We start from the raw sequence: 46,010 nt of genomic DNA, 5'->3' as shown, positions 1-46,010 counted from the left end.
CGCCAGCGCGCAGAGCGCGCCGGCGGCGAGCCAGATCGGGTCGTAGCTGCCGACGGAGTCCCGCACCACGCCCGCCGCGAAGGCGATCAGCGCCGCACCGGCCTGGTGGCCGCACAGGACCCAGCCGAAGACGATCGGCGCGTCCTCGTCGAACCACTCCCGGCACAGCGCCACCGTGGGCGGGACGGTCGCCACCCAGTCCAGGCCGTAGAAGACGACGAACACGACCATGCTGGGGTGCACGGTCCGCGCGAACAGCACGGGAAGCAGCAGCAGTGAGGCGCCCCGCAGCAGGTAGTAGCAGCCGAGCAGGCGGCGCGAGTCGACCCGGTCGGTGAGCCAGCCGGAGAAGACCGTGCCCACCACGTCGAAGACGCCGACCAGGGCCAGCAGGCCGGCCGCCGTGGTCTCGGCCATGCCGTGGTCCCCGGCCGCCGGGATGAAATCGGTGCCGACCAGGCCGTTGGTGGTCGCGCCGCAGATCGCGAAGGAGCCGAAGAGCAGCCAGAACGCGCGGGTCCGCGCCGCGCGCCCCAGGGCCCGCAGCGCCCGCAGGCCCTTGCCGGGCTCGGGCGCCGGCTCGGTGTAGTCGGGAGGCGCGCCGTAGGGCAACAGGCCCAGTTCCGCCGGGCGTTCGCGCATCAGCAGGGCCACCACCGGAACCACCGCGAGGGCCGCCAGCGCCACCGCCGCCGACGCGGACTTCCATCCGTACTGCTGGATCAGCCAGGCCAGCAGCGGCAGGAACACCAGGTTCCCGGCCGCGCTCGCCGCGGTGAGGATGCCGGTCACCAGCCCGCGCCGGGCGACGAACCACCGGCCGCTCACCGTCGCCGAGAAGGCCATCGCCATCGACCCGCTGCCGATACCGACCAACACGCCCCAGCAGAGCACCAGTTGCCACGGCTGGGTCATGACGAGGGTCGCCCCCGCTCCCAGCGCCATCAGCGCCAGTGCCGCCGCGACCACGGCCCGGATGCCGAACCGGTCCATCAGCGCGGCGGCGAAGGGGGCGGTGAGCCCGTTCAGGACCATGTTGACGGAGACGGCGGAGGCGATGACCCCGTGGGACCAGCCGAGCTCGTGGTGCAGCGGCTCGGTGAGCAGCGCCGGCACCGAGCGGAACCCGGCCGCGCCGACGAGCACCAGCAGCGCGACGGCGGCGACGATCCAGGCGTAGTGGAGCCGCGGGCCGGCCGGGACCGGTGCGGGCGCGGGGCGGAGGGCGGTCTGCTCGTGGGTCACCCGAGGATGATCCCGGGCCCTCTGACGGCGCGGCGAGTGGCCCGAGGGACAGCTTGCGCAAGGATCGGGCCAGCAGGGACAGTGGGCGGATGCCACAGCACCAGGTGGCCGTCCTTGCCCTGGACGGCGTCATCGCCTTCGAACTCGCCACGCCCTCCCGGCTGTTCGAGTCCACTCGGCCGCCGGGGGAGGCACCCCTCTACCGGGTCCGCACCTGCAGCGTCGACGGCGGGCCGGTGCGCACCAGCGCGGACTTCCGGGTCGTGGTGGACCACGGCCCCGAGCTGCTCGCGGAGGCGGACACGGTCGTGGTCCCGGCCCCGGGCCCGGAGTTGACGGCGGGTCGGCTCCCGGCGGAGGTGCACGCGGCGCTGGCGCGGATCCGCCCGGGCACCCGCCTGCTGTCGATCTGCACCGGCGCCTTCGTCCTGGCGGCGGCGGGCCTGCTGGACGGCCGCGCGGCGACCACGCACTGGATGCACACGGACCGCTTCCGGGCGCTCTTCCCGCAGGTGCGGGTGGACCCGGACGTGCTCTTCGTCGACGACGGCGACGTGCTGAGCTCGGGCGGCGTCGCCGCCGGCGTCGACCTGTGCATGCACGTCATCCGCCGCGACCACGGCAGCGCGGTGGCCAACTACGTGGCCCGCCGCTGCGTCGTCCCGCCCTGGCGGGACGGCGGGCAGGCGCAGTACGTGGACCTGCCGGTCCCGGAGCGCGGCGGGGCGACGACGGCCCCGGCCCGGGAGTGGGCGCTGGACTCGCTGGACGCCTCGCCGAGCCTGCGCGAGTTGGCAGGACGGTGCGGGATGAGCGTGCGGACGTTCACGCGGCGCTTCCGCGAGGAGACCGGTCTGAGCCCGGGCCAGTGGCTCGTCCGCCAGCGGACGGCGCATGCGCGCCGCCTGCTGGAGGGAACGGACCTGACGGTGGATCACATCGCCCGCGTCTGCGGCTTCGGCTCAGGCGCGTCGATGCGCGCCCACTTCCAGGCAGAGCTCGGAGTCTCACCGAGCTCCTATCGCCGCACCTTCAGCTGCACCCCGTAGGGGGCACGGGGCATCATCCGCCTTCGGACGGGAGGTGCCCCCAGCACGACGGGAGGTGCCCCCAGCACGAGCAAGCCGCCACCCCGGGGACGTCCGTCCTGCGGTCAGGGTCGAACCCCCGTGGGCGGTGGGCTGGTCGCGCCCACCCGGCGGAGCCGCACGTGTCTGCCGCCCCGCACCCTGCGGGGCGGCTACCTGTTGCGGAGGCGGAGGCGCCAGGGGACGAGGGCGGACTCGAGCTGGACCGCGAAGCTCATCTTGGACGCGCCGGCGCGGCGCTCCTCGAAGCGGATGGGGATCTCCACGGCGACATGCCCGGCACGGACCGCGCGGTACTTGAGCTCCACCTGGAAGCTGTAGCCCGCGCTCTCCAGCGAGTCCAGCCGGACGTCGTCGAGCGTGGACCGGTCCCAGAGGTTGAAGCCCGCGGTGATGTCCCGGACCCGGGTCGAAAGGATGGTCCCCGCATAGGCGTTGGCCCAGCGTGAGAGCAGTCGGCGGTGCCAGCCCCACTCCTCCGCGAGTTCGCCGCCCGGCACGTAGCGGGAGCCGACGACCAGGCCCGCTCCGGTGGACAGGGCGGTGCCGATCATCTGCGGGACCGCGCTCGCCGGGTGGCTGCCGTCGGCGTCCATCTGGATCACGAAGTGGGCGCCCTCCTCCACCGCGAGGGCCATGCCCGCGGCGTAGGCGCGGCCGAGGCCGTCCTTCGCCGTGCGGTGCAGGACGCTGATCCGGGGCTTGCCGTGCTGCCGGTGGCGCTCGGCCAGCTTCTCCGCCAACTCGCCTGTGCCATCAGGACTGTTGTCGTCGACGATCTTCAGATGCAGTCCCGGCAGTGGCAGCTCCATGAGCCGCTCCACCGTCGCCTCCAGGCTGCCGATCTCGTTGTACGTCGGCATGACGACAGTGACGGGGGTCTCCGCCCAGTCCTCGGGCAGCTGGAGGGAGTCGGACACGGTTGCTCCACGGCGGTATCTCCGGACGGTGTCTGGAGCACATTAACGGTTCACCTGTGGAGCAAGGTAAGGATTCACGATGCCCGGGAGCTGCCCATTCGGGGGATCACCGCAGGTCAACTCCCTGATTGCGCGGGATTTCCGGATTCCGTGACGGGAACGGCACGTTGTTGACGCCGGAAGTTGCACAGCTGTACGACCAAGGTTCTTCCGCTGCGGGCGCGTCGTCGGGAACTCATCCGGACGACACGGCCCGACGCGGGCGTCCGGGCCGGCGTCGGCGTCGGCGTCGGCTCCGCCTCGGCCCACCTCGGCAGCGTCCTGGCGCTGCGTCGACTGACCGCCGCCGTGGTCGCGAACGCGCTGGCCACGGTGGTGCGCTTCCCGCTGATGAGCTGGAGCGCTGATGCGCTGATGCGCTGGAGCGCTGGAGCGTCTTCAATTCCGGGAGGTTGACGAGGAGTTGAGAGGGCGGCAGCTCTTCGAGGGGTAGATAACGGTTTGGCAACGGGTCCAGTCCAGGATTTGTGAAGCGTTCATGCCCTCGCCACCTCCGGCAGGGGGCGGTGGTGACGGCGCGTCAGGAACCTGTTGCGCGGCCGACACTCCGCCGTCTCCTCCGGAGGACACCCGATGACACCCGTAACCCGCCGCACCTTCCTGGGCGCCGGCGCCGCCACCGCCGCTGCGCTCGGCGCCAACGTGCTGGCCCCCGTGCTGGCCCGCGCCGCCGACAGCGCCGCCGCCTCCTCGGGCAGCCTGAGCTCGGTCGGACACGTCGTCATCTTCATGCAGGAGAACCGCTCGTTCGACCACTACTACGGCAGCCTGTCCGGCGTGCGCGGCTTCGCGGACACCTCCAAGCTGCGCTTCCCGGGCGGCAGTGACGTCTTCGCGCAGACCACCAACGGCCCGTCCGGCGGCAGCGTGCTGCACCCCTGGCACCTCGACACCTCGACCACGGACGCGCAGCGGATCTCCGACCTGGACCACTCCTGGTCCGGTACCCACTCCGCGTGGGACAGCGGGAAGTACGACAACTGGATCCCCGCCAAGACCAGCAAGACCATGGGCTACTACACGCGTGCCGACATCCCGTGGCAGTACGCGCTGGCCGACGCGTTCACCCTGTGCGACTCCTACTTCTGCTCGGTGCAGGGGCCGACCAACCCCAACCGCCTCTACCAGTGGACCGGTTGGATCGACCCGAACGGGACGGCCGGCGGTCCGGTCACCGACAACAGCGAGAAGGGCTACAGCTGGACCACCTACCCGGAGCGGCTGCAGGCGGCCGGTATCTCCTGGAAGATCTACCAGGAGGCGGACAACTACGACGACAACCCGCTGGCCTGGTTCACCCAGTTCAAGAACCTCTCCGCCGGCGACCCGCTGTACGTGCGCGGGATGGCCCGCTCCACGAACTCGGTCGCCGACTTCGCCGCCGACGTCGCCAACGGCACTCTCCCCGCGGTGTCCTGGGTGGTCGCCCCGGCGTCCAAGTCCGAGCACCCGGCCTACCCCCCTGCCTACGGCGCGGACTACGCGGCCGGGATCCTGAACGCGCTCGCCGCCCACCCGGACGTCTGGGCGAGGACGGTCGTCTTCCTCAACTACGACGAGAACGACGGCTTCTTCGACCACGTCGTCCCGCCGGTGCCCCCGTCCGGAACGGCGGACGAGTTCATCGGCGGCACCCCGATCGGGCTCGGTCCGCGGGTGCCGATGACCGTGATCTCGCCCTGGTCCACCGGCGGCCGGGTCTGCTCCGAGACCTTCGACCACACGTCGGTGCTGCGCTTCGTCGAGGCGTGGACGGGGGTGGCCGAGCCGCACATCTCCGCCTGGCGGCGCAGCGTCTGCGGCGACCTCACCTCGGCCTTCGACTTCAACGCGGGCACGGCCGCGTTCCCGACGACGTTGCCCGCCACGGCCCCGCTGGTCGCGGCGGCCGACGCCGAGGACTCGCTGCCGGCCGCGACCGCGCCGAGCTCGTCCCCGATGCCCGGGCAGGAGTCGGGGGACCGCCCCTACCAGCGGATCGGGTACCGCTTCGACACCACCTCGTGGACCGACACGTCGACCAACCGCTTCTGGTTCAAGACCGTCAACAACGGGGCCCTGGGCGGCGGGTTCTCCGCCTACACCGTCAACTACCGGACGTTCCAGGCATGGCGGTACACCCTGCCGACCGGCGGCAGCATCTCCGACTACTTCAGTGCGCTGACCTACGGCGGCGGCCGCTACGACATCGACCTGCACGGCCCCGACGGCTACCTCCGCGGCTTCCAAGGCGACGTGCGCACCTGGACCGCCAAGGCGCACCCCGAGGCGTACGTCGTCGACAACGCGGACGGTGCGACCCAGACGCTCCACCTGACCAACGCCGGCTCGGTCGCGTGCGTCTTCACGGTCGGCGTCAACCAGGCCCAGGGCGCGAGCGGCGGCAGCGTCCGAACCGTCACCGTCGCGGCGGGCGGCTCGTCCACCCTGACGCTGGGCAGCGCCGCGGGCCGGTACGACTACACGGTGACGGCGAACGTCGGCGACGGCTTCGCGCGGCGGTTCGCCGGACGCCAGTACTGAGCGGCGCCGGCACCGGGTTCGGCAGCACCGGGTCCCGGCGGTACGGGGTTGCGGCGGTGCCGAGTCGCGTCAGTCCGCCGTGGTCCTGCTGCCGTCCTCGGCGCGGTCGGGCTGGACGCGGCGGGAGGAGCGCAGGTGCAGGGCGGCCGTCTCGGCCGCCCTGCGGCCCGGGCGGACGAAGTCGAAGGCGGCGGTCACCGCGCCGAGCAGCGCCCGGGCCAGCAGCCACGCCCCGAGCACGTCGCTGGGCCAGTGCACGGCCAGGGCCAGCCGGCTCCAGCTGACCAGCAGCACCAGCAGTGCGGCCGCGCCCAGCAGGGCCCACCGGGCGGTGCGGCCGCGTGCGTGGGGAAGCAGCAGCAGGGCGAACAAGGTCAGCACGGTGGCCGCCGTCATCGCGTGCCCGGACGGGAAGGACCAGCCGGTGGCCGTGGTCACCGGGTGCCCGTACGCGGGACGGGGCCGGGCCACGGCATCCTTGACGCCGATCTCCAGGGCGGCCTGACAGGCCGTCACCAGGGCCACCCACAGCGCCGCCAGGCGCGCCCCCCGCCACCAGAGCCACAGGACCACCAGGGCGGCGGTGATCCGCAGCGCCGTGGGGGAGAGCAAGGCCGAGACCATGCGCTGCACCGCGCTCCAGAACGTGTGTGCCTCCGCGAAGGAATGCAGCCCGGACTCGGTGCGTTGGTCGAGGCGCAGCAGCGGACCCCAACGGGACTCCACCAGCCCCAGCAGCACTCCGAAGAGCGCCAGGCAGACCACCGCCGTCAGCGCCGCCCTGAGCCTCACCGACCCCGCCTTTCCCGTGGTGCGCGTCCCCGCGCGGGGAACTGGACCGAGGCGGACAATCGTCCCAGGTAATGACGGACCGGGCAGTGCGGCCCGCCCTGGAGCCGAACGTGACCGAGTGACCACGCAGGGCTCGGATCGAAGGCAAAACTCGTCAGCCTACTGCGAGTGCGGGAGAAAATCACCGGTTTGGGAATGTTTTCTGGGGGGTGTTCGTTGGATCGTTATGAAAGCCAGACCCAGGCGGTGCCTCCCAGGCCCCGCAGCTGACCGGAGGGAACGAAGCCCATGGCAACCCGTGCCGTCGTCCGCGACAAGGCCGACCGCGCCCGTTCTGCGCGGCCCAGCAACGGTGAGGCCGACCGTGACCTCGTCGGCATCTACCTCGACGAGATCGCCCGTACCCCGCTGCTCGACGCCGCGCAGGAGGTCGAGCTGTCGACCCGCATCGAGGCAGGGGTCTTCGCCCAGTACCTGCTGGACGAGGGCGACACCGCAGCTGGGGCGACCGAGGAGGAACTGCGCGCGATAGCCGCCGACGGCGAGCGCGCCAAGGACGTCTTCATCCGTTCCAACCTCCGCCTCGTGGTGGCGGTGGCCCGCCGCTACCCGCGCAGCGGCCTTCCCCTGCTGGACCTGATCCAGGAGGGCAACGCCGGCCTGGTGCGCGCCGTGGAGAAGTTCGACTTCAACAAGGGCTTCAAGTTCTCCACCTATGCGACCTGGTGGATCCGGCAGGCGATCACCCGCTCCATCGCGGACCAGTCGCGGACCATCCGGCTCCCCGTCCACCTGGTGGAGGAGCTGGGCCGGATCCGGCGGGTGCAGCGGGAGAAGTCCAAGGAACTGGGCCGTGAGGCCGAGCCCGCCGAGGTGGCGGCCGAGCTGGACACCACCGAGGAGCGGATCAAGGACGTGCTCGACTGGGCCCGCGACCCGGTCAGCCTCAACATGACCGTCGACGACGAGGGCGAGACCCAGTTCGGCGACCTGGTCGAGGACACCGGCGCGACCTCCCCGGAGGACGCGGTGCTGGTGATGCTCCGCCGCGAGGAGTTGGACAGCCTGATCGACCGGCTCGACGACCGGACCGCCTCGATCATCCGCTCCCGCTACGGCATGGAGGACGGCCGCGAGCGCACGCTGACCGAGGTGGGCAAGCAGCACGGCCTGACTCGCGAACGGATCCGCCAGATCGAGAAGCACGCCCTGGCGGAGCTGCGGCGGATCGCCGACCACGCCGGCTTCGAGGCCGCCTAGGCTTGGCGGCATGAGTAGGGACGGAAAGCACGAGATCGTCTTCGACGACCTGCTGGAGCAGGCGACGAGCGACGACACCGACGCCGGGTGGGGCGAGCGCGAGGCCCCGGTCCGCGACCTGGACTGGTACCTCCGCGAGACCCCGCCCCACCACGGCGAGTAGCACGAGCGGCGCGACCGCTCCGGGCCCCGCTCCGAGGGTTTCGGCGCCGACGGGTTCAGCTCTGACGGGCCAGCAGGTCCCGGATCTCGCTGAGCAGTTGGACGTCCTTCGGCTCCTCGGCCGGCTTGGGGATCTCCACCGGGACCTCTTCCTTCTTGCGGCGGTTCAGCAGGTGGTTCATCGGCAGCACCATGCAGAAGTAGACCACCGCGGCAGTGATCAGGAACTGCAGGCCCGCGCCGAGCACGGCGCCCCACTTGATCAGAATGCCGCTGTCCGCGGTGCACGGGCCCTTCAGGCAGGACGTGTAGGCGTTGAGGTCCTGGGTGCCGAAGGCGCCGACGATGGGGTTGATGACGCCGCTGACGACCGAGTTCACGATGTTGGTGAACGCGGCGCCGATCACGACGGCGACGGCGAGGTCGATGACGTTGCCTCGCATGAGGAATGCTTTGAAGCCCTTCATGGCGCCGGAACCTAGCCGCGCGACGCCGGGCGACCGGACCCATGCGCGGCTCACCCGTTCGGGCGAGTACGGCCCCGGGGCACGTCCGCGAGCAGCGGGGATGCCCCCGGCGCGGGGGCGGAGTGCGCGCCGTCCAGCGCTCTGACTTCACTCGAACCGGGGGGTGCCGCGCTCGCCCCGGAGTTGACGGGACGCAGTGCGCCGAGGGCCAGCGTGGTGGCCGCGACGAGCAGCCCGGTGGCGACCGGCCCGGGCCGCCGGAGGGGCGGCGGAAGCCGGTGCCGGCCCGTCCCCGCGAGGATCGGGGGAAAGGCCGCGACCACTCGCGTGGGCGGGACGGACGAGTACGAGGCGTGGGACATCTTGCCGACCTCCGTGGCTGGTTGCGGCTTGCGCCCACAACGCTCCCGCGGAGAGCGGGCGATGTCCCGGATGAACCTCAGACCTGTGGATAACTCCCGACCTGTGCATGCAGCCCCTCAGGGGCGCGAGGATCCCCCACCCTTCGCGCGGGAGGTGCCCCCACCGCCCTTCGGACGGGAGGTGTCTCCACCGCCCCTTCGGGCGGGAGGATCCCCCACCGCGACCAGCCCACCACTCGCGGAGGTTCGACCCGTTGATCGGGGACGGACCTCCCTCAAGTGGTGGGCTGGTCGCGCAGCTTCCCGCGCCCCTGAGGGGGCTCAGGCGGCGGAGCCGGAGCCCGAGGAGGAAGACGACGAGGAGCTCGACGCAGTCGAGGCCGTGGAAGAGGAGGAGCCGCGGCTGTCGGTCCGGTAGAAGCCGGAGCCCTTGAAGACCACGGCCGCCGCGGAGAAGACCTTGCGCAGCGCGCCCTCGCACTCGGGGCAGGTGGTCAGCGCGGCGTCGCTGAACTTCTGCACAGCCTCGAAGCCGTGGCCGCACGCGGTGCACTGGTACTGGTACGTAGGCACTTGATCTTCCTCCTGGCACTCTCGCCTAATGAGTGCTAACGCCTACCAATGATGCTGTATGCCGGGCCGATAAGTCCACCAACCCCGGTGTGAGGCTCAGTACTCCTGGCGCTGCCCCAGCCAGCCGGCCAGCTTGCCGCCGCGGTCCACGGCGCGCAGGCGCCGCTCGGCGCGGTCGCGGACCTCGTCCGTGGTGACCACCAGCAGGTCGTCCGCCGCCCTGAGCACCGTCGTCGGGCCGGGGACGAAGCTCGCGCCGTCCCGGACGACCAGGGTCACCGCCGCGCCCTTGGGCAGGCGCAGCTCGCTGACCTCCACCCCCGCGAGCCGTGAGCCGGGGCCGACCGAGACCGAGAGCAGGTGCCCGTGCAGGCGGTCCAGCGGGGCGGACTCGACCTCCAGGTCGCTCGCCCGGCCCGAGGAGGAGAAGCCCAGCCGCTCCGCCACCCACGGCAGCGTCGGCCCCTGGACCAGGGTGAACACCACCACGAGCAGGAAGACCGTGTTGAACAGCCGCTCCGCGCCCGTGACCCGGCTGACCACCGGGATCGTGGCCAGCACGATCGGCACCGCCCCGCGCAGGCCGGCCCAGCTGGCGAGCGCCTGGTCGCGCCAGCCCCAGCGGAAGGGCGTCAGCGACAGGACCACCGACAGCGGCCGGGCGACCAGCACCAGCACCAGGCCGACCACGATCGCCGGGACCACCGCGTCGGCCATCGTGTGCGGATTGGCCAGCAGGCCGAGCAGCACGAACATGCTGATCTGCGCGATCCAGGCCAGCCCCTCGGCGAAGCCCCGGGTCGCCTGGCCGTGGGGAAGCCGGGCGTTGCCCAGGATCAGGGCGGACACGTAGACGGCGAGGAAGCCGGAGCCGTGCAGCAGTGCGCCGCCCGCGTAGGCGAGGATCGTGAGCGCGACCACCGCGATCGGGTACAGGCCCGACGAGGGCAGCGCCACCTGACGCAGCGCCAGGGCGCCCAGCCAGCCGACCGCGAGACCGATGGCGAGGCCCGCCGCGAGTTCGAAGACGACCGTGCCGAGCAGTCCGTACCAGCTCTCGATCGGTCCCGCGGTGGCGAACGCGACGACCAGGATGACCACCGGGGCGTCGTTGAAGCCGGACTCCGCCTCGAGCAGGCCGGACAGCCTGCCCGGCAGCGGCACCCGACGCAGGACGGAGAAGACCGCCGCCGCGTCCGTGGACGAGACCACGGCGCCCAGCAGCAGCGAGAGCCGCCAGTCGGTGCCGACCAGGAAGTGCGCGCCGACCGCGGTCACCCCGACGCTGACCGCGGTGCCGACCGTGGCCAGGACCGCGGCGGCGGGCACCGCCGGGCGGATCGCCTGCCAGCGGGTGCCCAGGCCGCCCTCCGCCAGGATCACCACCAGGGCCGCGTAGCCCAGCACCTGGGTGAGCCGTGCGTTGTCGAAGCCGACGCCGAGGCCGTCCTGGCCCAGCGCGATGCCGATGCCCAGGTAGAGCAGCAGGCTGGGGAGCCCGCTGCGCGACGAGAGCCGCACCGCAGTGACCGCTACCAGCAGCACCAGGGAGAACATCAGCAGGAGCAGGTCGAGCCGGTGGACGGTCACGCAGGGGCACCTCCTGTGCAGCCGGACGGGAAAGCAGCAGGGGCAACGGGCATGACGCCCCGTCAGGGCGCGGACCCGAAGCGGATCGTTTCCTCGTGGATCATTTTACCGTCCCTTTAATTACTCCGAACAGGGGAGGCCGGTCCGGGCTGCACCGGGGCACGAGCATTCCGGTTCGGGTGTTAGCGTCAGCACCGCCGCTTCGCGCGGCACCAGCCAGTCGCGGTCGAGCCGAGCCCCTACCAAGGACCCTGATGCCCCGCTCCAAGAAGAAGTTCCGGCGCCTTCGTCTGCTGGTCCTCCTCGTCGTGCTGCTGCTGGTCGCGGGCGTCGGGCTGGGCGGCTGGCTGGGCGTCAGGACCGTGCAGTCCTCCTTCGCACAGACCACCGGCACCCTCAAGCTGACCGGGCTCTCGGCTCCGGTCCAGGTGCTGCGCGACGACAAGGGCATCCCGCAGATCTACGCGGACACCCCCGAGGACCTGTACCGGGCGCAGGGCTACGTCCAGGCGCAGGACCGCTTCTGGCAGATGGACGTCGACCGCCACGTCACCGCGGGCACCCTCTCCTCGATGTTCGGCTCGGGACAGGTGGAGACAGACGCGTTCATCCGCACCATGGGCTGGCACGCGGTCGCGCAGAAGGAGTGGAACGACCCGACGCTGCTCGCCCCGGACACCCGCAAGTACCTGCAGGCGTACTCGGACGGCGTGAACGCCTGGCTCGACCAGCACCCGGGCGGGGCCGGGGCCTCGCTGGAGTACGCGCTGCTCGGCGTGGCCCACAGCGGCTACACGCCGGCCAAGTGGACCCCGGTCGACACCCTGTCCTGGCTCAAGGCCATGGCCTGGGACCTCAGCGGCAACCTGCAGCAGGAGGTGGACCGTTCGATCCTCTCCGGCAGCTTCAGCCGCGAGCAGATCGACGAGCTGTACCCGGCGTACCCCTACGCGGACAAGGGCACCATCCTGCAGACCGGCAAGGTGACCGGCGGCGCCTACCAGCCTGCCGACTCCGGAGCGGGCGCGTCGGGTGGGAAGAACACCGCCACGCAGGCCTCCTGGCAGGGCGTCAGCTCCGCGAAGAGCGCGAGCCGGCCGACCGACGGCGCCACCCAGGCCGCCCAGGCGCTGGCCGCCAACCTGGAGAAGATCCCCGCCCTGCTCGGCACCGCGGGCAGCACCGGCATCGGGTCCAACTCCTGGGTGGTGTCCGGGAAGTACACCACCACCGGCAAGCCGTTGCTGGCCAACGACCCGCACCTGACCCCCGCGCTGCCGTCCATCTGGTACCAGATGGGCCTGCACTGCAACAGCCTGAGCACGGCATGCCCGTACGACGTCAGCGGTTTCACCTTCCCCGGCATGCCCGGCGTGGTCATCGGGCACAACCAGACGATCTCCTGGGGCTTCACCAATGTCGGGGCCGACGTCCAGGACCTCTACCTGGAGCAGGTGACCAGCCCGGACACGTACCTCTACGACGGCAAGGACACCAGGTTCGTCACCCACCAGGAGACCATCCAGGTGGCGGGCGGGAGCGACCAGACCATCACCGTCCGGGCCACCCAGGACGGCATGCCGATCATCTCGGACCACTCGACCGAGCAGCAGACGGTGGGCAGGAACGCCCCCGTCTCGGGCACCGCGGCTCCGCGGGGGGCCGGCTACGCCATCGCGCTGCGGTGGACGGCGCTGGACCCGAACAACACCATGGACGCGGTCTTCGAGATCGACCGGGCGACGGACTTCAGTCAGTTCCGCAAGGCGGCACAGGACTTCGCGGTCCCCGCGCAGAACATGATCTACGCCGACACCAAGGGCCACATCGGCTACCAGATGCCCGGCTGGATCCCGATCCGGGCCAAGGGCGACGACGGCACCTACCCGATGCCGGGCTGGACCTCCGCCTACAAGTGGAAGGGCCGAGTGCCCCCGCAGGCCCTGCCCTGGACCGAGGACCCGGCCTCGGGTTACATCGTCACCGCCAACCAGGCCGTGGTGGACGGGAGTTACCCCTACCTGATCACCGACGACTGGGAGTACGGCACCCGGTCCGAGCAGATCTCTTCGATGATCCAGAAGAAGCTGGCCGGCGGCCTCGGGCGGATCTCGCCGGAGGACATGCTCTCCATGCAGCAGGACGACACCAGCGTCTTCGCCCGCACGCTGGTGCCCTACCTGCTGAAGATCAAGCTGAAGGACCCCTACTTCATCCAGGCGCAGAACCTGCTCAAGGACTGGGACTTCCAGCAGGACTCCGACTCGGCGGCGGCCGCGTACTACAACGCCGTCTGGGACCAGCTGCTCAAGCTCGCCTTCGACCAGAAGTTCCCGGCGGCGCTGCGGGCCACCTCCGACTGCATCATGGTCGTCCCCGAGGGCACGGCCGCCGTTCCCGCGGACGACGTCAACGGCAAGCCGAAGCGGGAGAAGGTCTGCGGCCTGCGCGACGGCAGCAACGCCCAGCCCGACGGCGGGGACCGCTGGACGGCGGTGGTCGCCCAGCTGCTGAAGGACCCCAACAACGACTGGTGGAGCTGGACCAACAGCCTCGGCGACACCTACCACGGCCGGGACAGCGTGCTGGCCCAGGCCCTGGTCGAGGGCCGCAAGCTGCTGACCTCCCTGATGGGCAAGGACATCAGCGGCTGGAGCTGGGGGCGCGTGCACACGCTGGAGCTCAAGGAGCGCACGATCGGCAGCGACGACTCGTCGGTCTTCTCCGGCATCGGCCACACTCTGCTGAACCGCGGCCCCTACGCCCTCTCGGGCGGGACGGCGGCGGTGGACGCGGAGAGCTGGAACGCGGCGCAGGGCTTCCAGGTGGACGAGGCGCCCTCGATGCGGATGGTGGTGGACCTGAGCGACCTCGACAAGTCGCACTGGATCAACATCGGTGGAGCATCGGGCCACGCCTACGCCGCGCACTACAACGACCAGACGCCCCTGTGGGCCTCGGGGCAGACGCTGCCGTGGGCCTACAGCCGGGCCGCTGTCGCGGCCGCCACCAAGGACAAGCTGACGCTCTCACCGTGACCTGACGCGCCATCAGGCGGCGCGGCCGTCAGGCGGCGCGACCGTCAGGGGCGCTGGGGCGCTCCCGCCCGAAGGGTGGGGGCGGAACTGCGCGAGCGACCCACCATTCGTGGAGGTCCGGCCCCATGTGCGGGACGAACCCTCCGCGAGTGGTGGGCCGGTCGCGCCCGCTCGGCGGAGCCGCAGATGTCTGCAGCCTCGCGCCGCTCAGGGGAAGTGCAACGTCCGACGGGGAGTCAGGACGGCGTCGACGGGGGCGTCGTGGGGTTCGGTCGGGACGTGGGGGAGGAGCTCCTCGTCGTAGAGGAGGGTGATCAGGCGCGGGTGTGCGCCCGCGCGCCCGAGCCGGGCGAGGACGCGGTCGTAGCTGCCGCCGCCGCGGCCCAGCCGCAGGCCCTGCGGGCCCACGGCGAGGCCGGGCAGGAGGACGGCGTCCACGGCGGTCACCGCGTCCACACCGAGCCGGGGGCCGGTCGGCTCCAGCAGGCCCAGGCGCGCGGGGGCCAGGGCCCCGGGGCCGGTGTACTCGGCCCAGTCGAGGTCGTTGTCCGGCAGCAGCACCGGCAGCAGCACGCGCACACCCGTCGTCCGCAGCCGGTCCAGCAGCGGGCGGGTGCCGGGCTCGCTGCCCAGGGAGACGTACGCGGCCACCGTCCGCGCGCCCGCGAGGAGTTCGGGGGCTCGCGCGGACAGCGCAAGCGCCGCCGCCTCCCGCTCCGCGGGGGAAAGCGCGGCGCGCCGTGCCAGCAGCCGTGACCTCAGGGCCTCTTTCTCGTTCACCATCAGATGGACGGTACCCCGGCACCCGTCCCGCCCGGCCCTGGGGAGGAGCAAGCATGCTGCACGGCATCGAGGACGCGCTGGCGCTGCTGTGCGTGCCGGCCCTGCTGCTGGCGGCCGGGTGCTGCTACCTGCTCGCCCGCGGCCGGCGCCGCTCCGGCCGACAGCTGCGTGCGCTGCGGCAGCAGGTCGCGCGCCTGGAGTCGGCCCGGGCGGAGCTGGAGCGCACGTCCTGCACGGACGCGCTCACCGGGGTGTGGAACTACCGCTACCTGCAGCTGGCCCTGGACCGCGAGGTGGCCCGGCACGACCGCCGGGTCCGTACCCAACTCCCGGGCGTCGCCGTGCTGTTGCTGGAGGTGGACGGGTTCGCGGCGCTGCGTCGCGAGTACGGGCACCAGCGTGCCGGCTCGGTGCTGCGGGACCTGGCGCTGCGCCTCGCCATGGAGGTGCGGGCCGAGGACGTCTTCGGGCGGTACGGGGGCGAGGAGTTCCTGGTCGTCCTGCCGGACACGGACCGGGCCGGCGCCGAGGCCGTCGCCGAACGGCTCAGTTGGACCGTGCGCCGCCACCCGCTCGCGTTGCCCGCCGTCCCCGCGGGCGAGGGCACGGGTCCGGCCAAGGACAACGGACTGCGGGCCCGGGTCGGCATCGCGGTCATGCCGGGTGACGGATCCCACTCGGCGCTGCTCTTGAAGGCCGTTGACAGCTCCCTTGCAGAGAGGAGCCACCTGAGGGACAGCGAAGGCCCAGTAAAGTCGTCCGCATGACCAGACCCAGCGCCCGCAGGATCACCAAGGCGGTCATCCCCGCCGCCGGCCTCGGAACCCGGTTCCTTCCGGCCACCAAGGCCACCCCGAAGGAGATGCTCCCGGTGGTCGACAAGCCGGCCATCCAGTACGTCGTCGAGGAGGCCGCCTCCGCGGGGCTGACCGACGTGCTGATGATCACGGGGCGCAACAAGCGGCCGCTGGAGGACCACTTCGACCGGGCCTACGAGCTCGAGGAGCAGCTCGCCCGCAAGGGCGACCAGGCCAAGCTCGACCGGGTCCGCGAGTCCAGCGAGCTCGCCACCATGCACTACGTGCGCCAGGGCGACCCCAAGGGCCTCGGCCACGCGGTGCTCTGCGCCGAGCCGCACGTCGCCGACCAGCCCTTCGCGGTGCTGCTGGGCGACGACCTGATCGACCCGCGCGACCCGCTGCTCTCCCAGATGATCACCGTCCAGCGCGAGCTGGGCGGCAGCGTCGTCGCCCTGATCGAGGTCGAGCCCGAGCTGGCCCACCTCTACGGCTGCGCGGCGGTCCGTCCGGCCGAGTGGCACGGCAGCGAGGGCGAGGAGGTCGTCCGGATCACCGACCTCGTCGAGAAGCCCGCCCCCGGCGAGGCTCCGAGCACCTACGCGGTGATCGGCCGCTACGTCCTCGACCCCAGCGTCTTCGACGTGCTGCACGAGACCCAGCCCGGCAAGAACGGCGAGATCCAGCTGACCGACGCGCTGCGCGTGCTGGCCCAGCGGACCCCGGGCCGCGGCGGTCCGGTGCACGGCGTCATCTTCAAGGGCCGCCGCTACGACACGGGCGACAAGGGCGACTACCTGCGTGCCATCGTCCGGCTCGCGTGCGAGCGTGAGGACCTGGGCCCGGAGTTCCGCTCCTGGCTCAAGGAGTTCGTCGGCAACGGCGAGATCGACGGCTGAGAATCTGCGCCTCAGGGGGAGCGGTTGATGGACGTGTGCGGCACCGAGTCGGCGGCCGACCGGCTGTGGACGGTGGACGAGCACCTGGACGACATCCTGGCCACCGTCCGGCCGCTGCCGCCGCTCGACCTGCAACTGCTGGACGCGCAGGGCTGCCTGACAGTCGATGAGCTGGTCTCCTCGGTGGACCTGCCGCCCTTCGACAACAGCTCGATGGACGGCTACGCGGTCCGGGTCGCCGACCTCGCGGGCGCGAGCGACGAGTACCCCTCGGTGCTCTCGGTCGTCGGTGACGTGGCCGCGGGCGCGTCCGACCTGCCGGTGATCGGTCCGGGCCAGTGCGCCCGGATCATGACCGGCGCGCCGATGCCGCCCGGCGCGGAGGCGGTGGTCCCGGTCGAGTGGACGGACGGCGGCGCGGGCGGCGGTGCGGTGGCGGCGATGGTCGCCGGTGCGTCCTCGGGCGAGGTGCGGGTCTTCCGTCCCGCCGAGCCGGGCGCGTTCGTCCGGCGGCGCGGCGGCGACGTGCGCGGCGGCCAGTCGCTGCTCCCGGCCGGCGTCCGGCTCGGCCCCGCCCAGCTGGGGCTGTACGCGGCGGTGGGCCGGGACACGGTCCGGGTCCGGCCGCGGCCCCGCGTGGTCGTGCTCTCGACGGGCAGCGAACTCGTCCAGCCCGGCAGCCCCGTGGGCCCCGGTCAGATCACCGACTCGAACTCCTTCGCCCTGACGGCGGCGGCCCGGGACGCGGGCGCGATCGCCTACCGGGTCGGCGGGGTCCCGGACGACCCGGCGCGGCTGCGCGAGGTGATCGAGGACCAGCTGGTCCGCGCGGACCTGGTGGTCACCAGCGGCGGAGTCTCCGTCGGCGCCTACGACGTGGTCAAGGAGGCGCTCGGTGAGCGGATCTCCTTCCGCCGACTGCGGATGCAGCCGGGCAAGCCCCAGGGCTTCGGGCTGCTGGACGGGACGGTGCCGCTGTTCGCCCTGCCCGGCAACCCGGTCAGCGCCTACCTGTCGTTCGAACTCTTCGTCCGCCCGGCGATCCTGACGATGCTGGGAGCCGCGGAGGTCCGCCGCCCCACGGTCCGGGCCCGGATCACCGCGGACCTCGACTCCCCCGAGGGGAGGCGCCAGTTCGCCCGCGCCCGGTGGGACGCGGACCGCGGCGAGGCGACCCCGGTCGGCGGTGCGGGCTCGCACCTGGTCGGCCCGCTGGCGCAGGCCAACGCGCTGGTGGTGGTCCCCGAAGCCACCGTGCACGTCGCCGCGGGCGAGGACGTCGAGGTCTTGCTCCTCACCGAGTAGCGGTGCCGGGCGCGTGGTACCGCGCTTGACACGACCTCAGCCCGCGCCGCCGCCTGTCCGTGCCCGCCGACCTTCGGCGGTCGCTCGCGTGCCAGGGGGCCCTCGTCCGCGGTTGGCGGTAGCCTGTGCGCGCGTCCGAACGGAAGAGGGAGAGCACAGGTGAGCGGGGAGAGACCAGGCCTCACGCACGTCGACGAGCGCGGAGCCGCCCGCATGGTCGACGTGTCCGGGAAGGCCACGACCGTCCGCACCGCCACGGCCAGCGGCCGCGTGCTCGTGTCCGCGCGCGTCGTCGAACTGCTCCGGGGTGAGGGCGTGCCCAAGGGCGACGCCCTCTCCGTGGCGCGGATCGCCGGGATCATGGGAGCGAAGCGGACGCCCGACCTCGTCCCGCTGTGCCACCCCATCGCCCTGTCCGGGGTGACCGTCGACCTCGCCGTCGCCGACGACGCCGTCGAGATCTCCGCCACGGTCCGCACCGCGGACCGCACCGGCGTCGAGATGGAGGCGCTGACCGCCGTCGCGGTCGCCGGGCTGACCGTGATCGACATGGTGAAGGCCGTGGACAAGACGGCGCGGATCGAGGCGGTGCAGGTCGAGTCCAAGACCGGTGGCAAGAGCGGTGACTGGACCCGCGGCGAGCTGCTCGGCGGAGTCGGCCATGAGTGACCACCGCCGGGCCTTCGTGCTCACCGTCTCCAACCGGGCCGCCGCGGGCGTCTACGAGGACCGGGGCGGACCGCTGATCGCGGACGGCCTGCGGGAGCTGGGCTTCCACGTCGACGGCCCCGTCGTCGTGCCGGACGGGGAGCCCGTGCTCGCCGCGCTCCAGGGCGCCGTCGCCGAGTCCTACGACGTCGTGCTGACCACCGGCGGCACCGGCCTGACCGCGATGGACCTGACGCCGGAGGCCACCGCCCAGGTCATCGACCGCCCGGTGCCCGGCATCGCCGAGGCGATCCGCAACTACGGCACCGCTCACGGCGTTCCCACCGCCGCGCTCTCGCGCGGCCTCGCGGGCCTGGCCGGGCGCACCCTGATCGTCAACCTGCCCGGTTCCACCGGCGGGGTGAAGGACGGCCTGGCCGTGCTGGGCCCGCTGCTGGCGCACGCGGTGGACCAGGTCAACGGCGGGGACCATCCCCGTCCGGACGCCCCGGCCGCGGCTGGGCCGTCCGAGCCCCCGGCCGGACCGGCTGACTCCGCCGACTCCGCCGACTCCGCCGACTCCGCCGACTCCGCCGACTCCGCTGACGAGGTGTCAGGGGGCGGGCACTGAACGCCTTCTGGCCGGTCGAGCTGCAGGAGGGGCCGGTCGGGCTGCGTCCGATCCGGGTACGGGACGAGCGGGGCTGGCAGGAGGTCAGCCTGCGCAACCGGGACTGGCTGCGGCGCTGGGAGGCCACCGTCCCGCCGCCCCGTCCGGGCCGCCAGTCGGGGCCGCGGCCGACGTACCGTCAGATGGTGCGCTTCCTGCGCAAGGAGGCCCGGGCGGGGCGGATGCTGCCCTTCGTCGTCACCTACGAGGGCCGTCTCGTCGGCCAGTTGACGGTCGGCGGGATCACCTGGGGCTCGATGTGCTCGGCCAACATCGGCTACTGGGTGGACGAGTCCTTCGCCGGCCGCGGCATCATTCCCACCGCGGTCGCGCTCGCCGTGGACCACTGCTTCCGCGAGATGGGCCTGCACCGCATCGAGGTCTGCGTCCGCCCGGAGAACCTGCCGAGCCGGCGGGTGGCGGAGAAACTCGGCTTCCGGGAGGAGGGTCTGCGGCCGCGTTACCTGCACATCGACGGGGACTGGCGGGACCACCTCGTCTACGCGCTGACGGCGGAGGAAGTGCCGGAGGGAATGCTGCGGCGCTGGCGTGCGACCGCTCACCGGCACACAAATGAGCAATAGGGGGATTTCAAGATGATCGTGCGACACGCGGCCGAAAACCGCCGCGGTGAATGCGCCCCGGCCCTACGGTGTGAAGCGTGAGCAGCAGCGGCCTCATCTACGCGGTCATTGTGGGGGCTTGGGCTGCGTACCTGGTTCCGATGTGGCTGCGCCGGCAGGACGAGCTGAACGAGGCGCGGCCCACGGAGCGCTTCAGCACGGCCATCCGCCTGCTCTCCGGTCGCGCGGCCCTGGAGCGGCGCGCGGAGCGCCGCCTGGAGGACGCGCAGGCCACCCAGCTGCTGCAGCAGCCGTCCTCACGGCCCGTCAAGTCCGCGCAGCCCGGCCAGCCGGCGCAGTCCGGGCAGTCGGCGCAGTCCGCGTCGCCCGGGAAGGCGAACGCGCGTGCCGTGCTGCTGGCGCGGCGGCGGCGCATGGTGGTCCTGCTCTTCGCCGCGTTCACCGCGGGCATGCTGGCGACGGCGGTCGTCGGCATCGGGCTGCTGTGGCTTCCCGCGATTCCCGCGCTGCTGTTCTCCTGCTACATCGCCCACATGCGCAGGCAGGAGCGCCGCCGCCTCGAGGCCAAACTGGGCCGCCGCCGGGCTGCCGCCGCGCCTGCCCCGGCCCCCGCCCCGGTTCCGGCGCCCGTGGCAGCCCCGCCTGCGCCCACGACGTCGGGGACGGGCGCGCTGCTCTCCGCCGATCTGGCGGAGGTCGAGCACGAGGACTGGGTCGCGGGCGTCCGCGAGCGCCAGTCACCCCCGGACACGGCGTCCACGCCGGTTCCTGCGCCGTCCCCCACGTACTCCACCAAGCCCGTCGCCCCCCGCACCCGCCCCCGCGGGGGCGCGTCCGGCGCCCCCGGAAGCCGCACGCCCCTCTTCGACCAGTACGCCGACGACACCCCCCGCGCCTCGGGCCAGTGATCGCCAGGGCCGGGGGTGGTCACAAGCACCCCTCCGGACCTGCTAGAGTTTCTTCTCGTTGGGGCTGTGGCGCAGTCCGGTAGCGCACCTCGTTCGCATCGAGGGGGTCAGGGGTTCAAATCCCCTCAGCTCCACCCAGCACAGAGGCCCTGTCGGGATCACCCGACAGGGCCTCTGTCGTGTCGTGCAGAGACGCCAGGTCGGTCACGCGCTGTGTCACACGCGGTCGGGACGGATCCAGGAGCCGGCCGCGTCGAGGTCCTGTGGAGCGGGCGGGCCAGGCCCGCGACATGACCCTGACGCCGGGGATCGAGGCGCTGGCTGCGGACGAGTGCTGGCTCGGGTTCATCGGTCGGGGCGTTGGCGCTCCCGACCACTCGACATCCTGGTCAGCCGTTTCACCGGCTGGGTGCAGGCGCTCGACCCGGCGGCCGAGGCGGCGCCGGGCACGACTGCCTCGTCGTGAGCCAGGGCTCCGGAGACCTGCCCTTTCGGGCCTGCCCGGAGGCGAGGTACGTCGCGCACAGCAGGATCGCCGCCGGTACCGCGGCGGTCGCCGTCGTGCTGCTCGTCAGCGGCCTTCGACTGCGCCGTTCCTGAAAGCCCCGGAGGACTCGGCCGACCGTCAGCCGGTCAGGGTCCGGGCGCCGGGCCCCACCGCGAAAGTGGGGCCCGGTCCCGACCTGACAGGCGGTCAGCTGACCAGGAAGGCGTTGTAGACCGTCTGCGTCGAGCTGTTGCCGGCCGTGTCCACGGCCACCGTGCGCAGGGTGACCGAGCCGGGCTGGGCGGGCTCGGGGACCTTGGCGAGCCAGTGGGAGCCGGAGCGGGTGACGGTGACGGCGTGCCAGGTGCGGCCGCCGTCGTGGGAGGCCCAGACCTTGAGGGACTTGACGGTCTCATGGGCGTACCTGAGGCCGGTGGTCCAGGGCGCGTCGGTCCGTGCCAGCGTGATCGACACCGGGGTGGTGCTGCGCTCGGGCACCTTGTTCGCCGCCGACAGGCCCGCCGGGGTGAGCTTGGCCAGGTAGCCGGGGGCCACCTCGGACACCCGCGGATCGGCGTGGAAGTGCCAGGCCAGAGTGACCGTGGTGGACAGCTGCGCCCGCAGCTTGCGGGTCGAGGTGACCGAGAGGCTGTACCAGCCGGCGGAGGCGATACCGGCGGAGAAGGTCGGGGCGCTGCCGTAACTGGTCGTCAGCGTCTGCCGCTTGAGCACGTGGCCGGCCTTGGACAGGGTCACCGTGTTGCGGGTGTCGGCCGTCGCGCCGGTGCCGGAGTTGACGTCGGCGATCGTCGCGTAGGGCGTGAACCGGATCGAGCGGCGGTCCACGACGGGCAGGCCGGCGGTCGGACCCCACACGGCGCGGCCGAAGTTGAGCCAGTAGCTGTGGCCGCCGGTCAGCTTGACGGGGCCCCTGTTGTCGTTCGTGTCCAGTGTCCAGGCGCCGCTGGTGTTGTACCCGCGCACCTGCCACTGGCCGGAGGACAGCCAGGCGGTCGCGTCCGTGCCGGAGCCGGTGAGGTCGGAGCTGCCGTAGAGCAGGTCCGTGCAACCCTGGCCGCCGGTGCTGGGGTTGGCCATCACCCCGTTGACCGGCTGTGACGTCTCGCCGCTGCGCATGGCGAGGTTGACCCTGGCCATGGAGGAACGCCGGAAGTACGCGGTGGGGTTGGCGGGCAGGCCCTTCGTGGTCCGGTTCACGGCGTAGTAGTCGGCGCCGGTCCAGGTCTGCATCCAGCCGAACTGGAACTCGGTCGCCCGGGCGTTGGGGATCTCGTAGATCTCGCCGGGGACGTTGTAGACCCCGACCAGGCCGCCCCAGTTGTTCGCCGGGCAGGCCACCGCGGTCTCGAAGGCGTTGTAGGAGCCGGCCGCGGCTCCGGACGTGGCGTCGACCGAGGCACTGACGCGCTTGCCCCTGCGGGCGTCCAGGGTCACGGCCGTGCGCCCGGAGACGGACACCTTCACCGCGGCGAGGGTGTCACTCATCCGGTAGGGGGAGTTGTCGGGTGTCTCGATGTCGACGACGACCTCCCAGGAGCCCTTGGCGAGGGAGAAGCTCCGGCCGCTCTTCCGGCCTGTGACGACCTGCCCCGTCTTCGCGTTGGTGAGCACCAGGGGCATGGTGATCCGGGCGCCGTTGCGCCCGATCGTGGTGACGGTCAGGGTGTTGCTCGCCGCCTGCGCGGGCACCGCCACGAGTGCGGAGGCGGTCGCGGTGAGGGCGGCGGTGAGGGCAAGGCTCAGTGCTCTGTGTCGCATGTGGAACCCCCCGGAACGTGTGGTGAGGCCGGTGAGACTACTCCGTGTCCGCGGCCCCTCCGACGGGGGTCGGCGAAGGCGTCGGCGTGGTCAGGCAGTTGCCCGCGAGGCCGTGGCCCGTTCCGCCGCGCGGATGTGGCGGCGGGCGAGGAGGAGGGGGAGGGCGCCGAGGACGCCGAAGGAGATGTCGATGGGCAGCCACCACAACGGCAGGCCGCGCAGCGGGCCGCAGACGAGTGCCAGGGGGATGATGCCCGCGCAGGCGATGAGGCCGAAGTCGATGACCCAGATGTTGCGGACCGGGTCCCGCAGCGGGCCGATGAAGGCGCAGGCGATGGTGAGGTGCGCGAAGGCCAGCCAGTCCGTGCCGTAGGCGATGAAGGGGTAGCGGTCGCCGGTCTCGGTCAGGCCGCGGTGGACGCGTTCGATCCAGGCGACGGCGGAGGGGAGCCGGTCGGCGACGCCCTTGACGGGCGAGTGCGGGTCGGTGGCGCCCCAGACCAGCCAGCGGGTCTCGGTCACCAGCGGGAAGGCGGTGGCTCCGGCCAGGACCAGGCCGACGATCACGACGACGATCCACAGCCGGGCGCGTCTGAGGTGCTGTTCGAGCGGTTCCCCCTCGGTCATGGCACCGAGCGTAGACCTGGGCCCGAGGTCGGTCGGGGCGGGGGGTGGATGGGAGCGCAACAGCTGTTCGGAGACGCCGAGTTGGGCGGACATCGGGCCCGGCGGAAGGGTCGGCGCCGTGGTCCTTCGCCGACTGATGCACGCGCGGCCAGGGGCCCGGTCCGCGGGGGCGGACCGGGCCCCGGCCATGTCCGGCCGCGGAGAGGTCGGCGTCAGCGGTCGAACATGCGGTGGACCGTCACGAACGCTGTGGCGTCCGGCATGACGGTCAGGGGGTGGTGGGTGGTGGGCGGCTGCGGGGCCCGGGCGGCGGCCGCCTGGAGGACGGCGGTGACGCGGGCGGCGAGCGCGTCGGCCCGGGCCTTGAGCGTGGCCGCGTCCGCGTCGCTGCGGCCGAGGGCGTCCAGGGCGTGGTGGACCGCGGCGAGTTGGGCCAGGTCCGCCGAGGAGAGCGTGAACGGGCGGGCCGTCGAGACGATGAACTGGTAGGCGCCGGCCACCGTTTCGCAGCTCGGACAGGAGTGGTTGGTCGCCTGGCCGAGGTTGAGGGCCTCCAGTCGGATGTCCGTGCCCGCCATCGTGACGATCTGGAAGGACAGCGCCACGGCGCGGCAGCCGTCGTCCGCGGAGCAGCCGGAGGAGTCGGCGATCGCCCGGTTGCGCACGCCCGCCGCGCGGACCGTGCCGTACTGGTGGACGGTGAACGAGTCGTCGAACCGGGTCTCGTGGCCCGGGTGGGCGACGGCCCGCGCGCCGTCCGCGGCGATGGCCACGCCGCCGATCCGCAGCGACAGTGCCGAGGACGGGGCGGCGCCGACGCCGAGGCCGCCGAGCGCGAGCAGGGCGACGAGGCCGGTGCGAACTGCCTTGCGGGAGAGGGGGGTCCTGGACATCACGGTGGTGTTCCTCCGGGAGTGGGCGAGGGTGGGACGGGCGGGGCGGCCGAGGGGGAAGGGGCCGCCGGGGAGGTGCTCTGGCTCGGAGCGGTGCTGCCGGGTGTCGCCGTGGCGGAAGCCGACGGGGACGAGGACGGAGATGGAGACGGTGCGGCCGAGGCCGACCGGCTCGGGGGCGGGGACGGCGACCGGCCGGGTCCGGGTGAGGGCGACGCGGGCGCGGGGGCCGACGCGGACGCGGAGGGAGGCGGGGTCGGCGGGACAGGGGCGGACGTCGTGCGGTGGGTTCGCACCGGGAGCGGCACCCTGCCCGCCGCGCCGTGCGGGGTCGTGACGGCCCTGCCGTGGCCGACCGCCGAGCCGGTGGGGGCTTTCGCCGGCTCGGTCGGTACCAACGATGCCTGCCGGGGCGGCAGTTGGCGCTGTGGCAGGACGTCGTCCGCCCAGGCCGCACCGAGGGCGGTGAGCAGTGCGACCGCGCCCAGCGCCAGCGCCAGCCGGGCCCCGCGGCCCCGGGCCGCCCATCGGCGCAGCGCCCGCAGCAGGCGGCCGCCGACGCGCAGGGCGAGGTATCCGGCACCCGCGGCGGGCAGCAGCAGCATCGCGCTGCCGAGCGCCGCCACGGCTGCCGCCGCCATCCGGCCGTCGTCCAACGCCGATGCGGTCGCGCCCAGTTGCACGTGGAGCGAGTGGACCGCCGTGCCGGTCAGGCGGGGCAGGTTCCAGAGGGCGTAGCCCAGTTCGCCGAGGACCAGCGGCACCATCGTCAGGACCCACGCGGTGACCGTCACCCGGGCCGAGCGCTTCAGCGCCGCCGCCTCGGGGTGGACCGGGCGGCCCGGGATCGCGCTGAGCAGGATCGGGCGCACCTTGCCGTACAGGTCGGGCACGCCGGCCAGGTCGCCCAGGATGTAGTAGCCGTCCAGGCGCAGCGCGGGCAGCAGCTGCTCCAGGATCTCGAAGTGGCCCAGGTAGACCGCCGCCAGCAGGAACTGCTGCCCCGTCAGCAGGTAGCAGCCGCACAGGCCCAGCATGAACAGGACGTTGAAGTAGACCCCGCCGAGGTCGGTGCGGATCCGGCCGGCGCGGCCGATCCGGTAGACGTCGGTGACGTCCGTGTAGAGCGAGGGCCAGACCAGGTAGAGCCCGCAGCCGATGCAGCCGGGTATCGCGCCGCCGTGACGGCAGGCCGAGGCGTGGCCGAACTCGTGGAAGACCAGCGAGGCCACGGTCAGCCCGAATACGGCGAGCAGCAGTGCCGGCCGGTCGAGCACGGCCAGCACCGGGGCGAGCGCGCCGTGCACGGCGAAGAGCCAGACGTCCATGGCCACCGCGGCCGCGAGGGCCAGGGCCACCACGGGAGTCCGGTGCAGCCAGGCCAGCGCCCGGCCGACCCGGTTCACCCGGGCCGGCCGGAGGAGCACCGTGTGGCCCTTGAGGACGAGGAGCAGGTCGGAGCGCGGGGCGTCCGCCGGACTGTCGTCGCGGCCGGGCGGGAGGGTCAGCCCCAGCGGGGTCAGCTTGCGGTCGATCAGGTAGGCGACGTTCGCCGCGCTGACCTCCCGGCCGGACCGGAGCCGGACCAGCCGGGCGATCTCCGCCGTGGAGCGCTGACCGTCCACCGCGGCGACGACCAGGTGGAGCAGCCTGGTGAGCTGCACCACCTGCCCGTCGCCCCGCCGGGCGAGGTACCGGGGTTCGGTGAAGCCGGAGCCCTGGTACTCGCCGAGCAGTTGCAGTCCGGCACTCGGGCGGGGCGCCTGCCGCCCCCGCGGGTCCTGGTCGGACGCGGGGGCGGGGCGCCCGGCCGGGGGGAGTGCGGAGGCGGGCCCACCCGGCCCCGGCAGTGCCGCTTGCGGTTCCACGCTGCCGCTCTCGTCCTGCCGGTGGTTACTGGTGGATCGAGATCGACTGGCTGGCGCAGGACGCCGCCTCGGCGTACGGCGAGTTCCAGTTGCCGGCGAGCGACTCGTTGTGCGCGTCCACGTAGGCCACGTGCTTGGTGACGGTGACCGTCTTGTGGAAGCTGAACTTGAGCCGGCCCAGCGCCTCGCGGGCGGGGAGCAGCTCGGCGGACTCGGTCTCCAGCTCGTGGATGTCCATGCTCATGGGTAGGAATCCCCTTCATTCGGCGTCCGACGACGTCGGACGAACTGTCCAACGAGATTGGACAGTAACCGCGGGCGGTGCGCGTGGCAAGCACATCCGTGTGATCGCTCTAGAATCGGCGCCACCGAGCCGGAGGCGTCCGGACTGAGGAGGCTGCGCCAGGTGAGCGAGGATTCCGCGCCGTCCCCTGGGCCGCAGGCCCAGCAACCGGCCAACGCACTACGGGAGTTGATCCGGGAGCGGATCGACAGGACCGGCTGGTCGTACGGCGAGGTGGCCCGGCGCGGCGGCCTGCCCCGGTCCACGGTGCACCACCTGGCGACGGTCGAGCGGCTGGTCCGGATGCCCCAGCCGGCAAGCCTGGAGGGCCTGGCCCGAGGGCTGGAGCTGCCGCTGGACGCGGTCCGCCGCGCCGCCGCGGAGGCCTGCGGCATCCACGTGGCCGCCCCCGACCGCGAGGTGGACGTCCTCATCGCCAGCCTCCGGCAGCTGTCCGCCGAGGACCGGCGGCATGTCGCCGCGCTGGTCGAGTCGCTGCTCGACCGCGGCCGGGGCGAGGCCGACACCTGAGCCACCTGAGCCCGCACGGGCATGGCGCGCCACTGCGGTGACGGCCCGTCAGGAGGCACGGATGCCGCTGCTTGGACCAAAACGGGGGACCCCGCGCGAATGTGTGCCGACGGTCCGGGGCCGGGCGGCGCGCCGGGATAGCGTTCGGCGCATCGGGGTGGCCGGACTGCTGCCGCCCGCGAGGCCAGGGGGTGTCGTGTGCTGGTTGTTCGTGGCGGTCCCACCACAGCGGTGGCGCGGGGGAGTTCGGGGGAGCCGGTGGTGCTGCTGGCGGACGGGGCCGCGGCCGGACTGGACGACGAGGGGGAGCGGCAGCTGCTGGACCTCGGCGCCGCGGTGCTCGACGCCGAGGAGCTGTGCCAGCTCCGCGACTGCCTGGCCGCGGTCCGCCGGGGCGGCCCGCCGCCCGCCCGGCCGGTGCTGACGCCCTGGGGGGAGGTCGCCGTCCTGGCCACGGCCACGCCTGCACGAAGCTCGCGCGGGGCTCTTACCGCGTTCTCACGACGGGTCGGCGACAATCGAGGGCGTGACGTGGACTGTACTGCTGGCCGAGGACGACCGTGCCATCCGTGACTCGCTGGACCGCCTGCTGACCCTGGAGGGCTACCAGGTCACCACCGCGGCCGACGGCATCGAGGCGCTGGCCGCGGTGCACAAGGAGAAGCACGACGTCCTCGTGCTCGACGTGATGATGCCCGGCATCGACGGCCTCGCCGTCTGCCGGGTGCTGCGCACCGAGGGCGACCGGACGCCGATCCTCATGCTCACCGCCCGGGTGGAGACCTCCGACCGGGTCGCCGGGCTCGACGCCGGGGCCGACGACTACATGGTCAAGCCCTTCGAGGCCGAGGAGCTGCTGGCCCGGCTGCGCGCGCTGCTGCGCCGGGTCCCGCCCGCTCCGGAGGCCGGGGCGGGCGAGGACGGCCTGGGCCGCCGCGAGCTGATCGAGGTCGACGACCTGCGGATCGACCCCACCGCCCGCCGGGTGTGGCGCGGCGGCAACGAGATCCAGCTCTCGCGCACCGAGTACGACCTGCTGGAGCTGCTGGCCCGGAACGCGGGCATCGTGCTCGACCACAGCACCGTCTACGACCGCATCTGGGGCTACGACTTCGGCCCCGGCTCGAAGAACCTGGCCGTCTACATCGGCTACCTGCGCCGCAAGCTGGACACGCCTGACCGTCCGTCACTCATCCACACCGTCCGGGGAGTCGGCTACACCCTGCGAGAGCCGTGAGCGGACTGTTCGTCCCGGTCGGCCTGCGGGTCCGCTTCGCCCTGGCCTTCGCCGGCGTGGCGGTCCTGGTGGCGACGCTGGTGGGCACCCTCGGGTACAGCTCGGCCGCCGCGCTGATCCGGCACGACCACGAGAAGGACTTCTCGCAGTCGCTGCAGGCCCTGGTCGGCGACGCCAAGCAGTTCAAGAACCTCAAGCCGGGCGACTTCATCACCAGCACGGACCAGCACCAGCAGCTGGCCGACCAGCTGACCCACTCCGGCGACATCGGCATCCAGATCCTCGGCCCCGGCGGCGTGGTGCTGGAGGAGGGCAAACCGGACCCGCTGCCGGTCGCCGAGGCGGACCGGACACTGGCCCGCTCCCAGGAGCCCGGCCTCACCCACGACGTCACCGAGGCCACCGGCGGCGACCGCTATCGCGTCGTCACCGTCTCCCTCGGCGGCGGCCGCGGCGCGGTCATGCTCTCGCAGCACCTGAGCATCACCGACGACCTGCTGGAGAGCCTGCTCATCCGGACCGTGCTGACCACCGGCGTGGTCATGGTCGCGGCCGGCTGCGTCGGCTGGTGGGTGGCCGGACGGATCACCCGACGCCTCGTCAGACTGGCCGGAGCGGCGGAGGAGGTGGCGTCGACCGGACGGCTGGACGTCAGCGTGCCGCAGCAGGGGCAGGACGAGATCGGCCGGCTCGGCCGCTCCTTCGACGAGATGCTGGGCCGCCTCGCCCGCTCCCAGGACGACCAGCGCCGCCTGGTCCAGGACGCGGGCCACGAACTGCGCACCCCGCTCACCTCGCTGCGCACCAACATCGCCGCCCTGCGCAAGCTGGACCGGCTGCGCCCGGAGTCGCGGGCCGCACTGCTGGACGACCTTGAGATCGAGACGCGCGAACTCACGGGTCTGGTCAACGAGTTGGTGGAGCTGGCGGCCGACCGGCGCAACATCGAGGAGCCGTCGGAGGTGGACCTCAAGGCGCTCGCGGAGAAGACGGCGACGCTGGCGAGCCGCCGGACGGGCCGCGAGATCGCCGTCGAGGCGGAGCCAGTGCTGCTGCTGGCCCGGCCGCAGGCGCTGCAGCGCGCGATGACCAACCTCGTGGAGAACGCGGCGAAGTTCGCCCCGGCGCCGGCGGAGATCCGGCTGGTCGCCAACGGCAGGAAGATCGCGGTGGCGGACTCGGGCCCCGGTATCGCGGAGGGGGACCTGGAGCGGATCTTCGACCGCTTCTATCGTGCGACGGCGGCCCGCAGTTATCCCGGGTCGGGGCTGGGCCTGTCCATCGTCCGGGAGGTGGCGGAGGTGCACGGGGGCCGCGTCTTCGCCGTCAACCGCCCCCAGGGCGGCGCGGAGATCGGCTTCACCCTCCCCGCCTCCCGCACCATCCGCCGCCCGTAGGCCCCGCAGGGGCCTTTCCCTGCCGGGGGCGCTGGGGTCATCCCCTCCCCGGAAGGTGGGGGGAACTGTGCGACCGGCCCACCAGCGAGGGCGTTCCGGACCGTCGGAACGGGGCGACCACCCCCACGTGGTGTGTCGCTCGGCCCCCCGGCGGCGGAGCCGCGCGTGCGGCGGCGCACCGCTGAACGGCGGCTGTGCCGCAGGCGGGGTCGGGGTGGGCTCGTCGCGCCTTGCGCGGCGGAGCCGCGCGTGCGGCCACGCACCGCTGAACGGCGGCTGTGCCAGAGGCGGGGCCCGGGCGGGCTCGTCTCGTCTCACGCGGCGTCGTGTCTGCGGCGTTGTGCCGCTGAAAGGCGGCTGTGCCGCAGGGGCGGGCTCGGGGTGGGCTCGTCGCGCCTCCACGCGGCGATGCCGCACGTGTCTGCAAGCCTCGCCGGTCCCCTGTCGGCGGCTGCGCCGCCGTTGGGTCGGGCGGGGATGGTCGCGCCTCACGCGGTGGAGCCGCCCGTGTCTGCGGCCTCGCACCCGCTGAAAGGTGGTTGTGCCAGAGGTGAGGCCCCGGGCGGGCTCGTCGCGTCTCACGCGGCGCCGTGTCTGCGGCGTTGCGCCGCTGAAGGCGGCTGTGCCGCAGGGGCGGGCTCGGGGTGGGTTCGTCGCGCCTTGCGCGGCGGAGCCGCCCGTGTCTGCGGCGTCCGCCGGTCCCCTGCCGGCGGCTGCGCCGCCGTTGGGTCGGGCGGGGATGGTCGCGCCTCACGCGGTGGAGCCGCGCCGGCTCGTGTCCTGCCATGGCGGCTGGGCCGCGTTGGGGCCTACGGCGCCGAGCGTGGGGGCGCGGGTGGGCGTGTAAATCGGACAATTGAGGGCGAAGTGGGGATACATTCCGTTCGAGTCACGGTCTCGAAGGGGAACTCCATGAGCAATCTCGTCGTCGTCGCCTACCCCGATGTCGCCACCGCCGAGAAGGTCCGGGCCGAGTTGTTCGAGCTGCAGAAGCAGCGGCTGCTCGAGCTTGAGGACGCCCTCGTCGTCGCGCGGACGCAGGACGGGAAGATCAAGCTGCACCAGGCCACCAACACCGTGGGCGTAGGCGCTGCCGGAGGCGCGCTCTGGGGCGGGCTGATCGGCCTGCTCTTCTTCATGCCGTTCCTCGGCGCGGCCATCGGCGGCGCCACCGGCGCCGCCCTCGGGGCGGCCCAGGACTACGGCGTGGACGACAACTTCGCCCGCAGGGTCGGCGAAGGGCTGACCCCCGGTGCGGCCGCGCTCTTCGTCCTGGTCGACAACGCCGTCACCGAGAAGGTCCTGCCGAAGATCGCCCCCTACGGCGGGCAGCTGATCCAGACCTCGCTCAGCCCGGAGGAGGACCAGCACCTGCGCGACGCCATCTCCGCGGCCAAGGCCGCCGCTCCCGCGTCGGCCGGTCCCGCCGTCGGTGACTGACCCTCAGGACCCATCCGGCACCGCGGACTCCGGGAGCGGCCCGGAGTCCGGCGCCACCGCCCCCACCCGTCGCTGGGTCGAACTCGGCCTGCTGGTGGGGGCGGTGGCCATCGCCGCCTTCGGCTACGTGGACGTGGGCTGCAACCTGGACGGCAGGGTGCCCGCCGACACCCCGGAGTACGCGCTGGGCCTCGGCGCACTCGCGCTGATCGCGCACCTGGCCGTGCGGTGGCGGGCCCCCTACGCGGATCCGCTGCTGCTGCCCGTCGCCGTGCTGCTCAACGGGCTCGGGCTGGTCGTCATCTACCGGCTGGACCGGGCCACCCCGGGCAACGCCTCGGCGCAGACCCAGCTGGTCTGGTCCGCGCTCGGGGTGGGCCTGTTCGTCGCCGTCGTCGTGCTGCTGCGCGACTACCGGCGGCTCCAGCGCTACGCCTATGTGCTGGCCTTCGCCTCGATCCTGCTGATGGTCGTGCCGATCTTCCTGCCCGCCGTCTACGGGGCGAAGATCTGGATCAAAATCGGCCCGCTCTCCTTCCAGCCGGGCGAGATCGCCAAGATCGCGCTGGCGGTCTTCTTCGCGGCCTACCTGGCGGTCAACCGCGACGCGCTCGCCCTCACCGGCCGCCGGATCGGGCCCGTCGAGCTGCCCCGGGGCCGCGACCTGGGACCACTGCTGCTGGTCTGGCTGCTCAGCGCGGGCGTGCTCTTCCTGGAGCAGGACCTGGGCACCTGCCTGATCTTCTTCGGGCTGTTCGTCGTCATGCTCTACGTCGCCACCGGCCGCAGCGGCTGGATCGCCGTCGGCCTGGTGCTGACCGCCGTCGCCGTGGTCCCGGTGGCGCTGTGGGAGCCGCACGTGCACAGCCGGGTCGTGGACTGGCTCCATCCCTTCGCCAGCATCCAACAGGGCCAGGGCGCAAGTCAGTTGGCACAGTCGCTGTTCGCCTTCGCGGCCGGCGGCCTGCTCGGCACCGGGCTCGGCGAGGGCCATTCGTACCTGATCGGCTTCGCGGTGAAGTCCGACTGGATCCTGGCCACCTTCGGCGAGGAGCTGGGTCTGACCGGCATCGCCGCCGTCATGCTGCTCTACGCCGTCCTGGTCGGCCGCGGCTTCACGGCCGGGCGGGTTCTGCACAACCCCTTCGGGCGGCTGCTGGCGATCGGCCTCGCCGTGCTGCTCGCACTGCAGGTCTTCGTGGTCGCGGGCGGCGTCACCGACCTCATCCCGCTGACCGGGATGACCATGCCCTTCCTCGCCCAGGGCGGTTCCTCGCTGATCACCAACTGGGTCCTGGTGGCGCTGCTGGTCCGGCTCACCCATGCGGCCCGGCTGCCGCACCCGGAGCACGCCGAGCCGGTGGCCGCGCCCGAGCCGCCCGGCGCCGAGGGGGAGGCCGCCGCATGAGGGCGGGCCACAAGCGCCTCTCGCTGTCCCGCACCGCGCGCCGCGCGGGCATGTTCGCGCTGCTGCTGATCGTGGCGCTGCTGGTCAACTGCACCCGCATCCAGGTCTTCCAGGCCAAGGGCTACAACCACGACCAGGCCAACCAGCGGGCGACGATCGCCCGTTACGCGCAGCCGCGCGGCGAGATCCTGGTGCAGGGCAGGCCGGTCACCGGCTCCAAGGCGACCGGCGGCCGGTTCGACTACCAACGGACCTACACCAACGGCGCCTTGTACGCCCCGGTGACCGGCTACTCCTCGCAGACCTACGGCAACACGCTGCTGGAGGGCGTCGAGGACGGGGTGCTCTCCGGCTCGGACACGCGCCTGTCCACCCGTCCGCTGTGGACCGCGGTGAGCCGCGAGCCGGTTCCCGGCGGCCACGTCTACACCACCATCAACGCCAAGGCGCAGCAGGCCGCGTACCAGGGCCTCGGCGACAAGCGGGGGGCGGTGGCGGCGATCGAGCCCGCGACCGGGCGCATCCTGGCGCTGGCCAGCACCCCGTCCTACGACCCCAACCGCATTGCCGGCACCGGGAGTTCGGTCACCCGGGCGTGGACGGAGCTGAACGCCGACAGTGCTCAGCCGATGCTCAACCGGGCGCTGCGGCAGACCTATCCGCCCGGAACCGACCGACTCGCCGAACCCGTACACGCCCAAGGACACGAACCACGCCGTCACCAACGAGTCCGCGAGCGACGCCTGCACCAACGCCACGCTGGAGTACGCGCTGCGGGTCTCCTGCAACACCGTCTTCGCCAAGCTCGGCGTGGACGTGGGGGAGCAGGGCATGGTGCGGACGGCCGAGGCCTTCGGGTTCAACCGGACCGGGCAGACCGTGCCGGTCGGCGTGAGCGAGAGCGTGTTCCCCGACAAACTGACCGGCCAGGCCTTCCTGGCCCTGTCCTCCATCGGCCAGTACGACACCCGGGCCACCCCGCTGCAGATGGCGGAGGTGGCGGCGGCCATCGCCGACAACGGGGTGCTGATGAAGCCCCAACTGGTCGAGAAGCTGACCCGCGCGGACGGCACCGTCGTCCAGAACTTCTCGCCGCAGCGCTTCGGGCAGCCGGTGTCGGCCTCGATCGCGCAGCAGATCCAGACGGCCATGGTGGACGTGGTCCAGAACGGCACCGGCACCAATGCCCAGATCCCCGGCGCCACCGTCGGTGGCAAGACCGGCACCGCCCAGAACGGCGTCGACAACAGCGGCAAGCCGTACGCCTGGTTCGTCGCCTACGCGAAGCCCGGCGGCTCGGACACGGCGCCGGTCGCGGTCGCCGTCGTGATCGAGGACAGCAACGCCGACCGTGCCGACATCAGCGGCGGCGGGCTGGCCGCGCCCGTCGCCCGCGCGGTGATGCAGGCGGTGCTGGGCGGCTGAGCAGGACTTGTTGAACCTGACGGCGGCATGCCCGAAGGTAGGCCCATGGCTGACAGCTCTGTGGACATCGCCGTCGTCGGCAGCCTCAACCTGGACCTGGTGGTGCCCGTGCCGCACCACCCGGTGCCGGGCGAGACGGTGCTGGGCGGCGACCTCGCCGAGCACCCGGGCGGCAAGGGCGCCAACCAGGCCGTCGCCGCGGCCCGCCTGGGCGGCCGGGTGGCCATGGTCGGCCGGGTCGGCACCGACGCGGCGGGCGAGCGGCTGCGGTCCGCGCTGGCCCGCGAGGGGGTGGACGCCTCCCGGGTCCGGGCGACGGACGAGGCCCCGACGGGCCGGGCGATGATCGCGGTGGACGAGCTGACCGGCGAGAACTCGATCATCGTCAGCCCGGGCGCCAACAGCGTGCTCCACCCCGAGCACGTGGCCTTCGAGGGCACGCTGCTCCGGGACGCGCGGATCACCCTGCTCCAGCAGGAGGTGCTGCCGGAGACCGTCGAGGCGGCCGTCCGGCTGGCCGGCGGAACGGTGCTGCTCAACCCGGCCCCGGCCCGGGAACTGGCCGAGTCCGTGCTGCACATGGTGGACGTGCTGGTGCCCAACCGGGAGGAGCTGGCCGTGCTGGTGGGGCAGGCGCTGCCCGACCTGCACGCGGTGGCCGACGCGGCCCGCACGCTGCGCGGCCCGGCCGCGGTGGTGGTGACGCTGGGTCAGGACGGCGCACTGCTGTGCGAGGACGGTGCGGTCCTGCTGGTCCCGGCACACCCGGTCACCCCCGTGGACACCACGGCGGCGGGCGACGCGTTCTGCGGCGCGCTGGCCGTGCGGCTGGCGGAGGGCGAGCCCCTGCACGAGGCGGTGCGCGCCGCGAACACGGCGGCGGCCCTGTCCACCACCCTGCCCGGGGCACAGCCGTCGCTGCCGACGCGCGCCGAACTGGACAAGGCGCTGGCGCGTTGAGCCCGCGCCCCGCTGACCCGGGGTGACGGCGGGGGTACGGAGGGCGTAGCCTCCGGGCGGAACAGCCGTTCGGGAGGGAAGCATGGCGTCGACGGAGCCCGAGGTGAACGCAGCGGCGGAGGCGGGGGCAGCGCCCCCGGACCCCACGGACGCGCCACCCCTGACGATGGTCGACGCGGTCGGCCGCCTGACGCCTGATCAGGCCGGCCTGCTCGGAGTCCTGTTGGGCCTCCAGCGCCTCGAAGACTGAGCCCGGAGCGGCGCAGCCGCGAGGGGCGCGAGGAACTGCGCGACCAGCCCACGACCCGCGGAGGTTCGACCCGTTGATCGGGGACGGACCTCCGCGGGTGGTGTGTTGCTCGCGCAGTTCCTCGCGCCCCTGGAGGCTGCGCCTCCTGGCGGGGCGCTCAGTGCTTGAGGGCGTCCGCGCCCCGGTAACCCTGGGGGACGCCCTGGGCGAGGATGACGTCGGCGACCATGTGCTTGGTGCGCAGGGGCAGGATCTCCTGGTACTCCGGGGAGTCGTACCAGCCCCGCGCCCGCGCGAGGTCCGGGAACTCGATGATGATCAGATCGCGGCCCCAGCCGCCCTCCCGCACCTCGGGCTCGCCGCCGTGCACCAGGAAGCGGCCGCCGTACGGCTCCAGCGTCGCGTCGATGCGCTGCAGGTACTCGACGATGTCCGGGCCGAACTCGACGGACTCGACACGGGCGAGGGCGTACGCGCTCATCTCGGTTCACTCCCTTGGTCCTGGTGGGTGCTGGTCGTGGTGCGTGCTCGCTGACACCACCGACGCTACGGGCGGCCGCTCCGCGCGGAATCTGTCGGCTATCCGTCATCCCGGATGGGATAGTTCAAGGACCATGTACGACGCCATGTTCCGGGCCCTGCGCCGAGCGCTGCTCGGCGCGCTGACGCGCGTCGTCCGCTTCCTGCGGATCCTGCGCGACGCCGCCTGGGCGGCGCCCGACCGGCCCGTCGCCGTGCTGTCGCGGCTCTCGCCGCGACTGCGGATCGTCGCCCTCGTGCTGGCGCTGGCAGCGGTCGGGGGCATGGCCGTCAGCGCCAACTACCAGTTGAACCAGCTGGTTCCGGGCAGCATGGCCTGGGCGCTGGCCGCCCTCGCCGTGTTCCCGCTGCTGCTCGCCACCTCCCGCCCGCTCGCGGGCTGGCGGATGTCCGGGATCGGGCTCAGTCTGACCACCTTCGCCGAGGTCGGGCACGCCCCCACCCCGTTCTGGCCGTGGCCGGTGGGCGGCTGCGTGGCGTTCCTCGTGCTGCTCTTCCTCACCGCGCAGCGCTACGGGCGGGACATCGCCGTCGGCGTGGACGTGCTCACGGCCGGGCTGGTGCTGCTGCCCGCCATACCGCTGGTCGGACTGCCGCCCGTCGTGCTCGCCATCGCCGCCGTCGCGGTCACGCTCGTGCTCGTGCTCGGTGAGGCGATCCACTCCCGCCGCGAGGCCGAGCGGCACCTCGAGCAGGCCGAGCAGCAGCGGCGGGCCGGGCTGGCCCGGCAGGCCGTGCTGGAGGAGCGGTCCCGGATCGCCCGCGAGCTGCACGACGTCGTGGCCCACCACATGTCCATGATCGCCATCCAGGCCGAGGCCGCCCCCTACAAGGAACCCGGCCTCCCCGAGCGGACCCTGGCCACCTTCGCCGCGATCCGCGAGGCGTCCACCACCGCGCTGACCGAGATGCGCCGGGTCATCGGCCTGCTCCGGGAGGACGACGCGGACGTCGAGCGGGCGCCGCAGCCCGGCATCGACTCCATCCCGGACATGGTCCGCGCGGCCCGGCAGGCCGGCATGCAGGTCGACCTCACCCTGACCGGCCTGCCCGAACGCCCGCCCACCGTGGTCGACGTCTCCGTGTACCGGATCGTCCAGGAGGCCCTGTCCAACGCCGGACGCCACGCCCCCGGGGCCCGGGTGGAGATCGAGGTGGTCCGCACGAGCGACGCCGTCCGGGTGGTCGTCGCCGACGACGGGCAGACCAACGGACAGACCGTCACCCCCGGCGGCAACGGCGGCCACGGCCTGACCGGCATGCGCGAACGGGCCGCCCTGCTCGGCGGCACGCTGCACGCCGCGCCCGGCGAACGCGGGGGTTTCGTCGTCGCCGCGGAACTGCCGCTGGGAGAATCGGCCGCGGAGCAGGCCGAGCAGGCGGAGCGGGCGACGGACGGGCGGTAGCGATGACCACGGACAGCCGGACGATCCGCGTGCTGCTGGTGGACGACCAGGAGATGGTCCGCGACGGCCTCGGCGCGCTGCTGTCCTCCGCTCCCGACATCGAGCTGGTCGGTGAGGCCGGGGACGGCCTGCGCGCCGTCCAGCTCGCCCGCGAGCTCACGCCCGACGTCGTGGTGATGGACATCCGCATGCCCGGCATGGACGGCCTCACCGCCACCGGACGCATCATCGGCAGCCATGCGGAGGGTGAGGAGCTGACCACCCGGGTGCTCATCCTGACCACCTTCGACCTCGACGAGTACGTCTACGAGGCGCTCGCCCACGGAGCCAGCGGCTTCCTGCTCAAGGACGCCCCCGCCCGGGACCTGATCAACGCCGTCCGTGTCATCGCCGACGGACAGGCGCTGCTCGCGCCCTCCGTGACACGCCGTCTGATCGAGGACGTGGCCCGCCGTCGCAAGGCCGGCTCCCTGCGGCCCGAAGCGGTGTCCGCGCTGACGGCCCGTGAGCTGGACGTCCTCCGTCAGGTGGCCCGGGGTCTGTCGAACTCCGAGATCGCCGAGGAGCTGTTCCTCTCCGAACAGACCATCAAGACCCACGTCGGCCGGATCCTGGCCAAGCTGGAACTGCGCGACCGCACCCAGGCGGTGGTCTTCGCCTACGAGAACGGCCTGGCCGGCGGGGAGGCACCCCTCTGAGGAGGGATGCGGGTCCAGACCGTGGTACGACGACAAACCCCCGGCCGGGTTCCTAGGCTGGTCCGATGTGACGACGAGTCAGATCCTCGCCGACGTGGACGAAACCCCAGGCGGGAGCCGGTTCCCCCGGCTCGCCGCCTTCGCGGGCGGCCGGTGGCCATGGGTGCTGGGCTGCCTGCTCTCGGCGGCCTGGGCGCTGTCCTTCCCCCTGGTGTCCACGCTCGCGCCACAGCGCAGCTGGGGCCTGACGGCGGGCGTCGGCTACCTGCTCGCGGCCTCCGCCGCGGTGCTGCTGCCCCGGCACCGGGTACCGCGCACGGTCTCCGCGCTCGCGCTGCTCGGCGCGGTCGCGGTGCCCTTCGGCGTGCTGATCGCCCACGGCTGGGCGCAGTCGGAGGTCCGGGTGGTGCAGGACTCGGCGACGCGGCTGCTCGCCACCGGCAGCCCCTACCTGCCGAACCCGCACGGCTGGACGGGCTACACCCCGTACCTCCCCGGCATGACCCTGTTCGGCCTGCCCCACGCGTTCCTGCCCGGGGTGCTCGGTGACGCCCGGATCTGGTTCCTGCTCAGCTTCCTCGGCTCGCTGGTGGCCGCCTGGTATCTGACGACGCGCGGCGCCCCGCTTCGGGAGCGGCTCCGGCGGGTGGCCGCGCGGGAGCCGGGCGCGGGCGGCAGCCTGGTGGTCGCGCTTGCCCTGATCACCGCGTCCCCGCTGGTGGCCCTGCCGGCGGCGGTGAGCGGCGTGGACCTGCCCATGGTCGGCGGTCTGGTCCTCGCCCTGGCCCTGGCCGGACGCGGGCGCGGAGTGTGGACGGGCGTGGTGCTGGGCCTGGTCTGCGCCCTGAAGTGGACGGCCTGGCCGGCCATCCCGATCGCGCTGCTGCTGCTGTGTCGCAGCCACGGCCGCCGCCCGGCGGCCCGCTGCGCGGCGGCCGTGGTGGCGGTGGGCGGGGCGCTGGTGGCGCCGTTCGCCTGGTTCGACTCGCGGGCGATGCTGGAGCAGGTGGTCCGCTTCCCGCTCGGGCTCTCGCGCGTGCACACCCCCGCCAACAGCCCCCTGCCCGGGCACCTGCTGGCCGAGCTGGGCCCGGCGGGGCGGGCGGCGTCCTTCGTGCTGCTCGGCATCAGCGCTGTGGTCCTCGTCGCCTGGCTGATCGCGCGCCCGCCGCGCACCACCCGGCAGGCCTGCGACCGCCTCGCTCTCGGCGTCGCCCTCGCCTTCCTGCTGGCCCCGGCCGGCCGCTTCGGCTACCTCGAACTCCCCGCCCTCCTCTGGCTCTGGCCCCGCCTGGCCCACCTCCGGGAACGCCTCCACACGACGAGGGGTTGAGGGAGCGTCAGGGCGGTCGCGGCCGGCCAGGGATGTCGGCCGGTGCGCTGTGGCGCGCCAACGGGGCTCAGTCTTGCGGCAGTTCACCGCCTGTGGGCCACGCGGCCGGGGAGCTGCCCCGGTCCCTGGGGTGTGCCGTGCGGCGCGCAGTGCCCTGTCGGATCGGTCCGCCGTGTTGCGGCGCCCGGCACGGCTCCTCGTTGCGTTGTCGGGCGCGCCCGAGTCCGGACACGGCACCAGGGAGAGTGGGGAGCATCTGGGGTGGCTGCTGCCCGCCTCCGCTCCGATTCCCCTGCCGGGTGTTGTGGTCAGTCGCAGGCGGCCCCTGCAGGGCGCGCCTGCCGCCATCGCTCCGGCGGCCGTGCCATCCCGGTGGCAGGGCGGCGTCCTGGAACGGTTCCGGTCCGGCGGCGCGCATCGCGCGCGTCTGCGCCGCCCTGGCGCCCCGCGACCGAGCCGCTGTCGGCGGCCGGGGCAGCTCCCGGGCGGGGACCCGGGCGGGCGTTCCTCCTTGCACAGCTCTTGTGAAGACCCCTCACAATGTTTCGGGTGGAGAACGTCCCGAACGAGAGTCCGAACGACGGGCAGGAATCGCCGCGCGGCCCGCGCCGGAGGAGCGTGCTGGCAGCGGGGGCCGTGGGCGCGGCGGGGGCCGCGCTCGGGCTGAGCGCCTGCGACGACGGCGGAGCCAAGCCCGCCTCCCAGGCGGCGAGCCCGCACGGTGCGGCGGCTGGGACGGCCGCCTCCTCCGTCCAGGCGGAGAACGACCTCCCCGGCGATCCCACCTGGCGGATCCGCCGCACCGGACCGGAGGAGGCGATCCAGGGCTACACCGACCGGGTCAGCGCCCTCCCCGGCGAGGATGTCGTCCTCCATGTGTCCACCACCGCACCGAAGTTCACGGTCTCCGCCTACCGCGTCGGCTGGTACGGCGGCACGCAGGCCCGCCTCGTCTGGCGCTCCGAAGCGCAGCCGGGGCAGCGTCAGGCGGCGCCGAAGGTCGAGGGAAGGACCCGCACCGTCCGGGCGCACTGGAAGCCGAGCCTCACCCTCAGCACGGGCTCCTGGCCCGCCGGGGCGTACCTGCTGCGCCTCGACGCCGTCGGCGGCCAGGGCCAGCGCTTCGTCCCGCTGATCCTGCGGTCCTCCTCCGCCCGCGGCAAGACGCTGATCATGCACGGCGCCGCGACCTGGCAGGCCTACAACACCTGGGGCGGCTACAGCCTCTACCAGGGCCAGAACGGCGCCTACGCGAGCCGCGCCCTCGCCGTCTCCTTCGACCGGCCCTACCCCGACAGCGGCGCGGAGAAGTTCCTCGTCTACGAACGCGCCCTGGTCGTCCTCGCGGAGCGGCTCGGCATCCCGCTGGCCTACACGACCGGCATCGACGTGCACGCCGATCCGTCGATCCTGCAGGGGGCGGTGGCCCTGCTGTCCCCGGGGCACGACGAGTACTGGAGCCCCCAGCAGCGCGCGGCCGTCGCCAAAGCCCGGGACACCGGCAGCAACGTCGCCTTCCTGGGCGCGAACACCTGCTTCCGTCGGGTCCGCTTCGAGGACGGCGGGCGGACCGTCGTCTGCTACAAGACGGACTACCGCGACGACCCCGCCTACTGGCACGACCGGGCGCTCACCACGACCGACTTCCGCTCCGGCCCGGCCCCCGACCCGGAGTCCTCGCTCACCGGCGTGTTCTACGAGGGCTACCCGACCGACGCGCCCTACGTCGTCCACAACGCCGACCACTGGCTCTTCGCGGGGACGGGCGTGAAGGCGGGCGACAGCTTCAAGCACCTGGTCGGCGTCGAGTACGACCGGGTCACCCCGAGCGCGCCCACCCCGCGGCCGATCGAGGTGCTGGCGCACTCACCCCTCGTCTGCAACGGGAACCACAGCCACAGCGACACCGCGTACTACACGGCCCGCAGCGGGGCGGGCGTCTTCGCGGTCGGCACGATGCGCTGGGTCGAGGCCCTGATGGCCGGTACCCACGACGACGGCGGCGACCACGGGATGGACGTCCGGACCGGACGGTTCGTCACGCGGGTGACGGAGAACCTGCTCCGCGCCTTCGCCCAGGGCCCGGCAGCGCTGCACCACCCGGCCCCGCGCGACAACCTGCACGAGATCTACGCCTGAGCCCGGGCTGCTGACGGGAGGTCAGTTCCCGGTCAGCAGGTGCCGGACGACGTATCCGGCCGAGTCGACGCCCGAGCTGCCGCCCTCGACCAGCGCGGCGACGGCGATGTCGTCGTTGTAGGCGGTGAGCCAGCCGTTGGTGTGGTCCCCCTCCTCCGCGGTGCCGGTCTTGGCGCCCACCCGGGGGAGTCCGCTCAGCCGGGGCGCGGCTGTGCCGCTGGTGGCCACGCTGCGCATCATCGTGCGCAGGTAGCCGGCCGTGCGGGAGGAGATCTGCCGGGGCGCGCTGTCCTGGTGCTGCCCGGGCAGGATGATGGGCTGCTCGAACCCCCCGTTGCGCACGGTCGCGGCGACGGAGGCCATGAACAGAGGTGTGGCGCTGACCTTGCCCTGGCCGATGAACTGCGCTGCCTGGTCTCCGCCCTGGACATCGGTGGGGATCTTCGGATCGGTGGTCGCCACGCCGCCGCCGATGGACCAGCTGCCCATACCGAAGACCTGGGTCGCCTCGTCGTTGAGGGCGGAGGCGTCCTGGTGGTTCACCAGATAGCCGAACCCGTCCTTGATGAACGAGGTGTTGCAGGACACCGTGAACGCCTGGGCGATCGTCGATCCCGGGTCGGCCTTGACACCCGGGTCGTTGTGGAAGATCTGGCCGTTGGCGAGCTGGGAGTCGTTGCAGGGGGCCGAACTGCCGGGGGTGAGACCGGCCTTGTCGAAGAGCGCGGCGGAGGTGATGATCTTCATCGTCGAGCCGGGCGCCTTGATGCCGTTGATGGCGATGTTGCCGTCGCTCCCCGTCCAGGCGATCGCCAGGATGTGTCCGGTGCGCCAGTCCAGAGCCACGACGCCGGCCGGCTTCCCCTGGATGGCCGGGTCCTTGACGGCTCGTTCGGCCACGGTCTGCCGGGCCGCGTCGATGGTGGTGCGGATCACCGGGGCCTTGCCCGTCGTGAAGACCTTCAGGGTCTTCACCGCGTCCCCGCCGCTGTCCACCACCGCCACGCCGGTACCGCCGGAGCCGCCGCTGCCTTCGCCGCCGTGCTGGCGGATCGTCGCGGCGATGTCGGTGAGGGAGGGGAACCGGGACAGGTCCGTCTTCCCGTCGCTCGCGACGACCTTGGCCGTGCTCGCCCCGGGGGGCAGTTGACCGGCCGTCAGGTTCTGGTCGTCCCTCAGGCCCGGGTAGAGCACGCTGCTGGCCCAGTGCACCGAGGCCTGCCCGCCGACGCTCTGGATCACCGAGAGCGAGCCGTCGTACGTCCAACTGCCGCCCGCGACCTGCGCCGTGGCCTGGAAGGTGACCTTGGTGGCGTCGTTTTGCACCAGCACCGTCGTGGGGCCGGCCGCCGCGACCTGGCTGAAGGCCAGCTTGGTCAGCTTCAGCGAGTCCGCGACGTCCTTCATCCGCGCCGAGGCCGTGTCCGGGGCGTCGGTGTCCGAGCCGGCCCCGTCGAAGTGCAGTTGGGCCCAGCTGTCCAGGAAGGCCTGCGCCAGCTTCACCGCCTTGTCCGCGGACGGCGGGGCCGTCGAGCGCGCCGTGGCGTGCGCGGCCGGGGACGTGCTGCCGGTGAGACCGTGGACGATGTTGTACGCGCCGAATCCCCCCATGGCGAGCAGAGCCGTACAGACGCCGGCTATGCCGACCTTCGCAGCGTTGTTCATGCGCCGGATCGTACGTGTGCATTCCCTGAGCGCACGATGTTTTCCGGCAAACCGTTATCCGAAAGTCAGATCCACGTCGGCCACCACATCCGGGAACGCCATTCGTTGTACGGAATCACCTGTGCGTCCCACAAAGGCAGGAAATAAAGGAAGTTCCCCATGATGGCCAGCAGGATCAGCGCCGCCCCGATCGTGCCCAGCAGCCGCCGGTCCGAGCCGGGGCGGTGTTTTCCGATCATCGCGGTGAGCATCATGGCCACCGCCAGCACCAGGTACGGCTCGAAGGCGACGGTGTAGAAGAGGAAGATCGTCCGGTCCTGGTGCTGGAACCACGGCAGGTACAGCGCGGCGACCCCGCACAGGATCGCGCCCGCGCGCCAGTCGCGGCGCAGGATCCAGCGGTAGAGCGCGTACAGCAGCGCGAAGCACGCGGTCCACCACAGCAGCGGGGTGCCGATGCCGAGCACCTCGCTGGAGCACTGGGCCACCTGGCAGCCGGAGTGCCCGCGCATCGGCGACTCGTAGTAGTAGGAGACCGGCCTGCTGTTGAGCAGCCAGCCCCAGGGGTTGGACATGTAGGTGTGCGGGCTGTGCAGCGTGGTGTTGAACTGCCACATCTCCGCGTGGTAGTGCCACAGGCTGCGCAGGACGTCGGGCACCCAGGTCATGTCGACCTGGGGCAGCGGGATCCCGAGGACGTGGTCCAGGGAGAGCCCGGCCCGGTGCGCCGCCCACTGGCGGTCGTAGCCGCCGCTGGTCGCCATCCAGCCCGACCAGCTCGCCAGGTAGCTGGCGAAGGCGCCGCCGACCACCGCCACCGCGCCCAGCAGCCCGTCGCGCAGCAGCGCCGAGCGGATCGGCGTGCGGGAACCTGCAGCCCGCCGGGCGGAGATGTCCCACAGCACGGACATCAGCGCGAAGCCGACGACGACCGGGGCGCCGTTCCACTTGGTGGCCGCCGCCAGGCCCAGGCAGATCCCGGCCAGCAGCCGGAACGGGCGCAGGCCCAGCCACGCCCGGGTGGCCAGGGCGTGGTCCGGGCGGGCGTCCGGGTGGTCCGCGGTGGCGCCGACCGCGTCCGCGAGCCGGGACCGCGCCCGGTCCCGGTCGATCAGCAGCAGGCCGAAGCCGCACAGCGACCAGAACATCACCATCTGGTCGAGCAGTCCGGTCCGGCTCATCACGAGGTGCATGCCGTCCACGGCCATGAGCAGGCCGGCCAGGCAGCCGGCCAGCGTGGAGCGGAAGAGGCGGCGCCCGATCCGGCAGACCATCAGCACGGCCAGGGTGCCCAGCACCGCGACCATGAACCGCCAGCCCACCGGGTTCAGGCCGAAGAGCTGCTCGCCCAGGCCGATGACCCACTTGCCGGCCGGCGGGTGCGCAATGAACGCCGCGCCGGAGGGGGTGGGGATGGTCTGCGGGGTCGCCAGGATCTGGTCGTTGGCGTGGTCGGGCCAGTTGACCTCGTAGCCGTAGTGCCAGAGCGCCCAGGAGTCCTTGGCGTAGTAGGTCTCGTCGAAGATGATCGCGTTCGGGGTGCCCAGCTTCCAGAAGATGGTCAGCCCGGAGAAGAGCGTGATCACCAGCGGGCCGATCCAGCCCGCCCAGCGGGCGGAGAAATCCCACAGGGCGTCAGGAAGGCGCAGCCCCAGGCGACCCAGGGCCGGTGACTGCGGACCCGGCGTGTGGCCGGGGCCGTCCGGCATGGGCGGCACCAGCCGCTCGCGCAACGGAGTGCGCGCCGGCTCGCGGTAGCCGAGACGCGCCAGCGTGCGCGCCCACGCGCTCAGCGGCCGTCCGGCCGGGCTCGCGCCCAGCGCTTCCGGACGCGCCACCGTCAGGGTGGTGCCTGTCGTCTCGGGCGAACCCGCCGTGTCTCCGCTCACGCCATGCATCGTAGGGGCGGAGCCTGTCCGTGCCAGCAGTTGTCAGCGGGGACGGCGGGAACTGGGAGGATGTGAATCGTGACAGGACTCCTCATTCTGGCCGGAACCCCCATCGGCGACGTCGAGGACGCCCCGCCGCGACTCGCCCGCGAGCTCGCCGAGGCGGACGTCATCGCCGCCGAGGACACGCGTCGGCTGCGGCGACTGGCGCAGGCGCTCGGAGTGGCTCCGACGGGGCGGGTGGTCTCCTACTTCGAGGGCAACGAGGTCGGCCGTACCCCCGAGCTCGTCGAGGCGCTGCGCGGCGGCGCCCGGGTGCTGCTGGTCACGGACGCGGGCATGCCGTCCGTCTCAGACCCCGGCTACCGGCTGGTCGCGGCTGCGGTCGAGGAGGGCCTGCGGATCACCGCCGTGCCCGGTCCCTCGGCGGTGCTGACGGCGCTGGCGCTGTCCGGCCTGCCGGTGGACCGCTTCTGCTTCGAGGGCTTCCTGCCCCGCAAGGCCGGTGAACGCGCCTCCCGTCTGCGGGAGTTGGCGACGGAGCCACGGACGATGGTCTTCTTCGAGTCCCCGCACCGCATCGACGACTCGCTCGCGGCGATGGCGGAGGCGTTCGGACCAGGCCGCGCCGGGGCGGTCTGCCGGGAGCTGACGAAGACGTACGAGGAGGTCAAGCGGGGCGAGCTGGGCGAGCTGGCGGTGTGGGCGAAGGACGGCGTGCGCGGAGAGATCACCGTGGTGGTCGCCGGCGCGGATCCGGCGGAGCCGGAGGCGCACGAGCCCGCGGACCTCGCCGCGCTGGTCGCTTCCCGCGAGGCCGCGGGGCAGCCCCGCAAGGAAGCGATCGCGGCTGTCGCCGCGGAACTCGGCATCCGCAAGCGCGACGTCTTCGACGCCGTCGTCGCCGCCAAGCGGCCGTAGGCGGCGTAGCCGCCCAGAGGCGCAGCCTCCAGGCGGCGCCGCCTCCAGGGGCGCGGGGAACTGCGCGGCGGAGCCGCACATGAGTGGAGCCCCGCGCCCCGGAGCCGCACTTGACTGCAGGCCCGCGCCCCTGGGGGCTGCGCCTCCGGGCGGAGCCGCA

41 protein-coding genes, 1 tRNA gene and 1 pseudogene are annotated in these 46,010 nt (G+C 72.9%); 27 read left to right on the top strand and 16 right to left on the bottom strand.

What is annotated here, in order from left to right:
- The coding region (locus ACFP3V_RS10385; protein WP_380582235.1) for an MFS transporter at nt 1-1,245 on the bottom strand (1,245 nt) is incomplete at its 3' end.
- An 89-nt stretch (nt 1,246-1,334) separates the two neighbouring features.
- Between ACFP3V_RS10385 and ACFP3V_RS10380 the strand changes: the two genes are divergently transcribed.
- Nucleotides 1,335-2,294 (top strand): GlxA family transcriptional regulator, encoded by a 960-nt coding sequence (locus ACFP3V_RS10380; RefSeq protein WP_380582233.1) that lies wholly within the window; start codon nt 1,335-1,337, stop codon nt 2,292-2,294.
- Between the two features lie 191 nt (nt 2,295-2,485).
- Here ACFP3V_RS10380 and ACFP3V_RS10375 read toward each other — a convergent pair whose 3' ends face one another.
- Nucleotides 2,486-3,196, bottom strand: a complete 711-nt coding sequence (locus ACFP3V_RS10375; protein ID WP_380582243.1) for a polyprenol monophosphomannose synthase — start codon at nt 3,194-3,196, stop codon at nt 2,486-2,488.
- Nucleotides 3,197-3,436: 240 nt separating this feature from the next.
- Here ACFP3V_RS10375 and ACFP3V_RS10370 point away from each other — a divergent pair, with 240 nt between their 5' ends.
- Together ACFP3V_RS10370 and ACFP3V_RS10365 are read left to right on the top strand one after the other, a co-directional pair.
- A complete protein-coding gene (locus ACFP3V_RS10370) occupies nt 3,437-3,709 on the top strand; it encodes a hypothetical protein (protein WP_380582231.1) in 273 nt (90 codons plus the stop codon).
- 177 nt (nt 3,710-3,886) lie between these two features.
- Nucleotides 3,887-5,836 (top strand): phosphocholine-specific phospholipase C, encoded by a 1,950-nt coding sequence (locus ACFP3V_RS10365; protein WP_380582229.1) that lies wholly within the window; start codon nt 3,887-3,889, stop codon nt 5,834-5,836.
- 69 nt (nt 5,837-5,905) lie between these two features.
- On the opposite strand, the gene ACFP3V_RS10360 is transcribed toward ACFP3V_RS10365, so the two are convergent.
- Nucleotides 5,906-6,628: a phosphatase PAP2 family protein gene (locus tag ACFP3V_RS10360; protein ID WP_380582227.1), complete on the bottom strand. Its 723-nt coding sequence runs from the start codon at nt 6,626-6,628 to the stop codon at nt 5,906-5,908.
- A gap of 288 nt (nt 6,629-6,916) precedes the next feature.
- Here ACFP3V_RS10360 and ACFP3V_RS10355 point away from each other — a divergent pair, with 288 nt between their 5' ends.
- The gene (locus tag ACFP3V_RS10355) at nt 6,917-7,888 is read left to right on the top strand and encodes a sigma-70 family RNA polymerase sigma factor (protein ID WP_380582225.1); all 972 of its coding nucleotides are present in this window, start codon (nt 6,917-6,919) and stop codon (nt 7,886-7,888) included.
- A gap of 10 nt (nt 7,889-7,898) precedes the next feature.
- Nucleotides 7,899-8,051: a hypothetical protein gene (locus ACFP3V_RS10350; protein ID WP_380582223.1), complete on the top strand. Its 153-nt coding sequence runs from the start codon at nt 7,899-7,901 to the stop codon at nt 8,049-8,051.
- 55 nt (nt 8,052-8,106) lie between these two features.
- Here ACFP3V_RS10350 and mscL read toward each other — a convergent pair whose 3' ends face one another.
- The 4 genes from mscL to ACFP3V_RS10330 form a co-directional block, all read right to left on the bottom strand.
- A complete protein-coding gene (gene mscL, locus ACFP3V_RS10345) occupies nt 8,107-8,517 on the bottom strand; it encodes a large conductance mechanosensitive channel protein MscL (RefSeq protein WP_380582221.1) in 411 nt (136 codons plus the stop codon).
- Between the two features lie 50 nt (nt 8,518-8,567).
- Nucleotides 8,568-8,879 carry a hypothetical protein gene (locus ACFP3V_RS10340; protein WP_380582219.1) on the bottom strand — a complete coding sequence of 104 codons (312 nt, stop codon included), beginning with the start codon at nt 8,877-8,879 and terminating at the stop codon, nt 8,568-8,570.
- Nucleotides 8,880-9,200: 321 nt separating this feature from the next.
- The gene (locus tag ACFP3V_RS10335) at nt 9,201-9,452 is read right to left on the bottom strand and encodes an FmdB family zinc ribbon protein (RefSeq protein ID WP_380582217.1); all 252 of its coding nucleotides are present in this window, start codon (nt 9,450-9,452) and stop codon (nt 9,201-9,203) included.
- A 96-nt stretch (nt 9,453-9,548) separates the two neighbouring features.
- Entirely contained in the window at nt 9,549-11,009 is a 1,461-nt protein-coding gene (locus ACFP3V_RS10330) for a potassium/proton antiporter (RefSeq protein ID WP_380582241.1), read from the bottom strand.
- A 287-nt stretch (nt 11,010-11,296) separates the two neighbouring features.
- Here ACFP3V_RS10330 and ACFP3V_RS10325 point away from each other — a divergent pair, with 287 nt between their 5' ends.
- Nucleotides 11,297-14,080 (top strand): penicillin acylase family protein, encoded by a 2,784-nt coding sequence (locus tag ACFP3V_RS10325; RefSeq protein ID WP_380582215.1) that lies wholly within the window; start codon nt 11,297-11,299, stop codon nt 14,078-14,080.
- Between the two features lie 207 nt (nt 14,081-14,287).
- Here the strand turns inward: ACFP3V_RS10325 and ACFP3V_RS10320 are convergent, their stop codons facing one another.
- Complete coding sequence (locus ACFP3V_RS10320; protein ID WP_380582213.1) at nt 14,288-14,863, bottom strand: 5-formyltetrahydrofolate cyclo-ligase; 576 nt, start codon at nt 14,861-14,863, stop codon at nt 14,288-14,290.
- 53 nt (nt 14,864-14,916) lie between these two features.
- Between ACFP3V_RS10320 and ACFP3V_RS10315 the strand changes: the two genes are divergently transcribed.
- The 8 genes from ACFP3V_RS10315 to ACFP3V_RS10280 all read left to right on the top strand — a co-directional run bounded on the left by ACFP3V_RS10315 (nt 14,917) and on the right by ACFP3V_RS10280 (nt 20,808).
- Nucleotides 14,917-15,630: a GGDEF domain-containing protein gene (locus ACFP3V_RS10315; protein ID WP_380582211.1), complete on the top strand. Its 714-nt coding sequence runs from the start codon at nt 14,917-14,919 to the stop codon at nt 15,628-15,630.
- Nucleotides 15,627-16,559, top strand: coding sequence for a UTP--glucose-1-phosphate uridylyltransferase (locus tag ACFP3V_RS10310; protein WP_380582209.1), 933 nt, complete (start codon nt 15,627-15,629; stop codon nt 16,557-16,559). Before ACFP3V_RS10315 ends, ACFP3V_RS10310 begins: the two co-directional genes overlap by 4 nt.
- Before the next feature lie 27 nt (nt 16,560-16,586).
- Complete coding sequence (gene glp / locus ACFP3V_RS10305; protein ID WP_380582207.1) at nt 16,587-17,864, top strand: molybdotransferase-like divisome protein Glp; 1,278 nt, start codon at nt 16,587-16,589, stop codon at nt 17,862-17,864.
- Between the two features lie 213 nt (nt 17,865-18,077).
- Complete coding sequence (gene moaC, locus ACFP3V_RS10300; protein ID WP_380582239.1) at nt 18,078-18,533, top strand: cyclic pyranopterin monophosphate synthase MoaC; 456 nt, start codon at nt 18,078-18,080, stop codon at nt 18,531-18,533.
- Nucleotides 18,526-19,143 carry a MogA/MoaB family molybdenum cofactor biosynthesis protein gene (locus tag ACFP3V_RS10295; protein ID WP_380582205.1) on the top strand — a complete coding sequence of 206 codons (618 nt, stop codon included), beginning with the start codon at nt 18,526-18,528 and terminating at the stop codon, nt 19,141-19,143. The genes moaC and ACFP3V_RS10295 overlap by 8 nt, the downstream gene beginning before the upstream one ends.
- Nucleotides 19,140-19,766 carry a GNAT family N-acetyltransferase gene (locus ACFP3V_RS10290; protein WP_380582237.1) on the top strand — a complete coding sequence of 209 codons (627 nt, stop codon included), beginning with the start codon at nt 19,140-19,142 and terminating at the stop codon, nt 19,764-19,766. Before ACFP3V_RS10295 ends, ACFP3V_RS10290 begins: the two co-directional genes overlap by 4 nt.
- A gap of 77 nt (nt 19,767-19,843) precedes the next feature.
- The gene (gene sepX, locus ACFP3V_RS10285) at nt 19,844-20,674 is read left to right on the top strand and encodes a divisome protein SepX/GlpR (protein WP_380582203.1); all 831 of its coding nucleotides are present in this window, start codon (nt 19,844-19,846) and stop codon (nt 20,672-20,674) included.
- A 60-nt stretch (nt 20,675-20,734) separates the two neighbouring features.
- A tRNA-Ala gene (locus ACFP3V_RS10280) sits at nt 20,735-20,808 on the top strand.
- Nucleotides 20,809-21,368: 560 nt separating this feature from the next.
- Here the strand turns inward: ACFP3V_RS10280 and ACFP3V_RS10275 are convergent.
- From ACFP3V_RS10275 to ACFP3V_RS10255, 5 genes are all read right to left on the bottom strand, one after another.
- Nucleotides 21,369-22,940 (bottom strand): hypothetical protein, encoded by a 1,572-nt coding sequence (locus ACFP3V_RS10275; protein WP_380582201.1) that lies wholly within the window; start codon nt 22,938-22,940, stop codon nt 21,369-21,371.
- 90 nt (nt 22,941-23,030) lie between these two features.
- Entirely contained in the window at nt 23,031-23,567 is a 537-nt protein-coding gene (locus tag ACFP3V_RS10270; protein WP_380582199.1) for a hypothetical protein, read from the bottom strand.
- A 212-nt stretch (nt 23,568-23,779) separates the two neighbouring features.
- Complete coding sequence (locus ACFP3V_RS10265) at nt 23,780-24,460, bottom strand: hypothetical protein (RefSeq protein WP_380582197.1); 681 nt, start codon at nt 24,458-24,460, stop codon at nt 23,780-23,782.
- Nucleotides 24,460-26,328: a hypothetical protein gene (locus ACFP3V_RS10260; protein ID WP_380582195.1), complete on the bottom strand. Its 1,869-nt coding sequence runs from the start codon at nt 26,326-26,328 to the stop codon at nt 24,460-24,462. Before ACFP3V_RS10260 ends, ACFP3V_RS10265 begins: the two co-directional genes overlap by 1 nt.
- Nucleotides 26,329-26,353: 25 nt before the next feature.
- Nucleotides 26,354-26,572 carry a hypothetical protein gene (locus ACFP3V_RS10255; protein WP_380582193.1) on the bottom strand — a complete coding sequence of 73 codons (219 nt, stop codon included), beginning with the start codon at nt 26,570-26,572 and terminating at the stop codon, nt 26,354-26,356.
- A 162-nt stretch (nt 26,573-26,734) separates the two neighbouring features.
- On the opposite strand from ACFP3V_RS10255, the gene ACFP3V_RS10250 reads away from it, so the two are divergent.
- The 8 genes and pseudogenes from ACFP3V_RS10250 (at nt 26,735) to ACFP3V_RS10215 (ending at nt 35,259) form a co-directional block, all read left to right on the top strand.
- Nucleotides 26,735-27,142 (top strand): transcriptional regulator, encoded by a 408-nt coding sequence (locus ACFP3V_RS10250; protein ID WP_380582191.1) that lies wholly within the window; start codon nt 26,735-26,737, stop codon nt 27,140-27,142.
- Nucleotides 27,143-27,668: 526 nt separating this feature from the next.
- Complete coding sequence (locus ACFP3V_RS10245; protein ID WP_380582189.1) at nt 27,669-28,379, top strand: response regulator transcription factor; 711 nt, start codon at nt 27,669-27,671, stop codon at nt 28,377-28,379.
- Nucleotides 28,376-29,776 (top strand): sensor histidine kinase, encoded by a 1,401-nt coding sequence (locus ACFP3V_RS10240; RefSeq protein WP_380582187.1) that lies wholly within the window; start codon nt 28,376-28,378, stop codon nt 29,774-29,776. Before ACFP3V_RS10245 ends, ACFP3V_RS10240 begins: the two co-directional genes overlap by 4 nt.
- Before the next feature lie 912 nt (nt 29,777-30,688).
- Complete coding sequence (locus tag ACFP3V_RS10235) at nt 30,689-31,216, top strand: DUF1269 domain-containing protein (protein ID WP_380582185.1); 528 nt, start codon at nt 30,689-30,691, stop codon at nt 31,214-31,216.
- On the top strand, nt 31,209-32,624 hold the full coding sequence (locus tag ACFP3V_RS10230; RefSeq protein ID WP_380582183.1) for an FtsW/RodA/SpoVE family cell cycle protein: 1,416 nt from the start codon (nt 31,209-31,211) through the stop codon (nt 32,622-32,624). Before ACFP3V_RS10235 ends, ACFP3V_RS10230 begins: the two co-directional genes overlap by 8 nt.
- Nucleotides 32,621-34,049 (top strand): annotated as a pseudogene (locus tag ACFP3V_RS10225) (penicillin-binding transpeptidase domain-containing protein). The gene ACFP3V_RS10230 and the pseudogene ACFP3V_RS10225 overlap by 4 nt, the downstream one beginning before the upstream one ends.
- A 45-nt stretch (nt 34,050-34,094) precedes the next feature.
- Nucleotides 34,095-35,009 carry a ribokinase gene (gene rbsK, locus ACFP3V_RS10220; protein WP_380582181.1) on the top strand — a complete coding sequence of 305 codons (915 nt, stop codon included), beginning with the start codon at nt 34,095-34,097 and terminating at the stop codon, nt 35,007-35,009.
- Nucleotides 35,010-35,091: 82 nt separating this feature from the next.
- Nucleotides 35,092-35,259 (top strand): hypothetical protein, encoded by a 168-nt coding sequence (locus ACFP3V_RS10215; RefSeq protein ID WP_380582179.1) that lies wholly within the window; start codon nt 35,092-35,094, stop codon nt 35,257-35,259.
- A 157-nt stretch (nt 35,260-35,416) separates the two neighbouring features.
- Here ACFP3V_RS10215 and ACFP3V_RS10210 read toward each other — a convergent pair whose 3' ends face one another.
- Complete coding sequence (locus ACFP3V_RS10210; RefSeq protein ID WP_380582177.1) at nt 35,417-35,740, bottom strand: DUF1330 domain-containing protein; 324 nt, start codon at nt 35,738-35,740, stop codon at nt 35,417-35,419.
- A 133-nt stretch (nt 35,741-35,873) separates the two neighbouring features.
- Between ACFP3V_RS10210 and ACFP3V_RS10205 the strand changes: the two genes are divergently transcribed.
- The 4 genes from ACFP3V_RS10205 (at nt 35,874) to ACFP3V_RS10190 (ending at nt 41,375) form a co-directional block, all read left to right on the top strand.
- Nucleotides 35,874-37,205, top strand: a complete 1,332-nt coding sequence (locus ACFP3V_RS10205) for a sensor histidine kinase (protein WP_380582175.1) — start codon at nt 35,874-35,876, stop codon at nt 37,203-37,205.
- A 2-nt stretch (nt 37,206-37,207) separates the two neighbouring features.
- Nucleotides 37,208-37,903 (top strand): response regulator, encoded by a 696-nt coding sequence (locus tag ACFP3V_RS10200; RefSeq protein ID WP_380582172.1) that lies wholly within the window; start codon nt 37,208-37,210, stop codon nt 37,901-37,903.
- A 67-nt stretch (nt 37,904-37,970) separates the two neighbouring features.
- Nucleotides 37,971-39,236 (top strand): glycosyltransferase 87 family protein, encoded by a 1,266-nt coding sequence (locus ACFP3V_RS10195; protein ID WP_380582170.1) that lies wholly within the window; start codon nt 37,971-37,973, stop codon nt 39,234-39,236.
- 549 nt (nt 39,237-39,785) lie between these two features.
- Entirely contained in the window at nt 39,786-41,375 is a 1,590-nt protein-coding gene (locus ACFP3V_RS10190) for a N,N-dimethylformamidase beta subunit family domain-containing protein (RefSeq protein WP_380582168.1), read from the top strand.
- 21 nt (nt 41,376-41,396) lie between these two features.
- Here ACFP3V_RS10190 and ACFP3V_RS10185 read toward each other — a convergent pair whose 3' ends face one another.
- Together ACFP3V_RS10185 and ACFP3V_RS10180 are read right to left on the bottom strand one after the other, a co-directional pair.
- Nucleotides 41,397-43,040, bottom strand: a complete 1,644-nt coding sequence (locus tag ACFP3V_RS10185; protein WP_380582166.1) for a penicillin-binding transpeptidase domain-containing protein — start codon at nt 43,038-43,040, stop codon at nt 41,397-41,399.
- 65 nt (nt 43,041-43,105) lie between these two features.
- Nucleotides 43,106-44,938, bottom strand: coding sequence for a dolichyl-phosphate-mannose--protein mannosyltransferase (locus tag ACFP3V_RS10180; protein WP_380582164.1), 1,833 nt, complete (start codon nt 44,936-44,938; stop codon nt 43,106-43,108).
- 69 nt (nt 44,939-45,007) lie between these two features.
- Here ACFP3V_RS10180 and rsmI point away from each other — a divergent pair, with 69 nt between their 5' ends.
- Nucleotides 45,008-45,850 carry a 16S rRNA (cytidine(1402)-2'-O)-methyltransferase gene (gene rsmI / locus ACFP3V_RS10175; RefSeq protein ID WP_380582162.1) on the top strand — a complete coding sequence of 281 codons (843 nt, stop codon included), beginning with the start codon at nt 45,008-45,010 and terminating at the stop codon, nt 45,848-45,850.
- The last annotated feature ends 160 nt before the right edge of the window (nt 45,851-46,010 follow it).

Origin of the sequence: Streptacidiphilus monticola, assembly GCF_042658505.1 — a bacterium.
In the GTDB taxonomy this organism is placed as follows: domain Bacteria; phylum Actinomycetota; class Actinomycetes; order Streptomycetales; family Streptomycetaceae; genus Streptacidiphilus; species Streptacidiphilus monticola.
The sequence above is the reverse complement of the archived record's forward strand: the minus strand, read 5'-3'. Positions and strand labels throughout refer to the sequence as shown.

What these genes read in the sequence shown, in the direction of transcription:
- ACFP3V_RS10380 (WP_380582233.1), top strand. Translation starts at nt 1,335, where the DNA reads ATGCCACAGCACCAGGTGGCCGTCCTTGCCCTGGACGGCGTCATCGCC.
- ACFP3V_RS10375 (WP_380582243.1), bottom strand. Translation starts at nt 3,196, where the DNA reads ATGCCGACGTACAACGAGATCGGCAGCCTGGAGGCGACGGTGGAGCGG.
- ACFP3V_RS10365 (WP_380582229.1), top strand. Translation starts at nt 3,887, where the DNA reads ATGACACCCGTAACCCGCCGCACCTTCCTGGGCGCCGGCGCCGCCACC.
- ACFP3V_RS10355 (WP_380582225.1), top strand. Translation starts at nt 6,917, where the DNA reads ATGGCAACCCGTGCCGTCGTCCGCGACAAGGCCGACCGCGCCCGTTCT.
- ACFP3V_RS10350 (WP_380582223.1), top strand. Translation starts at nt 7,899, where the DNA reads ATGAGTAGGGACGGAAAGCACGAGATCGTCTTCGACGACCTGCTGGAG.
- mscL (WP_380582221.1), bottom strand. Translation starts at nt 8,517, where the DNA reads ATGAAGGGCTTCAAAGCATTCCTCATGCGAGGCAACGTCATCGACCTC.
- ACFP3V_RS10340 (WP_380582219.1), bottom strand. Translation starts at nt 8,879, where the DNA reads ATGTCCCACGCCTCGTACTCGTCCGTCCCGCCCACGCGAGTGGTCGCG.
- ACFP3V_RS10330 (WP_380582241.1), bottom strand. Translation starts at nt 11,009, where the DNA reads ATGTTCTCCCTGGTGCTGCTGGTAGCGGTCACTGCGGTGCGGCTCTCG.
- ACFP3V_RS10325 (WP_380582215.1), top strand. Translation starts at nt 11,297, where the DNA reads ATGCCCCGCTCCAAGAAGAAGTTCCGGCGCCTTCGTCTGCTGGTCCTC.
- ACFP3V_RS10320 (WP_380582213.1), bottom strand. Translation starts at nt 14,863, where the DNA reads ATGGTGAACGAGAAAGAGGCCCTGAGGTCACGGCTGCTGGCACGGCGC.
- ACFP3V_RS10315 (WP_380582211.1), top strand. Translation starts at nt 14,917, where the DNA reads ATGCTGCACGGCATCGAGGACGCGCTGGCGCTGCTGTGCGTGCCGGCC.
- ACFP3V_RS10310 (WP_380582209.1), top strand. Translation starts at nt 15,627, where the DNA reads ATGACCAGACCCAGCGCCCGCAGGATCACCAAGGCGGTCATCCCCGCC.
- glp (WP_380582207.1), top strand. Translation starts at nt 16,587, where the DNA reads ATGGACGTGTGCGGCACCGAGTCGGCGGCCGACCGGCTGTGGACGGTG.
- moaC (WP_380582239.1), top strand. Translation starts at nt 18,078, where the DNA reads ATGGTCGACGTGTCCGGGAAGGCCACGACCGTCCGCACCGCCACGGCC.
- ACFP3V_RS10295 (WP_380582205.1), top strand. Translation starts at nt 18,526, where the DNA reads ATGAGTGACCACCGCCGGGCCTTCGTGCTCACCGTCTCCAACCGGGCC.
- ACFP3V_RS10275 (WP_380582201.1), bottom strand. Translation starts at nt 22,940, where the DNA reads ATGCGACACAGAGCACTGAGCCTTGCCCTCACCGCCGCCCTCACCGCG.
- ACFP3V_RS10270 (WP_380582199.1), bottom strand. Translation starts at nt 23,567, where the DNA reads ATGACCGAGGGGGAACCGCTCGAACAGCACCTCAGACGCGCCCGGCTG.
- ACFP3V_RS10265 (WP_380582197.1), bottom strand. Translation starts at nt 24,460, where the DNA reads ATGTCCAGGACCCCCCTCTCCCGCAAGGCAGTTCGCACCGGCCTCGTC.
- ACFP3V_RS10255 (WP_380582193.1), bottom strand. Translation starts at nt 26,572, where the DNA reads ATGAGCATGGACATCCACGAGCTGGAGACCGAGTCCGCCGAGCTGCTC.
- ACFP3V_RS10235 (WP_380582185.1), top strand. Translation starts at nt 30,689, where the DNA reads ATGAGCAATCTCGTCGTCGTCGCCTACCCCGATGTCGCCACCGCCGAG.
- rbsK (WP_380582181.1), top strand. Translation starts at nt 34,095, where the DNA reads ATGGCTGACAGCTCTGTGGACATCGCCGTCGTCGGCAGCCTCAACCTG.
- ACFP3V_RS10215 (WP_380582179.1), top strand. Translation starts at nt 35,092, where the DNA reads ATGGCGTCGACGGAGCCCGAGGTGAACGCAGCGGCGGAGGCGGGGGCA.
- ACFP3V_RS10210 (WP_380582177.1), bottom strand. Translation starts at nt 35,740, where the DNA reads ATGAGCGCGTACGCCCTCGCCCGTGTCGAGTCCGTCGAGTTCGGCCCG.
- ACFP3V_RS10205 (WP_380582175.1), top strand. Translation starts at nt 35,874, where the DNA reads ATGTACGACGCCATGTTCCGGGCCCTGCGCCGAGCGCTGCTCGGCGCG.
- ACFP3V_RS10200 (WP_380582172.1), top strand. Translation starts at nt 37,208, where the DNA reads ATGACCACGGACAGCCGGACGATCCGCGTGCTGCTGGTGGACGACCAG.
- ACFP3V_RS10185 (WP_380582166.1), bottom strand. Translation starts at nt 43,040, where the DNA reads ATGAACAACGCTGCGAAGGTCGGCATAGCCGGCGTCTGTACGGCTCTG.
- ACFP3V_RS10180 (WP_380582164.1), bottom strand. Translation starts at nt 44,938, where the DNA reads ATGCATGGCGTGAGCGGAGACACGGCGGGTTCGCCCGAGACGACAGGC.